The organism is Anaerotignum sp., from assembly GCF_030625865.1.
Classification (GTDB): domain Bacteria; phylum Bacillota; class Clostridia; order Lachnospirales; family Anaerotignaceae; genus Chakrabartyella.
Window position 1 is genome coordinate 1 of the sequence record NZ_DAOUQB010000010.1, and the last position, 57671, is coordinate 57671.

Below are 57671 nucleotides of genomic sequence, written 5' to 3' on the forward strand. Positions count from 1 at the left end.
CCTTTTTTCCTACAAAATCCTTATTTAACAAAACACTACATTGTGTTAAGCTTATTTTTTTGACTGCGTTATATAGTAGATTTTCCTTTTTCCCAGCCCCTTATTTAACATCAACGAATTATGTTTAGTAACACTGACAAACCCTCAAATTATTGTATAAAAAAGAGCATATCTGCATTGATATACTCTTTTTTAGTTGTTCCAAACAAAGTTAAAGGGATTGCTGCCACTGGTTTCCCAGGGCAGCTTCTGGAGGATAAATGAATTTCAAAAAAGAGTATTATTGAAAGCACCCTCTTTTTCATGCTAGCAGAAAAAACGTCCCAAAAAGTCTCAAAAAGTCCCAAAACGTCCCAACTTTTTGTTGCAATAAAAAAAGCAGTGTTTTACGGCTATCAACACCGTTATCACTGCTTTTCCTAAATAAAAATATAGTGCAAAATCTTTTAGATTTTCTCTATCCTCATCATTTCACAAATAATCTCAGGGGTAACCAAACTCACTTGATCTATCAAGTGTAGACGAAAAGTCATAGTTCCACCTCTGGCTGCAGCTGTCTTTTCATAAGCCAATTCCCCACAAACGCCCATAGTTACTGTTGATGCCAATGAAGCTTCAAGTATATCATCTGGATTCCCACCGCAAAACGCTCCCAGCATCGCCGTAGACATGCATCCGGAACCCGTTATCTTGGCCATAATTGGGTGCCCGTTCCGTACCAAATAAGCTATTTCTTTGTTTGCTACAATATCAATCGGACCGGATATTACAATAACGCTTTTCATTTTTATGCTAAGCTGTTTTGCCATAGCTGCAATTTCATATACATTATTTTCTGTAATTTTATCGGCTTCCGTAGCATCAACACCCCTTATATCACTTTTGCCCGTGGCGATGGCTTTGATTTCTGAAATATTACCACGTATCACAGAAAATTGCATACTATCAGCCAACTGGCGAAACGTATCTACACGAAACCTTGAACCCCCAACCCCAACAGGATCGATAATAACGGGATGATTTAACTCGTTGCTTCTTCTGCCCGCAGTAATCATTGCATCATTATCGCTTACCGTTCCCATATTTAGAACCAACGCATTTGTTTTACTTGTAATATCTGCAACCTCACGAAAATCATAAGCCATAGTTGGTGATCCGCCGCAGGCAAGTATTATATTGGCGCAATCATTAACTGTCACAAAATTTGTAATGCAATGAACAATCGGGTTTATACGATTTATGTTTTGAAATACTTTATCTAACATGACTGACTCCTTTCGCTTTCTAACGATTGTTTCATTTTTTGTAAATTTCCTGTCTTCTCCAATGATTTAATAAGTACATAGCCTATGACTGCCCCCATTAGCGAAGATGGAATAAAAAACGGTACATATGTAAACATTGAAGTGGGTGGCAGTCCATAGAAATGAACCATAAACGGATAAGATACAATTGCACTAATAATACCTGTCCCAATTACCTCACCCACAACTGCCATGTACAACTTCTGGGTTTTCTTATAACATAGTCCGGAAAGGTATGCACCAATTACTGCACCAATAACCGCAAGTATGGTATTACCGTTAAGTATCATCCGCAAAGTTCCAATTAATAAAGCGCATACAAAACCAAGGGTTGGGCCAAGGATAACTGCCGCAATCACATTAATCATGTGCTGAAAAGGAGCCATCCTTGGGAAATACACAAAGGTGTTGAGCACGTAGCCTAGTGCCACTAACATTGCAAGGGTTGTTTGTTTTTTTAGGTTTATTTTTTTCATTTTACACTCTCTTTCCTATATGATTTTTTTGATGTATAATAAAAAGGCATAGAAAGGAATACACCCGCGGTGGTGCACCCCTTTTTATGCCTTATCAATTTTAAACATAAAAGTTACGTAATTCATATTTAATTTTTTTTGATTATATAATTGCAATAAAAAAGCCTTATCCTAGGGATAAGACATCAAATACTTGACTGATTACACTCCCTACGACAGTATTAACTGACAGGTTCTAAGGGTCAGGTTTTATCCTTCTCAACTAAAATAGTTCCCCCGGTTATAAATTTGTATTTAATTTTCATTCATTATAACACTTTTGGAAAATTCCGTCAATATATTACTAAATCTATATATACAGTTTGTAGTATCAGATATTCAAATTAGACTGGGTAATGCTTAGTGTTATTATCCTTGCACTTATGGCTGCTTTAATGTATGAAGGCATTGCTTTTTTAGAAAAAAAATGTCTTAAATGGCAACAATAAAAAATCTCCTTTGTTTGTTATGACTTTTTCTCGTCAAACATGCAAAGGAGTTTTATTTTTATCATTATTTGTAATAACATCAAACAAATTCTTCATATATTACACGAATTGCATCTGCCATCTCATCCTCTACAACACCAACCCATGTACTTAGCTCCCCACTTCCTTGGTTAATCATCACGACCCCAATACTTTGTCTTTGCAATACTTGAAAAATACGATTCACTGTTTCACGGTTGTGGACTATTCCATATCCAGCCAACACAATGCCTGCAATTCCGTGCTGTGTCGTAAGAGAATAAGAGATATTCCATTTCTCAATTTCTTCCTTAAACTTGTCTTGTACGCTATCAAATCGTTGGGCGTCCACCATCAAACAAACACAATTGATGCCAGATGGAAGGTATTGAAAAGACAAATCACAATTTTGGGCAGCTTGCAATACCCCTTTTACAAATGTTTTATCACGACTTGCCTGTTCTTTCTCCACAACCAATAGACTAAATCCTTTTTTGCCTGCAATACCAGCAAAAATAGCATAATCTTCACGCTGCACTGCATTGCAGGTAATCATGGTACCTGGGTGTTCAGGCAAATTAGTGTTACGGATATTGGTAGGAATACCTGCACGACTTACAGGAAAAACACTATCCTCATGGAGTACCGTAGCTCCCGCACAGCACAATTCATGCATTTCATGATATGTAATATGCTTGATTGGCTTAGGGTTACAAACGATGCGAGGATCTGCCATCAAGAAACCGGAAACATCTGTCCAATTTTCATATATCTCCGCCTGGGCAGCACGAGCCGCAATGGCACCTGTAACATCACTTCCACCACGGGAAAAAACACAAATATTCCCATCAGGAGTGCTTCCATAAAAACCTGGAACCACAACATTTTTATGGGTTTCCATTTTTTTTTGCAATTCAAAATTTGTTTTCTCAGCATCAAAAGTGCCTTTTTCGTCGAAAAAAATAACTTCTGCAGCATCTAAAAATTCAAATTTTAAATAATTTGCCAGTAATAAACCATTTAAAAATTCTCCGCGACTGGCGCAATAATCTGCCGAAGCACCGAATGCCATTTTTTCATTAATTTCATCCAAGGATGCTTCAATATTTAGGGACAACTTTAGCTCAAATGCAATATCCAAATATCTCTGACGAATTTTGTCAAAGGTGGACTGAAAACATTGTCCACTTATCTGCTCATGATAACAACGATATAAAAGATCTGTTACTTTCTCATCTTCGTCAAAACGTTTGCCCGGTGCACTGGGAACGATGATTGTCCGGCGGTCATCTGCCAGAATAATATCACGTACTTTTTGAAACTGTGCCGCATTTGCCAACGAACTTCCACCAAATTTTGCTACAATCATCTTAATTCCCCCTCACCAAGCCACAGAACGGTTAGATTTCCCTCCCGTCCTTATATATAAAAAGATTTTTTATTACGTAAAGAAGTATGTGATATCAAAACATTATTTTAATACTTCGTTAAAAATTATCACAAAAACTCATAAGAATTTTATGAAAGTCGTTCTTTAAAATCATGATAACCAAAAGTTTTAATGATTTTTATATTCTCATCTTCTTGAAGAAGAGCAATGGAAGGTAGACACATGCCGTTAAAGGTATTATTCTTCACCATAGAATAAATTGCCATATCTTCAAAAATCAACTTGTCACCTACAGAAAGAGGATGGCAGAAAGAATAATCTCCAATTACATCTCCAGCCAGGCAGGTGGCGCCTGTCAAACGGTAGGTATACGGTTTTTCCTTTGGCTCACCACTCTGATAAAGGGGCGGACGATAAGGCATTTCAATGACATCAGGCATATGGCAGGCAGCGGATGCATCCAAAAGGGCAATGTCCATACCGTTATGCACAATATCCAACACCGAAGTTACCAAATAGCCTGCATTGAGTGCCACTGCCTCCCCTGGTTCCAAATAAACTTCCACGTTGTATTTTTCTTTGAACCGTAAAATGCAGTCTACTAAAGCGTCCCTATCGTAGTCGGCACGGGTGATATGATGGCCACCGCCAAAATTCACCCACTTCATCTGTGGCAAAAATTCGCCAAACTTTTCTTCCACGGCAGATAATGTTTCGATGAGGGCATCGCTGTTTTGTTCACATAAAGTATGAAAATGCAATCCCTCAATGCCATCCAACAATTCAGGCTTAAAATTTTCTCTGGTTACTCCTAGACGAGACCCTTCTGCGCAGGGATCATAAATACCATGCTCTTGCGTGGAATGTTGGGGATTGATGCGAATACCACAACTTTTCCCTGTGGCAAGGGCTTTACCCCCATATTTTTCCCACTGTGCAAAGGAATTAAAGGAAATATGATCGCAAATTTTTACAACCTCGTCAAACTCCTTTTCCATATATGCCGCAGAAAAAACATGGTTTTCCTTACCCATTTCCTCAAATCCAAGCTTTGCTTCAAATAAGCCGCTGGCAGTTGTCCCGTCAAGATAACGTCCAATTAAGGGATACACCGTAAACATGGAAAATGCTTTTTGTGCCAGCAAAATTTTACAGCCGGCACGTTCAGCAATATCCCTCAAAATAATGAGATTCTGAATCAAACGTTTTTCATCAACAACATAGCAGGGCGTTTCCACAGAATATAACACCTTATCCATTAGTCTACCAACTCGGGATTAAAATCTTCAACCCAAGGCAATCCCCATTTATTCAATGCCTCCATGAAAGGATCGGGATCAAACTCTTCCATATTCCAAACACCTGGTTGATTCCATTTGCCATTCATCACAAGCATTGCGCCAATCATAGCAGGCACACCAGTAGTATAGGAGATCGCCTGACTACCTACTTCTTTATAGCACTCCTGATGGTCACAAATATTATACAAGTAATAAGTTTTTTCCTTGCCATCCTTTACGCCCTGGAAGATACATCCGATATTTGTCTTCCCTACAGTACGAGGACCAAGGCTTGCAGGATCAGGCAATACAGCTTTCAAAAATTGCAAAGGCACAATCTGCTTACCTTCAAATTCAATAGGTTCAATGGATGTCATACCTACGTTTTCTAAACATTTGAGATGTGTCAAATAGCTCTGTCCAAATGTCATGAAGAAACGAATACGTTTAATTCCCTTTATATTTAAGCCCAAACTTTCCAGCTCTTCATGGTGTAGCAAATACATATCCTTCTTACCAACCTCTGCAAAGTCATACTCACGCTTGATTTCCATGGGTTCCGTTTCTACCCATTCGCCATTTTCCCAATAACTGCCGTTGGCTGTTACTTCTCTGATATTAATTTCTGGGTTAAAGTTGGTTGCAAAAGGATAGCCATGATCACCACCGTTGCAGTCAAGAATATCGATATAATTGATTTCATCAAACTGATGCTTCATGGCATAAGCAGAGAAAACACCTGTAACACCGGGGTCAAAACCACTGCCCAACAATGCACAGATACCCGCTTCCTTGAATTTTTCACGGTATGCCCACTGCCATTTATATTCAAATTTTGCAGTATCCAAGGGTTCATAGTTTGCAGTGTCCACATAATGTGTTTTTGTAGCTAGGCAGGCATCCATAATAGTCAAATCCTGATAAGGTAAAGCAAGGTTCAAAACCACGTCGGGCTGAAATTCATTGATTAATGCAACCAACTCCTCCACATTGTCCGCATCCACCTCGGCTGTTTGAATCTTTGTTTTCGTTGTACCCTCAAGCTTTACTTTCAACGCATCACATTTGGATTTGGTGCGGCTGGCAATCATAATTTCCTCAAAAACCTCACTGTTTTGGCAACATTTGTGGATTGCAACACTGGCAACACCGCCACAACCGATAATCATACATTTTCCCATTTTTCTGTCTCCTTTACTTTGTAATTTGCAATAAGATCTCTCGTGTAATTTTACAAGCAACGGCAGTGGAACTACCGCTTTGATCATAGTGGGGGGAAAGCTCATTAATATCACAGCCCACAATATTTAATTGGTTCAACTGCAAAACGGCTTCCATTAACTCTTTAAAAGGGATCCCTCCTGCTTCGGGTGTACCTGTACCACAAAATATGGAGGGGTCTAAAACATCTAAATCTAGTGTAAAATATACCGGCTTGCCCTTCAGTTTGGCAACGGTTTCAGAAAACCCGGTAAGATCGAATTTGTGCATAAAGGTATGCTTTTTGGCAAAATCAAATTCATATTTTTCCCCACTACGGATACCAAACTGATGGATTCTACCATCACCCACAAGGTTCCATACCTGTTTGATTACCGTAGAATGAGAAAGGGTCTCTCCCAAATAATCTGTACGCAGGTCTGTGTGGGCATCAAAATGGATGATATGCACATCAGGATACCGCTCCACCACGGCACGTACTGCTCCAAGTGTAATGAGATGCTCTCCTCCTAGCATAACAAAGCGTTTGTCATCCCCGAGAATTTGTGCGGCATAGTTTTGGGTCATTTCCAGTACCCTTTCGGTGTTTCCAAAGGGAAGTTCCAAATCCCCTCCGTCAAAAATTTCATAATCCGCAACATCACGATCACAGTAAGGGGAATAGGTTTCAAGCCCAAAGGATTCATTGCGGATAGCCGAAGGGCCAAAACGTGTGCCCGGTCGAAAGGAAGTCGTCCCGTCAAAGGGCACACCAAACAATACAACTTCCGCTTCCTCATACCCAGCGTCACACCCTAAAAAAGTTTGTATGTTTTTATTCATCCTTTAGCATCTCCTTTACATAAGTGGGTAAGCCAAAAGCACCAGCATGCAGTTCAGTATTATAGTACTTGGTTTTGATACCCAAAGCATTCCATTCTTCTGTTTTTAAGTCACTCATTGGATGTAGCGTTTTTGAAGCAAACCCAAACAGCCAGTGCCCCGAAGGGTATGTTGGGATATGAGCCTGATATACATAACCCATAGGAAATACGTGGGATATGCGCTTATGGGCAGATTTCATGGCCTTTGCATCCTCTTCATAAAACGGGCTTTCATGCTGATTGATGAGAATCCCTTGTTCCGTAAGGGCACGACAGCAATTTCCGTAAAACTCTTTGGTAAAAAGCACTTCACCGGGGCCAAACGGATCTGTAGAATCCACTATAATAAGGTCATATGCTTTGTCTGTATGTCGCACAAATTTCAGCCCATCCTGAAAATGCAACTGTACTCTAGCATCCTCAAAGCCACAAGCTGTTTGGGGCAAAAATTCCTTGCAAACCGCTACCACACGTTCATCAATTTCCACAACGTCAATATGCTCTATTTGACTGTACTTTCCAAGCTCTCGCACCACTCCGCCATCTCCTGCGCCAATAACCAAAACATTTTTCATATTCGGATTAATCGCCATGGCAGGATGGGTAATCATTTCGTGATATATAAATTCATCACGCTCCGTGAGCATCATAATCCCATCCAAGGTTAAAAAACGGCCAAATTCAGGAGATTCAAACACCGATATTTTCTGATATTTGCTTTCTTCGTAGTGAATCTGACGAAAAACCTTCACAGAGAACCTCACATTTGGCGTATGATATTCGCTGTACCATAAATCATCCATTTTCTTCTCCTTTCCATACGTTCAGTCGACTGATATCCATGCTTTCCGGCCCCGTAACCACGCATCCTTTTTCCTTTGCATATTGGATGTATTCAATGATTTCCCGGGTAATACGTTCCCCCGGCGCAAGGATGGGAATACCCGGCGGATAGCACATAACAAACTCTGTGCAAACTCTGCCATCACATTTGTCCAAAGGAAGGCTTACTTTATCTGCATAAAACGCTTCCTGCGGTGAAATAACAACGACAGGACTGATGTATTCCGTATCCAACATATCTTTATTGTCTTTTTTATAAATTCGTCTTATTTCTGAGAGGGCACTAATAAGCCGCTCAATATTTTTATTTTTATCCCCTACAGAAATGTAAGCGAGAATGTTTCCTAAATCACCAAACTCAATTTGAATACCATATTCATCACGAAGCAAATCGTAAACCTCAATCCCTGCAAGTCCCAATTTCAAAGTATTCACAGAAAGCTTTGTGGTATCATAGTCAAACACACTATCCCCATTGATCAACTCTTTGGAATAGGCATAATAATCGCCAATGGCATTGATTTCATCCCTAGCATACTGGGCAAAATTCTTTACTTTTTCAAAGGTTTCTTCTCCCCACAGTGCTAAGTTCCTTCTCGATATATCTAAGCTGGAAAGCAAAAGATAGGAACCACTGGTGGTTTGAGTGAGATTAATAATTTTCCTGACGTAGTTGGCATTTGTCTCTTCACCGCAAAGTAATAAAGAACTTTGGGTAAGAGACCCACCGGATTTGTGCATACTTACCGCTGCCATATCCGCTCCCGCCGCCATGGCAGAAATGGGCATATCTTTACCGAAGTAAAAATGGGTGCCATGGGCCTCGTCCACAAGGACATGCAACCCATTTTCATGAGCAATTTGGGTAATTTGCTTTAAATCAGAGCAAATACCGTAGTATGTTGGATTATTTACCAAAATAGCTTTGGCATTAGGATGCTCCAGAATTGTCTGTTTTACATCATCGAGAGACATTCCCAGTGCAATTCCCAGCTTTTTGTTCATTTGAGGATTAATGTAAACAGGAACCGCACCGCAAAGCACCAAAGCATTAATCACACTTTGGTGAACATTTCTGGGTAAAATGATTTCCTCCCCACTTTTTACACTGGCAAGTATCATAGTCTGCACCGCAGAAGTTGTGCCTCCCACCATAAAAAATGCATGAGCTGCACCAAAAGCTTCAGCCGCAAGTTCCTCCGCCTCTTTAATTACGCTAACAGGATGGCAAAGATTATCTAGAGGCTTCATTGAATTTACATCTACAGACAGACATTTCTCGCCCAAAAAATCTGTCAATTGTGGATTTCCTTTCCCGTGCTTATGCCCCGGTACATCAAAGGGTACCAGACGATCATGGCGCATCCTTTCCAGCGCTTCCATAAGTGGCATTTTACTCTGATCCTTCAAAGCTTCACCCCCTGATAAATGTTGGAACCACTAAATATTTCAATCATTTCCTGACGCAATGCGTTTGTAATATCCAAACGGATTTTGGGCGGGATTTCATATACATCCGAATTAAACAAATAATTTTGCAACACCAAATCCTTGATGAGCATTTTCGTGTGAAAAATATTGGATTGATAAATATTTACATCAATGGCATCATACTTTTGGAGAATATCATTGTGAATATAATCCTGAATGGAGGTAATATTGTGGTCTATAAACAGCTTTTGTCCCTCCAAATCACGGGTAAACCCTCGAACACGATAATCCATGGTAATAATGTCAGAATCGAAGCTCCCAATCAGAAAATCCAAAGTGGAAAGGGGTGTAATTTCACCACACGTTGCCACATCAATATCCACACGAAAGGTTGCAATAGAAGTTTCCGGGTGATATTCAGGATAAGTGTGCACGGTAACATGGCTTTTATCCAAATGAGCCACAACGGTTTCGCCGCTGCGGGCTTTTGCCATATTCACCTCCGCAATCAGAAACGTTACACTTGCGCCTTGTGGTTCGTAATCTTGCTTCGAGATATTTAAAACCGTTGCCCCAATCATTTCCGTAAGCTTCGTTAAAATTGCAGTCAACCGCTCCGAATTATACTGCTCATTGATATACTTGATATAATCTTGCTGCTCTCTTGCCGTCTTGGCATAGCAGATATCGTAAATATTAAAACTTAAAGATTTTGTAAGATTATTAAAACCATACAATTTCATTTTATCTACCATTTTGAAATCCCCCAAACAAAAAAGATGCACCACAGTTATACTATGGCACATCTTATAAATCGCTCAATTCAAATGGGTTTCAAGCCAAAAACCTACACCTCTACCATTGCAATAGAGCGCTTTCGCCTGTTACCTAAATATTTTCAGAGTCTATATAGTAAGAACTACTTTTACTACTCTTATTATTGACCGTTTCACAAGTGTGTACCCTAGTACACTTGGTTATGAAGTAACCAACTGGCAATTGAGTTGCCAACTTATAAAAGTTGCGCTCTTAACGCAATCAATAATGTGAAGAAATGCTTCACAATCGGCAGTTGACCCGGCTGTCCGTATGGCCTTAAGCTTCAAAAAGAAACTGGTCAAAAGTGTTCTCGCTATATGCGAACTAAAACAGGGTTATTTTAAAGCATAACAAATGGTTTTGTCAAGTTTTTTTACAAAAAAAAATATTTTTCTACAATGGAAATGATATCCAATCCAACTTCATTAAATTATACTAAGGCACGAACTGCTGCGACCAGGCTCATTTTTTCACTCAAAAATATGATTCCCTTTAAATTTTTAAGTATGTAAGAAATCTCGTCGTTTTGAAATTAAGTTGAACCATGTACTCTGACATGAAATTTTATTCTTTTCAAAAAGTGCAAAGCTCATCAACTAAAATGCAATGACTTTTTATGTATTACAAATTATCTCTCCGCTGGTTTACATCGTTTTTTTGTGCTATAATAAATCATATTAAGCGAATTTATGATGGAATACTTAAAGGGGATTCAATATGCAATTTAAAGCATTGGAATACTTGGAAGCAATCTATAAATATAAAAATTTCACAAAAGCAGCCGAAGCTCTTTTCGTCTCTCAACCTGCTATTTCTGCGGCAATTCGCAAGCTGGAAGCAGAGTTTAATGTAAGGCTTATCATAAGAACCCCGAAAAAAGTTCTATTTACGCCCGAAGGGGAAGCTTTTATTGCCAAAATCAGCCCCATTCTGGAAGAATTGCGCTCCATTGAAGCAGATATGCTGGCAAAGAATCACAGCCAAAAAAGAACCCTTCGTCTGGGACTTTCTCCCACTGCTCCTCCCGATATTGTTCATGGCATATATCAGGATTTTTTGCCATCATTGGCTGAAAACGAAGAAGTCTTTTTTGATGAAGGGGGTGCCTATTACCACCTTGCAAAAATCGCAAGTGGTGAAGTCGACGTTGCAATTAACGTAATTCCCGAGGATATTTCAAAATTCCCCGTTGCATCTATCCCTTTATTCCGACAGGAAATTTGCCTTTTAATACGGGAAGACAGCAAACTGGCTGAATATGACAAAATCCCGATACAGTTGCTAAGCTCCACCCCAATTACCAGCCTGGGCGCCTCATCCTATTTGCCAAAACGATTGGAAATGGAAGCCGCAAAAAGAAATATTCATTTGAAAGTCGCCTCGAAACATCTACATCAGACAAGCTATATCGAAGAGATCCTTTTAGGCGGCAGTTCCGGTATTATTAACGTGGATAGTAACCATATACCTCGCGCCCTATATGCTCATAAAACATTGGTGACTAGACCATTTCAAGACCCGATGTTTCTTGATATTGGCATTTTGTATCAAAAAAAAGGGCATTTGCAACCCTTAACGCAAAGAGTTCTTACTTTTATTCAGGAAACAGCAAAGCTTTCCATACAAGCAGATCATAATGAAGATACCCCTCCGAAATAATTTTTTTCGGAGGTTTTTTGTATTACACAAATTAATAATAAATAAAATTTATGATATAAAAATATTTATGTATTGTACAATTCCACATACACCTTTTAAAATAAAAGAAAAGTGATTTGTTATTTTATCTAATTTTTTTTACAAAGGAGGAAAAATAATGACCCAAATGATGAAATGTGTTATTAAAGAAAAACCTGAAGCTGGCGCATTGGTGCTAACCGAAAGACCAATTCCCTCATATGGTGCGAATGATATCCTTGTAAAGGTGAAAGCCACCGCTGTTTGCGGAACCGATGTGCACATTATGGAATGGAATGAATGGTCTCAAAAACGACTGACTCCCCCTACTATTATTGGACATGAGTTTGCAGGAGAAGTGGTTGCAGTCGGCGACAATGTTTCCACAATTAAAATCGGTGATTTAATTTCAGCTGAAACCCATATCGTTTGCAACTCCTGCGCCCTTTGCCACAATGGATACGAGCATGTTTGCCCAAACACCAAAACAATTGGTGTGGCACGGGATGGCTGCTTCGCTGAATATATTGCAATTCCTGCTGAAAATGCAGTAGTATATAACCCATCTACACCTGTGGAAATCGTGTCTATTATGGAACCCTTCGGCGTAGCCGTTCACGCTGCAATGGAATTCCCCGTTGCCGGTAAAATTGTTATGGTAAATGGATGTGGCCCTATTGGTGTTATGGCAGTCGCTGTTGCAAAAAAATGTGGTGCAGCAAAAGTATTTGCTGTTGAACTCAATAAACAGCGTGCAGAATTGGCATTAAAAATGGGGGCAGATGAAGTTTTAAACCCTATGGAAATAGATGTAGTAAAGGCGATCAAAGAAAAAACACCTTATGGCGTTGATGTTGTAATTGAATTCACAGGAAATATCCGAGCAATCAAAACCGCTATTGAATGTATGGCTCCCGAAGGAAAAATGGCGGCAGCCGGCCTGCCCGATGGTTCTGTTGATTTTAACTTCTCAGAATTTGTTTACAGTGGCAAAGTCATCAAAGGCATTGCCGGAAGATTGATGTATAAAACATGGGAAGACGCCAAAGGCCTTATTGCAGGAGGATTGGATCTCTCCCCTATTATCACACACACACTTCCCTTGGAAGAATTCCAAGAGGGGCTACGCTTGATGAAAAGCGGTGAATGCTGCAAAACGATTTTAATCCCTTAAATTATAAAGTACTTTCCCTTACCGTTCAGATAAAATCTTTAATTTACAAAAGAAAACTTTAATGCAGAAACTAAGAGTGCCGACAAAGTCGACACTCTTAGTTTCTGCATTATTAAATTGAAACCCAAAGGACAAACACTAAAGTTATGGAAACGCCCAATTTGCTACAAAAGGCTTATAACCTCTCCAAATAAAGCACCTTTTCCCTTGGGTTTAAAAAACAATTACAACGTTTCTTCTTCACCCTCATTCACAAACAGTTCCTCATTGTCCTCCCAAAGGGGCATACTAACAATTGCCTTAAACAAATCGCCATCCACCTTAACGCCAAAGGTACCTCCTTGGGCTTCTACCAAGCTTTGGGCAATAGAAAGCCCCAGTCCGGAGCCTTCCGTGGTTCTAGAAGCATCTCCTCGAACAAATCTGTCTGTTAATCTTGTTTCATCAAAATCAATGGGGGCTGCAGAAATATTTTTCATAACCAAAATCCCACGTCCCTCAGCCTGAAATATATCAATATATACCCGGGAATTAGGTAGAGAATATTTCACTGCATTGGAAACCAGATTCTCCAATATCCTCCATAGGTGTCTGCCATCAGCTAAGATATACAAAGGTTCTGGGCAACTTACTTTCATTTCCAACCCTGCTGCCTCTATTTTTTCTTCCAATTCACCGATGGCCTGCAACATGATCTGGCGATAATCCACACGCATTGCTTCAACGGTAATATTTCCGCTGGAAACCTTGCTTGCTTCAATTAAATCTTCAATCAGCTGCTTCAAGCGATAAGATTTTTCATATAATATCTCAACATACGCCGATGCCGATTGATTTTCCAACTTAAGGTTTCGCAGCAAATCAACATAAGAAATAATGGAGGTAAGAGGCGTTTTTAAATCATGAGAAACATTTGTAATTAATTCTGTTTTCATCCTTTCCCCTTTTACAGCATCCTCCACGGAGTTTTTCAAGCCGTCCTGAATGTTTGCTATATCTTTTGCAAAATTGATAAAAGAAGGTGAAATTTCCTCCAAATTTAATTTATATTGCAAATTACCTTTTGAGGTTTCTCTGGCTGAAATCATAATTCTTTTCAAGGAACGCAGTGCCCTTAGAAAGAAAAACATGCAAACACCATTAAACACAAATAAACCGATCATACACAAAAAACAAATAATAAAATATTCCATTTGTGCACTAAAAATAACCATGCCCATAATTGCACAGTTCCCCAGCCCGTAGCAAAGCATAACAAATATCAACCATCCACGGAAGGTTTTCCCTGTAAATAATTCAGATAAACGGCGAATGGTTACAGATATCCATGTATTTCGTAAAAATATTTTCCCTTTCATTTGTCTTGCTACAGACGTAACATAGGAAGTTATTAATGCGATATTGCAAAAATAAATCACACCTAATATCGTGGTAAAGATATACGCCCAAAAAATAGCTGTTTCATTTAGAATGCTTGACAAGAGAGCAAGCCCCAAGAAAAAGGAAATCATCATCAGCCCACATACGAATAAGAAGTGAATTTCATTGTATATTTTATCTACCACCAGATAGGTGATTTTTCCTCCCTTTTCATTTTGTCCCGCAACACGAACCAAATAGACGAAACAAAAAATAAAGAGCAGCGTTGATCCCGTAAACACACCAAACAATATGGGTAATCCCGATTTGGCAAAAACGTATTCCTGCCCCAAATTATAAAACGCATCTCCAACGACAAAAGGATCACGGATTCCTGCATAAATTTTATAATCGCTATCTTCCATAAATGAATTGTTTTGGATATAGGGCGTAACTCCAATGTTGTCACTGCTAAAGCCTGAAGAAAGAACAACAGTACGTTCAATATTACTCATTTCACCTCGGGTAGTATTACCTGATATCACGTTACCTTGACTATCTTCTACATAATATAAAAAATTGACAATACCATTAAAATAACGCACACTTCTCTTATATTCATCCACCTGATTTTGAATATACATTTTTCGATATAAAGGCAACCGACTTTCCACTAGCTCTTTGTACTCATTAAAATTATTTTCCAAAGAACTGGGAATACTGCCATGAATAATTAATCCATCAAAGTTTTCGTTAATAGATGTATTTCCGGTAATAATGCCATCTTTAATACCATAATATCGTTTAAAATCTTGAATTAACTCTTCTTTATCAATCAAGGCACCACTTAAAATGCGGTTCTCATTGCGATAATAAACATCCGCTTTTATAACCTCATCCAATGCCTCTGCAAACTGGCTTTTAAACTCATATGTATCATATATGGATTTTGCCTCAATAATACTTCTATCCCAATGATTGGAAATGTTTGCCGCTACAATACCACAAAAAAAGTTGGCCATAGCACAAATAAATAATAATACAACAATGGCTACCTTACATTTTGTTTGATAACATCTAAATTTTTTCGATTTTGTATCCAATACCCCACACCACCTTTAGATATCTGGGCTCTTTTGGGTTAATTTCAATTTTTTCTCTAATACGGCGGATATGTACCGAAACAGTATTTTCAGGAGCAAAAGAAAGTTCATTCCAAACTTTTTCATAAATTTGATCAATGGAAAAAACCTTGCCTGCATTTTCCATCAACAGCTGAAGAATTCCGTATTCCGTAGCTGTAAGCTTAACCGGTTCACCATGGACACGAACTTCTTTTGCATCCTTATCCAGCTCAAGCTCCCCGATTTTTATCACATTGCTTTTTTCCGCAATACTACCAAGGGCTGTGTAGCGACGCATCTGGCTTTTTACCCGCGCCAAAAGCTCCAGTGGATTAAACGGCTTCGTGATATAATCATCGGCACCAAAATTTAACCCCAAAATTTTATCTGTATCTTCAGATTTTGCTGAAAGAATAATAATAGGTATATTTAACGTTTCCCTTATTTTAACCGTTGTATTTAAGCCATCTAATTTGGGCATCATAATATCCAGTAAAATTAAGTGTATTTCATTTTCCTCCAAAATCTTTAAAGCCTCCAGTCCGTTATAGGCTTTAATCACATGATAACCTTCTTGCTTTAAATAAATTTCAATTGCGTCAACAATTGATTTATCATCATCACAAACCAAAATATTGAATTTTTCCATCAGAAGTACCCCCATTTCCCAAAACTAGTCTATTTTATCATAGCAGGATTCTTTTACAAAATAATACATACTTCCTTAAATAATTCTTAATTTCTTTTCATTCTAGCCTAAACTGACAGGAAAAGAAAGATAAACTTTTTAAAAATAATTATTGACAATTTTTACTTTTTCTTATATACTAAAACACGTTGCGGGTCACTAGCTCAGTTGGTAGAGCACTGGACTTTTAATCCAGGTGTCTCGGGTTCGAGCCCCGAGTGACTCATTTTTTATTGCAGAAAATATTTAAATCACAATTTTACACTTTTTTAAGTATTTTCCTCAGTCTATAGAATTATTCTCAAAAAACTGGTGTTACAAAAATCCCTTTGTAATACCAGTTTTTTTAACATTACAATTCAACAATATCCTTTACAAAATATCTGTTTTCTAAAATATTTTGCCGTAAAATGATTTCTAAAAGCAAAACTGCTACCTCAAAGTTTAATTTTTAAGAAAAACATTGCCGTAAGAAGGCTTGATGGTTATAATATTGGAGAGAATACTATGCTCTTTTCTCAAGGTTTACCTTAATCCACATCTTCTGCAATGCGTTGCAGCTTTCGATTCACTTTACTTCAGGAGGAAAACAAATTGATACGAAAAATACTGGGAGAGTACAAAGAAATCCTTTTGTATTCTCTGATCGCTTTATTGGTAGGCATTATTATTGGCGGAATAGATGCCGTCTTTGGAGAGGTACTAATTAAGATTACAGAAATACGCAGTGAACATGTTATAAAGTTGGTCCCCTTTTTACCCATTGCCGGGGTTCTCATTATACTTATATATGGCTATTTCAGTAAAGAAAGCTTAAAAGGAATGACCCTGATATTTGAAACCGGGCATGGCAATAATGCGCATATTCCAAAAATGCTTGTACCCTTAATTATCGTAACCACTTGGATTACACACCTTTTTGGCGGAAGTGCCGGACGAGAAGGCGTTGCTGTGCAGCTGGGGGCCACCGTAGCCCATACAATTGCAAGAAATCTAAAATTTTTAAACAATTCCCGTGTTCTTTTGGTAATCGGTATGGCTGCCGGTTTTGCCGGTCTGTTTCAGACACCTCTTGCCGCGACATTTTTTGCTTTGGAGGTTCTTGTGTCAGGGGTATTTTTATATGAAGTCTTGTTACCCGCTTTGGTAGCCTCTTTTGCCGCAAGCACCACCTCCCACTTGCTGGGATTGGAAAAGTTCTCAGTGAACATTCAAAATACCATATCCCTTTCCCCTGAAAATTTCCTTAAGCTTATCCTCGTGGGGATTATTTTTGGAATCGTGGGGGGCATCTTTGCTTATTTTTTGAGTTTCAGTAAAAAAAAGCTTGCTTCGTTTATTGTAAGCCCCATCAAGCGCATATTCGTTACAGGCTGTATTCTGACTTTCTTGCTTCTTTTATTACATGCGGGGAGATACTGCGGATTAGGTACAAATCTTATTCACATAAGTTTTACAGATGGGATAATTTTTAATTATGATTGGCTTTTAAAGCTTTTTCTAACCATTTTAACTCTAGCCGCCGGTTTTCAGGGAGGCGAAGTTACCCCCCTGTTTTCTATTGGAGCAAGCCTTGGAATTGTTCTTGGAAGCTTATTGGGTCTACCAACTATGCTCATTGCCGCACTGGGTTATGCCGCTGTTTTCGGAAGTGCAACCAATACATTGTTAGCACCGATTTTGATTGGTGCAGAAGTATTCGGTCCTCAAAACACGATTTATTTTGCAATCGTATGTTCCTTAGCATTTATATTTAATGGTAACAAGACAATTTATACAGCGCAGAAAAGATTCAACTTCTTCTCCCATGAAAATATTCAACTTTAAGTTTTCTCAATACTGTAATTCTCACTTTATTTTTACTTTTGAGAACTGCAATCATTAAACTTGCTGTTCATACTTTGATGTCCTTTTCCTATAAGAAACACATATCTTTTTTCATAAAAAGTATGACTGATCAACTTCTTAGCACTCTATTTAGGGTAAACAATGCTTTGTACTTGAAATAGTTCATATTTTTTGGTATATTGTAACTTAGAATATTTTTGGAGGTGTACCATGGAAAGTCCAGTCTTTTCATTATCAGAGCGAGATAGAGCTATTTTATATTCTCATATAAATATGGCAGATGGTGTAGCGGAATTCTTAGGAGATTTTTGCGAAGTGGTGATACATAATTTGGAAAACATGGATCACTCTGTTATGCACATTGTTAATGGGAATCTCTCAGGCAGACAAATTGGCGCCTCTATTTCAGAAGTAACCCTTTCTTTTTTAAACCGAATGTTGGCAGAGCCAAACCTAAAACATCTTTATTATTTTGCAAAGAACAAACGCGGTGAAACCTTTAAATCCTCGATTACGGCCATTATGGGTGAAAAGGGAAATATTATTGGGCTGTTTTGTATCAATATGTACCTTGCGGCACCCATTTCCTCTTTGGTAAATTTTATGTGTCAGGGGGAAAGTGCAAAGCAAGAAAATATTTCTGAAACATTTGTTGAAAACACAGAGGAGCTTATGCTTCATGCCTTGGAAGAAGCAAAGAAAGCAGTTTACAGTAATCTTGCCATTTCCTCTTCCAATAAAAATAAAGAAATTGTATCTATTCTGTATCAAAAAGGAATCTTTAATCTCAAAGATTCTGTTATTACCATTGCTGAACACTTGGGGATTTCCAAAAACACCGTATATATGCATATTCGAAATATGAACAAGTAAAAATCTTATATAATTAAATCATAGTAAACAGCCACGTGTCAAACGCGTGGTTTTCTTTTCCACAGAAAGGCTACAGTCCGTTTCTAAATTGTGACCTTAATCCATATTTTATGTATTTATAATTTCTACGATATCATTATCTACCCTCTCATTTGAGATATTAAGTTTTTTTAACAGAGCATATACCTTATGCCTAAATTAGCATAAGTCGTTGTTTTGCCAACGCTGCCTTTTTGTTAGCGATAGCTATAATATTTGCATTCAATTTTGTTCCTCCTTTCAATTTAGAGTACAAAAAAGGAGCTAGCTCTATATAAACTAACTCCTCCTTATTCTGTATTTTGTTGTGTTTTAAATATTACTTATTGCCTATTCCAAATTCATTAAGAATTTCTGACATCAGCTTCATTGATTTAGAAAACACTACATTAATTGCGTCCAAATTAGACTTCTTTTTGTAACGTCCGTTAAATGCTTCAAGCAGCAGATACCTTTTTACATTTAATTTTTCAGCCTGACAGTGAAAGTGCTCCCGTTTCCTTTTTCACTTCTAACCGAAATCTGACCTCCTACTAGATCTACAACCCGCTTCACAAGTGAAAGGCCTAATCCATTCCCCTCAACCAAATGCGATGTATCTCCCTGATAAAACCGATCAAATATTCGTTTAAATGTGCTATCATCTATTCCACATCCGGTATCTGCAATTGTAACTACTGCTGTCTCATTATCCTGTTTTAACTGTACCTTAACCCTTCCACCAGGCTCTGTATATTTGATTGCATTCGTTAAAAGATTATTCCACACAATTTCTAAGAGACTATCATCAGAATTAATTACGACTTCATCTATATCTATCTCTAGATCTATGTTTTTTTCTTCAAATTTTTCATCCAGAGAAAGAATACAAAGACGTAGTTGTTCAGCCAAAGAAAAAGATTCAATCTGGATAATTTCCTGATTCTCCAGCTTTGTTAATCGCAGAACATTACTCACAAGGTCTGACAGTTTATTTGTTGCCTCAAGAACGGTTTGTATATAATTTTCTTTATCTTCCTTTGAAATTTCCTCTTTGCGCAGCAACGTAGTATAGCTTTGTATAATTGCCAAAGGAGTCTTTATTTCATGGGATATATTTGCAATAAAATCTCCCTTTAGTGTTTCTATGGTCGCCAATTCCTCTACCATTTTATTAAAGTCATCAATAAGCACCTCAAATTCATCTTTCAGTCCATCCTTCCTTTTGGGACGGATCCGTACCGTAAAATCTCCACCTGCAACTTTTCTTGCAGCTTGTCCAACCTCTGCTAATGGTTTCAAATATCCCGTATTCATAATATAGTGGATAGAAAGACTAATAAGCAGACAAACCAAAAATACATAACTGCTTATATCCATTGCAATAACCCAAGGACTCATTTCTCTGCGTATAAATTCAATGTATAGTAAAATAGTACCGGCACAGCATATTAATACAATACCGAGCACAATAAGATACTCTTTTAAAAACGATTTTTTTACTGTAATTCTAGAATCCTTCGGATCTTTGTATTGTACAATCAAGATTTAATCACCGCCTTGTACCCCAACCCACGCACTGTAACAATTTCCACTTCTTGGCAATCCGAAATTTTATCCCTTAACTTCGTAATGGAGACATCAACTGTCCTTGGATTACTCTCGCTTTCAAAACCCCAGAACTCATCCATTAACTGCATTCTGGTAAATGTTCTTTTGGGATAAGATAAAAGCTTAAATAAAATCTGGAACTCTCTGACTGTGAGTGGAACCTCTTCTCCATGAATGTATGCCGTTGTCTCTAACTCATTTAATAACATAGAACCAGCAGTCAATTTTTTTTCGTTAAAAATATTTGCTCTTCGAAGCAATGCTGATATTCTTAATAACAACTCATCCATCTCGATAGGTTTAACCATATAATCATCAATCCCAATATCATATCCTTTTTGCTTTGCAGGCATGTCATCTCTGGCTGTCATAAACATAATTGGGATCTGCTTGTCCTGCTTTCGGATATTGGCAGCAAATTCAAATCCATCCATTTCCGGCATCATAATATCAGAAATCACCATATGTATGGATTCGTTCATTAATTTTTCAAACGCCTCTGAAGTATTTTTGCAACTAATTGCATAATAACCATTTTCGTTTAAAAATGAACATACAACGTAATTTAATCTTTGATCGTCTTCTACTACTAAAATATTAATCATCCTTCATACCTCCACATACTACTTATTTTATCACATTTGAAAATGAAATAAAATTAGCTTTATATGTTAGTCTCTAATGAAGCTGTTCCGCCTTTTTGCATAAATAATATATCACATCATAATGCCTGTTTATTTCCAGTATGATTCTCTTGTTCATTTTACGAATATATTTATGGAATATGAAGTATACAATACCTAATTCTGTACAGCCAAAAATTAAAAAAACAGCACTAAGGAACAAGAAGTTTAAAAAATAAGTAATCAAAGCACCAGCAAAAAATAGAATAATGATTATACTAGTAATCCAAGCCATTCGTTTTGATTTTAAACTTTGCAATTTGAGCAATCTCTCAAGTTCCATAAGTACATCTTCACATTCACGCTGTAACTTACATAATTCAACTCTATTCTTAATTTTTTTACTTCTTTCCAACCTTAGTTTGACAGAAATAAGACCTGAATTTGTACTTATCGTCTTCCATCCCAACGCATGATAACAATCGTTACACAATTGGACTAGCTTATGATTTACGATCACATCAATATATTCATTTTCAATGGTACTGCAATCTCTGTTCTCTCTCATTTTTTCCCCTCTATTCCCATAAATAGCATGAAACAATCCAATAATATAAAACCTTTCATTCTATATAAACTATTTATTTTTCTTAAGTGGATTAATACCAGATGCCAAAGACCTCCATCACATAAAGTATCTACTCCTGTCAAAAGTGAAATACTTGGACTAGCAAACAAATTATTGTTTCAATTCCTTAACCAATCCAAGTATCCTTTTACTTAAATATTTCTTATATTTTTTCACCTTTAATAATCAGATAAAATGGCGGCATTAAAAACATTGCTAATAAAGTTGAAGTGCAGAGACCACCAATAATAACATATCCCATACCTTGCATCATTGCCATCCCACTGTTACCCGAAATAACCATAGGTAGCATAGAAAGCACTGTAGTTAACGTTGTCATAAGGATAGGACGTAGTCTTGTTAATCCCGCCTGCACCAAAGCATCCTCCAAGGGCATTGTTTCCCTCAATTGATTCGTAGAATCCACCAACAAAATACCATTATTAACAACCATACCTATCAGCATCAAAAATCCCATCATTGCCATCATACTTAAAGGGGAACCGCTTAAAAACATAAGCCCAAAAGAGCCTACCAAACTAAACGGAATACAAAGCATAACCATAACCGAAAGACGTACAGATTCGAATTGAACAGCCATAACAAGAAAAACTAAAAATACAGCTGTCATAATTGCTACGCCCATATTCCCCATTTCTTCCTTGAGGCTTTTGTCTACGGCGCTTTCTGCCTGCCACACTCCGTCAGGAAATTGAATATCTCCAACTGCCTTATTTATTGCCGAAGCAATTTCATATTTCCCCTCGCTTGCAGTTGTAGCAGTAACAGTAGTAGTGAACTTCTTATCCTGCCTATTAATGGTATTTAAAATATTTGTATATTCAACATTCGCAACATCACTCAATGCAATATGGCTTCCGTCCCCCGCTGTAATTGTTTTGTCCATAAGATTTGCTGTATAGTCATATTTCCCTTCAGGATATTTTAATTTAACATCATATTCCTCATCATCCTGTTCAATCGTAGTTGCTGTAACACCATTAAGAATATAATAGATCTGTGAAGCAACCGTTGCAGGTAATAGACCTGCATTCATAGCCTTTTGTTGATCAATCATAATTCTTATATTTGTTTCGTTTTGTGAAAAATCATTTTTTATATTAAGAACACCCGGAATCTGAGTCAGGGTATCTTCTACCATAGAAGCACCTTTTTTTAGTATATCTATATCATCTCCGACCAATGTTATGGACACATTATTACCAGTACTCATTAACGATGCCAAACCCGAAGTCACACCTGTTGGTGTAACAGCAATATCCATATTGGTTATATCTTTGAACAACTCCGTATAGTATTCCACTGCTTCTTCACTATCCCGTTTACATTCATCTGAACTATAGGCAGTGATATTGGCTACATTTCCACTGATTTCCAAGTCAACCGATTCAAAGTTCTCATCTTTTAACAATTCTTGTTCAATAGATTGTATACTTTCATCCATCACTTCAAGCTTAGTACCCGATCGAAAGGTAGCTTCAACTTGAATACTTCCATCAAAATTACTTGGAAACATATCAAAATTAAGCTGTGTAGCAAGCCCCAATGAAAAAACAACCAATAGTACCGCTACCATTACTGTACGCTTTGGTCTGTGAAGCAACTTAGTAATAATTTTCTTATAGCCCTTCCCTAACCTTGCAAGAATACGATTTATGAATAGGTCCTTCTTTTCAACAGGTTTGACAAGTGTAAAAAACAAAGGAACTACCGTAACAGCGCTTAAAAGAGATGCCAGCATTGTAAATATTACCGAAAAACATAATGATTGATTCATCTGTCCAGATAATCCTGATGTTATACTAATCGGCGCATAAACAACGATTGTTGTTATTGTTGAAGCAAGGATAGACAACAGCATAACTCTTACACCCTGTATTGCTGCTGTCTTAAAGTCAGATTCCTTTTCTTTCATTCTAAAACAACTTTCAAGCACTACAATAGAGTTGTCAACAATCATACCGATTGCAATAATCATGCCTGTCCCTGTCATCAAATCAAAAGAAACACCCATAAAACTGAGTAGTGTCATTGCCATCATAATTGATAGCGGCATACTGCTGCCAACAATAAGACTTGCACGTACATCACCAAAAAATAAGAATAAAACAAGCATTGTAAAAAGTACGCCTATCAGTAAGGTTTTAAGCACTTCTATGAGTGTATCCACTATATCATCTGCCGTAGAATGAATTACTTTAAATTCAATGCCGTCAGTTTTTAGCTCTTTCAGAGTCTCCTTAACTTTATTACAAACAGAAACCGTACCGCTAGAGCTTTTCTTTGACACATCTATAAGCATGCTCTCGCTTCCATTAAAACGACTTATACTATCAGCTTCGGTCTCAGATAAATTCATAAAATCGGCAATATCACTTAAATGAATTAATTTTCCTGAACCAGTTTCAATTGCTATTCTCTGCAAATCTGTCTGCCAATCAATGTCGGTATGTGCCGAAACACCTATTTCCTGGCTTCCTATATCCATATTACCTATGGGAAGTTCGAAATCTGCACCTGCTATACAGCTTGCAACACTGGTAATGGATAAATTATACTGCTCCATTTTTTCTTCATTTAATACTATTTTAAGATATTTTTCCTGTGCACCTGAAACATCTACCTGTGCAACGCCGTTTAAGCTTTCAAGCTTAGGTACGATTGTATCATTTACATAATCCTGTATGTCATTTCCGCCTGTAGATTCTGCAGCAATGGATATCGTAGCATCAGAGCTCAAACTAAGCTCCATAATCATAGGTGTATTACAGCTATCAGGCAAATCATCTACAATATTATCCAACGCCTGCTTTAATTCCATATAAGCGTCATCTAAGTCCGTACCATACTCGTATGTAAACTGAATTGTTGCATAATTTTCATAGGAACTAGATGTAATACTATTAATGCCTGTAAGTGTTTCTCCAATATCCTCTATGGGCTCAGTTACCAGTTTTTCTATACTGTCTGCGTCAGCACCGGGATAAGTTACATATACTAATTCCATAGGCATTTCAATATCCGGAAAATACTCCATCTGAATATTGAATAACGAAGAAATACCAAACACAATGATAGCTATAATAATTAAAATTGCAGAAACCGGTCGATTTAATACCGTTTTTAAATACTTCATTTTTATTCACCTTCTTTTTCTAATCAATTATTCTTCGCCTTGTGTAGAATCATTGTCAATATTTTCGTCTATGCCTGCTATTTTAATGACTGCCCCATCCTTTAAACTTGCTGACCAACCTGTAATAATCTCTTGTCCTTCATGCAAACCACTTTCAACCACAATAACATCCTTATCGTAAAGGGAAACTGAAATCTCAGTTTTTACCGCCTTACCATCTTCTGCAACAAAAATATAAGCATCACCATTATCAAAATACACTGCATCACAAGGTACTAAAATTGAATCTTTTGCCGCATAAGAGATTGTTTGCAATTCTACATCAATACCATTTGGCAAGTCCATTGCATTTTCAATTGTTGCTTTGACTTTAAATAACCCTGTTGACACATCCACAGCAATACCAATCTCACTTATTGAACCAATATAATTTTTACTTCCGTTTGTTACTGTAACACTCTGTCCATTCTGTAATACCGGCAAAACTGTATCTGTCACATAAAAAGTAACTGTTTTTGTCTGGGAATTTGAAATAATAAACGCATCATTTCCAGCTGCAAATGAATTGTTGGCTGTTACATTTACTGCTTCCACTGTTCCTGAAATTGGTGATGTAACACTATAAAGGCTAAGTTGATATTCAGCAGAATCAATACTGTTTTTTGCTGCCTGAACGCTAGCTTCGGCTGATTCAATTCCAGCTTCGGCTGATTTTATATTGGCTTGTACCGAAATTAAATTGTTATAAGCGTCATCTACCTCCGATTGTGATGCCGCACCTATGTCAAAGAGAGTTTTCATATCGTTATAATTATCCTCTGCTAAACGCAACTGATCCTCCAAGAGTGTATTTGTTTTCGTCTTGCTTGAATCTGGATTGGCAGTAGTGTTTCCCTCACCTGATTGACTATACTTTGCTGTTGCACTGCTATACCCAGCTAATGCACTGCTATAGCTTGACTGTGCATTTGAGACATTAAACCTGGCACTGGTATCATCAAATTTACAAAGCAGTTCTCCAGAGGTAACCGTATCCCCAACAGAAACATAAACATTTTCTACTTTACCCGATACTTGGGGAACTACTACTACTGTTTCTGCATCTGAAATCGTTCCTACATATGTACCACTTAATTCAAGTGTACCTGTTTCAGCAGCCTGTGTATCTACAGTAACCGTTGTATTCATTGTGGCTGTTGCTTCTTTTGCGCATCCTGTCAGTCCAAGCAACGTTATACAAATGCCTATGCATAAAAAAGTCTTAACTCGTTTATTACTAACAATCATCTTTCCATTATTCATTGAAAACTCCTCCATCTGTTACACTAAAATACTACCTAACTTAAATTTCATTGCATAAATTAATGCTCGGAAGCAATCATTATCCTATTTATCATGTTCATAGCAAAAAATGAGTTTATTCTATATAATACATTCATGGCATTACAATCTTTCCCTATATAAGAGCGAAGTCTATTCTTTTCCATCGCTTTTATCACTAACTTCGCAGCCACAACAGGAGAGAGTAGCATATTAGATTTACTACTATCAGCGGATACATTATGCGATACGCTTGAATTTATTTTAATCCCTGTTTCGATACCGCCTGGAATTACAACTGATACCTTGACATTTGATCCTTTAAGCTCAGAAGACAACCCTTCAGACAAAAGTTTTACTGCGGCCTTTGAAGCTCCATAAACACTTTGTCCTGGTACGGGTAAAAATCCACCCATACTTGAAACATTTACAATATGTGCCTCCGGACGTGTCAGTAATTGCGGTAAAAATGCTTTTATCATATAAAGAGTTCCGTAGAAATTAATATCCATTACTTTGTCAATACGATCCAGCTCTAGTTCATTTATAGGAATAAAGGGCTGAATAATCCCTGCATTATTAATAATCCCATCCACTTTTCCATGTTCTTTAATCACTTTTTTCGCAAATGCAAAAACCTCTTCTCTGTTTGATATATCTACGACATAGGTAAATAATCGTTTACTGCTCCCCGATAATTTCGCAGTTTCATTCAGTGCTTCTTCACTGATATCAACCACAAAAACGGTTGCTCCCTTTTCTAGAAGCTGCAAAGTCAGTTCTCTGCCTACTCCATTCCCTCCACCTGTCACTACAATATGTTTTCCTTGTGCCTTCATAAACTTATCTCCTTACCCATAACAATTTTAATCTGCGTCTGTGTTTGCTAAATCTTATTAAATTTAGAATTTATTTGATATTTAAATATTACTTTGAAAATATTCTAATAAGTTAATGTTTTGTTAATATATTGTTAAACATAAGGCACGAGGGATTTTTTTATTTGAAATATAAGGTCATATTTGAAACATAATTTTCTCCTAACGAACAAAACCCGCTCAAAAGAGCGGGTAATTATAAAATATGGAGTACCTTTCTTTATTTGATGGTGCATGTGCTTCTCATGAAACATTCTAAGTCTACCTAGATAACCGCCATCTTGCTTGCAACAAACAATTCTAATTTTAAGGTTGTTTTTTCAAAATATCTACAAATACTTTCGTAATGCTTGGGTCAAATTGCTTTCCTGAGCACCGCATCAACTCATTTATTACTTCTTCTCTTCTCAACGCTCTTCCATAAGCAGTATCTCTTGTCATCATTTCATAGGCACCTGCAATTAAAATAATTCTTGAAACAAGGGGGATTTCGTGGCCCCTTAAACCTCTGGGATAACCCGATCCGTCCCAATGCTCATGATGCGCCAAAACATATTCCGACAAATTTGAATAAGTGTCAACAGATTTTAGAATATGATACCCTGTTTCTGCATGCCTTTTGATTATTTCGAATTCCGAAAGGGTCAATTTGCCTGGTTTATCAAGTAGCATGACATCAATGGCAATTTTCCCGATATCGTGCCAAGTTCCCGCCATCTCAACCTCTTGGAGAAGTTCCTGATCAAGTTTCAACGCCTCACCTATTGCTTTACTTATTTTTCTTACATTTTCCGAGTGAATCTTTTCTTTTTGGTTGGTTTCGTGTAATTTTTTAATAATCATCTGCATTGTTTTCTTTTTCATATTCTGACTTTCCATAAGCTTTTTGCGATACATATGCTCTTCCGCTTTTGCATAGACCTTCATAATATCTTCTTCAAAAGAAGTCTTTGTCGCCCAACCGATGGAAACTGAAATGATCATATTATTATAAGTTAAATTCGCAATTTCAAGATTAATCCACTCCACAATTCTTTCCGCATCTTTTTTATCGGTTTTCGGTAACAACAATATGAATTCGTCTCCACCGATACGGCACACCAAGTCATTTTTTCTACATGATGTTTTAAGCGTGTTTGCCACAATTTGTAATAACCTATCTCCCATTTGATGTCCAAAGGCATCGTTAGTTAATTTTAATCCATTCACATCAATTAAAGCCAAGGATAAGGGCAGATATCGCTCATTTTCCAAAATTTTTAATTCTCTATCAAAAAAATGTCTGTTTTTCAAACCTGTTAATTGATCATGGAAGCTTAGATAGGATATCTCAGCCTGTTTTTCCCTTTTTACAGTACAATCTCGAAAAATAATAACCACCCCAGTGATATTCCCCGAATCATCCAAAATAGGAGCAGCACAATCTTCAATCAAGATTTTTTCTCCGTTTTTCTTGACTAATATGATATTTTCATCCATTTCTTCTTTGTTGTTATTTTCAAAAACTCTTCTGGATAGGCTCAAAGCATTTTCTTTGTTGTTTTCATCGATGATATGAAATACCAATTCAAAAGGCAATCCATAGGCATCCTGACTCTTCCACCCAGTTAATTTTTCTGCGACATCATTCATTATTTGAATTTTCCCGTTTTGATCTGTAGATATTACGCCGTCACCAAGGGAACGAAGGGTTGTCTCAAATCGCAGTCGTTCTTTATTAATGGTTTCTTTTGCATCATATAACTCGCGATTTTTCTCTTCCAACTTTAAAATATAATTTGAGATTTCATCTATCATATAATAAAAACCCTTTGCTAACGTACCAATTTCATCCTGGCGAACCAAAATTTCTTGTGGCAATTGAATCGACCTATCATTGGTGTAATTTTCCATGTTTTCACAAATCGTAATTAAAGGAGCGGAAAATAATTTTCTCAAAACATATAGGCCGATCATTAATAATGCAATAATCAAAAGCAAAATCAGTAAATTTATCACTAAAAATTCATTAATAGGTGTTAATATATTTGATCTTGAAATTTCATTGTATACAATAATGTTTGTATCCTTCACCGGAAAATATGCAAAATACTTTTCCTGCCCCTCTTTCGTATATTGTATTATTCCTTCTTTTCCCGAAAGTACTTTTTTCGCTAACTCTTCATCGAACACTTGCTGTATGTAGCCATTCCCTATTTCCGTTGAGTCTTTAGAAACTGGGCTATATAGAATAAGACCGGTATCATATAACAAGCCAACATTTGCATCTATTTCAGAATTAAAACGATCCATAATCTTGTTCATATCTTCAATCAAAATATCCAAGCCAAATGCCCCGTAAACCACATTGTGATCCATTAAAGGCGCAGCAATCGTAATTGCTGTTTTATTTGTAATCAAATCCACATAAGGGGCTGTTATGGTTATTTTATTTTGTTTGATGGTATTAACATACCATTCTCTCTTCGTCAAATCATAACTTGGTTCCATATCGAAATCATATAAATTTGTAATTAAATCATCAGCATTTCCCAGTGCGATATATGCTTGTGCAATGTTTTCATCCAAACTTCGTATATTCGCAAGCTGAGCACTGACTTTAACATAAGCAGGATTTTTTCTTTTTAAGTCACGATTATCAATTTCTTTAGCAATATTTATAAACTCCTGATTCTGTTTCGCTTGCTCAACAATAATTGTATATTTTTGCAAAAAGCCTTCAATTTGGGCAGAAAGATTTTCCGATTCACTCCTTAGTTGTTCCTTTCCTTGTTCTTCCAAATAAGTCTTAATTTGAACATTCAGGAAATTATAATAGAGAAGAAAAATAAATAGTACAAATAAAAAAATTGTAAATCCTATTTTTTTTACAACACTATTTTTTAAATGAAACATAGTTTCCCCCTTCCTAAATGCAACATAAAAGCTTTCTAAACAAAAGTTATAGAAAATTTACATTTGCAAAATTCCTTAAATCGTGAAATAGGTTATATTATGATTATATCAAAAATATGTTGAAAAGGAAGAATTTTTAAAAATATAGAATTTTTTTACATTAATATGTCAAGATGTTAACTTTTCTCGCAGACTAACTTAAGAAACTAACTTTCCAACATGATGAAATGAAAATCGAAGCCAAGAAAAATTAAGTTGAATACAAAATTGTATATAAAAAAACATTATTTTGCTATTCCGAATTTTTAAAAAATGTATGAATAAATGGTTACAAATTACCTCTTCCAAAAAATAATTTTTATATACATTTTGGTATTATTGGTTTATAATGATATTTATGGCAAGTTTCTTGCGCATTACCATCATTAAACATTTTTGTTTTAATGATACCAGCAAACAGTTATTTCAAACAATTTAAGCAAGGTAACTGAATAAGCACTTGCAATAACAGGAGGTCGCATTAATGAAAAGCATCAAAAGCAAACTGATTTTTACAATCCTTATTTTAGTGATTTTTTCCTCATCCATTACCGGGTTCATCGGACTATACGAAAGCTTTAAAGACACTGGAAAAATCATGAATACTCTCATTGAAGATAGACTAACAAGTTCTAACAATATGCTTAATACATATCTTGAGGAACAATTTGGCTCCCTCCGATTAAATTCCACAGGAGATTTAATTGATAGCGAAAATCATCTCATTGATGGAAACTTTGCTTATATTGATCAATTTTCAAAAGATATGGGGGTTGTTGCAACTGTATTTGCAAAAAAGGGCAACAGCTTTACAAGAATAATAACCACAATTACAGATGAAACTAACCAGAGAGTAATTGGTACAAACTTAGATGAAAACGGGCAAGCTTATCAAGAACTCTCAAATGGTAATACGTTTACAGGGGAAGCAGATATTCTGGGTGAAAAATATATGACCAATTACTGCCCCATCTATGATGCAAATAATCAAATAATAGGTGCTTACTTTGTTGGCATACCTATTGAGACTGTACATAGCATTCTAAATGATGGCTTACTCTCTACAATCAGAATCGTCGTATTATTAACTGCAATTCTTTTACTGGTTGTAGCTGTAATTACTTATTTTATTAGTGGGGGAATAGCCAAACCAATTAAGAAGGTTACCACCGCTGCGGAGCAAATTGCAGATGGCCATTTTAATGTTGAACTTTCACTGCATTCAAACGATGAAATCGGACACCTGGCAACGGCTTTTCGCCTAACCATTGAACAATTGCAAAATTATCAAGGTTATATTGATGAGACTGCAGAAGCTCTGCGTGAAATTTCTCAAGGAAACTTAAAAGTAGAGCTACATAGAGAATATTCTGGTCAGTTTAAAAAATTAAAAGACACCTTACATATTTTGCTTTCAGATTTGAGCGGAACCTTATCGCAAATCAATCAATCTGCGGAGCAGGTACATTGTGGGGCAGAGCAAGTTGCAAATGGCTCTCAATCCCTTTCACAAGGTGCCACAGAACAGGCCAGCTCCATCGAAGAATTATCTGCGTCCATTGCAGACGTTGCCGAACAAATACAGCAAAATGCAGATCATACAACCACAGCACGTGAAAAAGCCGAATGTGCAGGACAAGAAATGAATATAAGTAATGGAAAAATGGAAGAAATGACAAAAGCCATGGATGAAATTTCTTTGAGATCTTCCGAAATTTCGAAGATTATCAAAATAATTAATGATATTGCATTCCAAACAAATATCCTTGCCTTAAATGCTGCTGTGGAGGCCGCTCGTGCCGGAGAAGCAGGAAAAGGATTTGCTGTCGTTGCAGATGAAGTAAGAAATCTTGCTGGAAAATCGGCAGAAGCAGCAAAAAACACAACGGTTTTAATTGAGCAGACCATCAATGCAGTAAACAATGGCACGCAAATCGCAGAAAAAACTGCAGTTTCTTTGGACGTAAGTGCAACAGCAACAAAAGAAGCTATTTCTTTAATTGAACAAATTGCCCAAGCTTCTCAGGCTCAAGCGACCGCAATTATTCAAATAAACCAGGGCATTGAACAGATCTCATCCGTAATCCAAACAAATGCCGCCACCGCAGAGGAAAGTGCTGCTGCAAGCGAAGAATTATCCGGTCAATCCAATATGCTTAAAGATCTTATTACCAAATTTAATTTATAAAATTTTGACCAAACTGTTAATCTCGAAACAAGTTATGTCGATTAACTTTATTGAAGGCGAAGTTTATCAGAATAAGAAACTATTTGGAATATTATTTTCTTGCAATGTCTTTTCGTAAAACAATTTGAAAAGCTGTAAATACCTATTTGTATTTGCAGCTTTTCATATTCTTGATTAATACGAAGAAAAGATATATAAAGAAATCCTATTTCCGAAGGAGGATTGACTTTATGGTAAATCAAACAAAGAAATTATTCCCCCTGTATTCTCTGCTTTTCTTCTTTGTTTTTTATTTTATCAGTTTTTTATTGCAGAATGACTTATGGGGAAATATCTTTTCTCCTATTGTTGCTTTTCTGTCTTCTATCCTGATCTTTATTTCAATAAAAGATCTAAAAAACTACAAAAGTAATGCAATTCTATTATTTTTAAGTTGCTTAATTTGGGGAACGGCAGATTTATTGTGGTTAATTTTTGATGAATTCTTGTTCATAAATCCTGAAAAAATTCCTTTTATTAATGTCCTCTATGTACTACCAAATATTTTTTTTGCCATACTTTTAACTTTATATATTTATAAGAACCATGAAAATTGGAATACATATCAACTATTTATCGATATTTTCGCTTTCTGCGCCTTAGGCGCTGTTTTGCTTTGGTCTTTTATTTTTTCCGAAACAAATCATACTTTTGTTTTGGATTTCGACTATATTCTTACCATGTTCTATATATTTCTGGACTTCTATGTCATGGTTGAAATTGGTTTAATCTTTTTTTCTAAAAATTTTCACATTGGAAAAAACTTTTTGCTGATATTTTGGGGAATATTTATGTATGCCATAACTGATTTTTACTATGCATATCTAACTCTAAACAATGCTTATAAGGCAAATTCTTTCGTTGACATAATTTATATGCTGTGTAATGTGCTTTTTTCATTGGGTATTCTATATGAAGTTTCTCACCCCTCCGCTTGTACACAAAAACCAGTTGATGAACTCTGTGAGAACTTAAAAAAACCAAAAAAGTTAGTCTTTTTAATTATTATTATCTTTTATCTTTTATTCTATTTTGATGTTTTCGACTTTACCACATTAATAAATGCTATTGTCATTTGCATTTTCTATTGGGTTTTATCCATGAATATCAGAACAAATATGCTTGACCGTCTTATGCTAAAAACAGAAAAAGAGATGAATGAACAACTTGAGAAACTCATTAACGAAAGAACGAAAGAACTAAACCTTGCAAACCAGCATTTAGAAGAAATATCGAATACCGATGCATTAACAGGTTTGTTTAACCGCCGATATTTTATTCAACATCTGGAAACATTGATTCATTCTGATAAAGTGAATACATTTGCACTGCTTTACATAGATACCAATAGATTTAAACCCATTAACGATTCCTACGGACACGAAATCGGTGATAAAGTTCTGCAAGAATTAGGGTTACGCTTTTCGGCATACAATCTTTCCGAATTAACATGTTTTCGTATCGGCGGAGACGAATTTGCGGTTATTATTGAAAATTGCTCCGATGTATCTGAGATAACAAATATCGCCCATAAAATATTTGAAATGCTACAACATTCCATTTCTGTCCCCCCCTATTCTTTTACCTTAACTGCAAGTATTGGTATTGCACGTTACCCCTTGGATGCGGAAGATAAGGATATCTTGATCCGTTATGCAGATATTGCCATGTATGAAGTGAAATCTAAAAGCTACAAAAATAATTACATGTTTTTTGACAAGTTATTTATCGAAAAAATTAACAAAAAATATGAAATAGAAGTGCTCTTGCAAAATGCTGACTATGATAACGAATTTATGTTATATTATCAACCGCAATACAGCACCGATACCCAAGCCCTCATCGGGATGGAGGCATTGATTCGATGGAAACAGCCGCAAAATGGGCTCATTTCTCCTTCTGAATTTATCCCTATTGCAGAAGAAACAGGGTTGATTATTCAAATTGGTGAATGGGTAGTGGAAAAAGCGTTTTCTCAGATTAAAAAATGGAATGAACTGAATTCCATGGATTTAAAAATGAGTATTAACATCTCTCCCATACAAATCAAAAATACTGATTTTGCAAACTGGTTATGGAAAAAAATGCAAAATGAAAAAATTAAGCCAGAATGGATTGATTTGGAAATAACCGAAAGTGTTGCCATGATTTCCACCTCTTCCATTGAAAAAGCTTTTGATTTTTTGAATGAAATTGGCGTAAGTATTTCCATTGATGACTTTGGCACGGGATACTCCTCCCTCAGCTATATCCGAAAGTATAATATTGACCGTCTGAAAATAGCAAAGGAATTAATTGATCATATTGCCTATGATGAAAATGCTTTGCTTATTGTACAAACCATAATCATGATGTCAAGAGGTATGAACCTAAAAACTATTTCCGAAGGTGTAGAGGATATGGAGCAGCTGGAAATTCTTAAAGAACTGGGATGTGATGAAATTCAAGGTTACATTTTTGGGAAACCCATTCCCAGCTTAGAATTTGAAAAACTCCATTTAAATAAAAACTAATCTTTTTAAGCCACAGCACTCTGTGGCTATTTTTTTACTTGCCATAGATTTATTAAAAATACTATTTTTCTATAACACTTTTTTCTGAATAATAGGGCTGAATCATTCACAAAAAGGTAAACGATTCAGCCCTATTATCATGTTGTTACTCCTCTGCCTGTAAAATGAACGGTTTTTACATGAACAGAAGGTGATCACTTTTTAAACATTTCTTATAAAAGCCTTGATATTTAACCTCTTGCCTCGATAACAATATCCGCAGCTTTACGGCAAATAGATGTGATTTCTTCCCATGCTTTGCCGTTAATCAATTTATCCGTTACCATAAAAGATCCTCCAACGGCACAAATGCTCTTAAAAGAGAGATATTCCTTTAAATTATCTAAATTCACACCACCTGTAGGCATAAACTTAAACTGGTGATAAGGGCTTGACAATGCCTTAATGGTAGCCAAACCACCATACTGCTGTGCCGGGAAAAATTTAAATGTAGTTAAACCCAAATCGTGTGCTGCTTCAATTTCTGTGGGTGTCACACATCCGGGGAAAATGGGCACATTCTTTTCAATGCAATAAGCCGCAATTTTAGGATTAAACCCAGGAGATACAATAAACTGTGCCCCTGCCGCTAATGCTCTGTCAACCTGTTCTTTATACAAAACCGTACCCGCGCCAACAATCATATCAGGATAGTTTTCACGCATCAGCTTAATTGCTTTATCTGCCCCTTCTGCACGGAAAGTGATTTCCGCAACGGGCAAACCACCCTCTGAAAGTGCCTTTGCCAGTGGCAATGCATCTTCTTCAGGACGTTCCAATTTAATGACTGGTACTACACCAATTTTAGAAATTTTTTCTGCAATCGTCATTTTTTCTCCTCCTTAACGCTGCACTCTGGCTCCTGCGCCACCCATCAATGCTTCTACTTCCTTACGGCTTGCCATGCTTGTATCTCCAGCCGTTGTCATCGCCAATGCACCATGAGCCGCACCGTAATTTACCGCAACCTCTGGGTCTCCTGACTCCATCAAACCAAAAATCAAACCGGAAGCAAAACTGTCACCGCCGCCAACACGATCCATGATTTCCAAACCATCATATTTCTTAGAGAAATAAATTTCGCCATTTGCCCAGCACATTGCTGCCCAATCGTTTACTGTCGCAGTTTTGACACTTCTTAAAGTAGTCGCCATTACTTTAAAATTAGGGTATGTTTCAGCGGCTTTTGCCATCATTTTTTTGTAGCCGTCTAAATTCAGCGCAACCAAGTTTTCGTCGTTTCCTTCAATTTCAAAACCAAGGCATGCTGTGAAATCTTCTTCGTTTCCAATCATAACATCAATATATTTTGCAATTTCTTTATTTACTTCCTGCGCCTTCTTCTGTCCACCAATAGATTTCCACATAGAAGGACGGTAATTCAAGTCATAGGATACGATGGTTCCGTATTTTTTTGCTGCCTTTACTGCTTCAATGGTTACAGCAGCACTATTTTCGGACAATGCCGCAAAAATACCGCCTGTATGCAGCCAACGCACACCTAATGTTCCAAACAGATAATCAAAATCAAATTCACCAGGCTTAATTTGGGCAATGGCCGTATTGCCTCTATCGGAAACACCTACTGCCCCACGTACACCGTGACCTCTTTCTGTAAAATTCAAGCCATTGCGAACACTTCTGCCAATTCCGTCATAAGGCAGCCACTTAATAAAAGAAGTATCCACGCCACCCTGCAAAATGAAATCCTCAATCAAACGGCCAATTTCGTTGTCGGCAAAAGCCGTTAAAATGGCTGTTTTATATCCAAAGCACCGACGAAGTCCACGGGCAACGTTATATTCGCCGCCCCCTTCCCAAGCACGGAACTGTCTGGCTGTTTTGATTCTTCCCTCACCGGGATCCAATCTTAGCATTACTTCGCCTAAGGAAACCTGATCAAACATACACTCTTCTTTTGGTCTTAACTGAATCATTATAATGTCACCCCATCTTTAAAAATTGCAATTTCTTTGTAATCGTTTTCTTCATTTTTAGCAAGCTTTCCACTAGCTGTATCTTTTAATAAATCCATCAGCTGTTTTGCTGCTTCTTCAAATGTCGTTCCCTCTAATATCATCCCTGCATTAAAATCAATCCAGTTTGCTTTATGCTCCGCCAGGGCAGAATTTGAGGAAATTTTCAGTGTGGGAACAACGGTACCAAAAGGTGTTCCTCTTCCTGTGGTAAAAAGAATGATATGGGCACCGGAAGCCGCAAGGTTCGTACAGGATACCATATCATTACCAGGACCTGTTAATAAGGAAAGTCCCGGCTTTTTAACAGGCTTGGCATACTCTAAAATATCAGTAACCGTAGCCTGACCGCCTTTTTGAATACAGCCAAGGGATTTTTCCTCCAGTGTCGTTATTCCCCCTGCCTTGTTACCGGGAGAAGGATTTTCATATACAACCTGGTTATGGCTTACATAGTAGTTTTTAAACGCATTAATCATAGCTGTTGCTTCGTCAAATACTTCTTTGCTTTCACAACGGGCAAACAAGCTGTCTTCGGCACCAAACATTTCCGGCACCTCCGTCAAAATTGCCCTTCCCCCTGCGGATGTGTGTAAATCCGTTAAGCGCCCGCAAAGGGGATTTGCGGTGATTCCGGAAAATGCATCGGAGCCTCCGCACTTGAAACCGATAATCAGCTCCCTTAAAGGAACTTTTTCTCTTTTGTCTTTTTCTGTAAGCTGGGAAAGGGCTTTTAAAAGGGCTAATCCCTTTTCCATCTCGTCCTCTTCTTCTTGTGTAATCATAAAGCGAATTCTCTCGCTGTCATACTCGCCTAGAAATGGTTGAAACACGTCGAGGTTGTTGTTTTCACAGCCCAAAGACAGAACCAAAACACCGCCGGCGTTGGGGTGTTTTACCAAAGCCGCCAAAGTCTTTTGCGTCATGGTCTGATCCTCACCCATTTGGGAACAGCCGTAGGGATGAGTCACTGCCAGAGCATGAATCCCCATTTTTTCCGCTTCTTTTACCAAGCGCTCCGCCGTTTTATTTACACAACCCACTGTAGGCACAATCCAGATTTCATTTCTTACTCCCACAAGACCGTCTTTTCTACGGTAGCCCATAAAATATTCATCCTGCACATTCCAATCATACCCTTGGGTGCCGGAAAATTTATACTCCCCACTTTCAGCCAGATTAGTTTTCGCATTATGAACATGAACATGTTGTCCTTTTTCAATACTTTTCGTAGCATGTCCAATGGGGCTTCCGTATTTTATAACATTCTCCCCCGCATTAATGGGAAATAGGGCAATCTTATGACCAAAAGGAATATCATCCTTTGCAATAAGCGTAACCTCACCACACTGACAAACCTCATTTTTTTTTATATCGCAAAGAACAACGGCAACGCTGTCCTTTGGATTTACAATAATCATATTATCCTTCATGCTTGAACACTCCTTAAGCCAGAAGGGAAGCCAAAACTTCCTTTATTTCTTTTTCTTCCATCGCATTTAAATAGGAAGTAACTAATGCAGTCAAGCCATCGATGGCATTTAAATCAGTACCATTCCAAAAAGCTGTATTGGATAATACCCCTTGGGCAATGCCCAAAGCGTCCTTTTCTGCCCAAATTTTAGCAAAAAATTCCAATACCTCCATATCATCTTTAATGCTATAAACCGTACCATCAGCGCGGATTCCCGTATAATGCCCGTTATCCATTGTGCCTTTGTAGAAACGAATAAACGCCGCGAAAGAAAACGCCAAAGCCTTGGGTAACTTTCCTGTTTCCTCTACATAGCCAAGTAAACTGGGCATACATCTTGCGCACCATTTAGAGCAAGAATTCAATGAAATATCCAGCAATTTATGCTTAATATAGGGGTTACGGAAACGGTCTTTAACATCGGAAGCAAACTGTTCCAAATCTTCCTTAGGCAAATCCAAAGTAGGAATAATTTCGTCATATAGAAGTTTATCCAAATATTTTTCAAACAAGGGATCATTCATCATTTCCAAAACAATACTATGCCCTGACAGATATGCAGCCAAAACCGTTGCCGTATGCCCACCATTTAAAATTCTAACCTTACGTTTTTTATATGGCGTTGCATCCTCTGTCCAAATCACATTTGCATCTGTTTTATGAATGGGTAAAATATCTGCCCATTCTTTTTTCCCTTCAATGACCCAAAGGTTAAATACTTCACTGGTTACCAAACATTTATCCTCATAACCCATTTCATTATAAAAATAATCAAGTTGATCCCCAGGGTAACCAGTCACAATACGGTCAACCATGGTAGAACAAAAATGATTGCTCTCTTTTACCCAAGTTTTGAAGTTTTCCTCTAAACCCCATTCCTCAGCATACTGTAAAACAATGCGCAATAAATTTACCCCATTGTTATCAATTAATTCCACAGGCAAAAAAAGTAATCCTTTCTCTGTTGCGCCGTGAAACACCTGATATCTTTCATATAAAAATGCACAAACCTTTGCAGGAAAGGACTGCGCCGGTCTATCAGTTAGCTGATCTCCGGCCTTATAAGCAATGCCTGCCTCCGTTGTATTGGAAATAACCACCTTTAAATCCTGGGAACGAGCCATGTTTAACAAAGCCTCATAATCCTCATAAGGATTGATACAACGAGAAACAGATGTATTCGCCTCAATCTTTTCTACGGGCTTGCCATTTTCAATTCCCCGCATAATCAATGTATACATACCATTTTGAGAATTAATTACCTCTCCCATCCCCTTTGCAATGGGCTGACACAAAACAATAGAACCATCAAAACAGCCCTGATTATTTGCCTTGTTAATCATCCAATCAGTAAAGGCACGAAGAAAATTTCCTTCCCCAAATTGCAATACTTTTTCCTTCAAAGCCGGTGCTTGAGGAGCCAACACTTCATTTATCTTTTTCATAAACCTTATACCTCCAAATTTTTGGTTTAAGATATTCACAGGAACAGTATACAACATAATTTAGTCTGTTGTATACAACAAAAGCAAAAATATTGTATTTTTGTTTAATCAGACAATATATCACTTTGATTTTTGTGCATTTTGAAGTAATTATCCTAGGTTTTCCATTTTTATTTTAATGTATACAATCCTTATTTCATTTTTTTGCTTCACAAAAAAAGATGCACCCCCGGTTACAAAGGCACATCATACTTTTATCCTTTATTTTTATTTTATTTTATATTCTGTGCATCAAAAATCATAGTAAAGCATAATTAAAATTACTTTTTTACATTTCTGTAGTTTTATTACTTAACACCAAGTCAAATGTTGCATTTTTTGATGCCAACAGATGGGCTTCCATCTCCTTTGCCGCTAATTCCCAGTTATGTTTTAAACAAGCAGTCACTATTTTTAAGTGCTCCTGATTGGTTCTTTCTAATCGCAAATCAACAAACTGCCCTGTCAAAACTCGAAACCGCAGGTTTTGATTGTGAATCCAATCATAGGTTTTTAACAGATAAGGATTCTGGATCGCTTCAACAATGCTAACATGAAAGGTGTCATCCAATGAATAATATTCTTCCTCGCTAAAAGTATGGGCAGGGGAGGAAAAAGTATCATAATATTTATAAATTACTTCATCCTTAATTTTCGACCCATATTTCAAAAGCGCATAGGGTTCATAAAGGAGGCGAACCTCAAATATTAAATTAATATCATTAATCGACAAACCTGACACCTCGATGCCCTTTTTGGGCAAAATGGAAATCAATCCTTCCTGCTCCAATCGGCTGAGGGCATCACGTATTGGTGTTCTGCTTACATGCAGCTCTTCCCTCAAGGATTCCTCGTTCAACATCGCTCCCGGTGCATATTCACAGCGAATAATTTTCTCTTTTATTGCGTAATACGCTTTTTGCTTTAAGCTTTCCTTTCCAGCCATTCAATGTGCCTCCCCCAAAAAAGTTGGATAAAGTATACTACATAATCTTTCATTTGCAAAGGGAAAAACAAAAATTATTCAAAACTATTCTTACAAAATCCATTTACCTTATGCAAAATTAAGTTGTTTCCCCTTTTTTTCTGTTATAAAAGAACTTGCCCTTAAGCTTTTATAGCCGGTTTTTTAAATAATAAAATCAACAATAAACAACATCATTCCCTTTTTGGATACATCAATAGACAAAATTTTATCTTCCACGTAGACTTTCGAAATTACGCTTATCCTTTATTTTTCATAAATTTACTTATTCTTCAAATTTAAGCGTATTTATTTGTCTATATTGCTTAAAAATACACTATGAAAATTGTTTATACTATTGAAAATTAAGTCTGGTTTCATTTTTAAGTTGACACATGCCAGTGTCTGCAATTATACTCCTCTTATAGAGTGATGTATACATCAAAAGAAGCAGTGGCATATCGCTGTTGAAAAGGAAGGTATTTTATATTATGAAAGCACTTAAAATTAACTCACCGGGAAATGTTTCAATTGCCGAAATTGAAAAACCTATTCCCAAAGAAGGCGAAGCCTTATTAAAACTTCTGTATGGAGGTATATGCGGTAGTGATTTGAGCTCTTACCGTGGAGCAAATGCTTATGTTTCCTACCCTCGTATTCCTGGACACGAGTTTTCAGCAGAAATCGTTGAGGTTGGCGAAAATAAATACGGGTTAAAACCTGGCATGATAGTAACCTGCAATCCATACTTTAACTGCGGTGAATGTTACTCCTGTCAAAAAGGAAGGGTCAATGTATGTCAGGATAATCAGACTATGGGAGTTCAGCGGGAAGGCGCATTTAGTGAATATATCACCATGCCAGTGGAAAGAATCTACGATGGAAAAGGTTTGGATGGAGAAACACTTGCTTTGATCGAACCTTTTTGCATCAGCTACCATGGTGTATCCCGGGCAGAAGTAAAACCCGGCGATAAAGTTCTGATCATGGGTGCCGGCACCATTGGTGTTTTGGCTGCCATTGCGGCAAAAGCAAAAGGTGCAGAAGTAACCATCTGCGATGTGGCAGAAGAAAAATTAAACTATGCTTATGAAACCTTTAAAATTAATCATAAGCTTTTAAACAGCTCTCCCGATGCATTTCAAAAGGGTGTAGCCGAATTAACAAATGAAAATGGCTTTGACGTAGCAATTGAAGCTGTAGGGCTGCCTGCTACGTTCCAAAACTGTATCGATGCTGCCTGTTTTGGCGGTAAGGTCGTTTTGATTGGCGTTTCAAAGAAAAACATTGACGATTTCTTCTTTACAATAATCCAGAAAAAAGAACTAAATATTTATGGTTCCCGTAATGCACTGGAAAAAGATTTTAAAGAATTGATCGACTTGGTATTACATCATGATGTAAAATTAAATAAAGTTATAACAAACCGTTATAACTGGACAGACGGTTCTCAGGCACTTGCAGATTTTTCTGAAAATGCCAATAAAATGTTAAAGGTTGTGCTGGACTTCACCCAATCTTAAGGGTGTGTTCATAAAATTATGCAAAAAACAAGAATTGAAAGGGGAAAAGAAAATGAAATTTAAAAAGTTAGTAGCTTCTATGTGTATTGCAGCAATCTCCGTTGCTTCTCTTGCAGGTTGTTCCAGTAAACCAGCAGAATCCGCTGATCAGCCTGACACAGCTACACCCACAGAAAAAGTACAATTACAGATTGGTTTTGAAAACTCCATGTCTGAACCTATCGGGCAGGCTTTGCAGCACTGGGCAGACTTGGTAGATGAGAAATCCGGCGGCACAATGGAAATCGTTCTTTATCCTGACTCTCAGTTGGGTAACAAGACAGACTTGATCGACTCCATGCTGTTAGGCGAAAATGTTGCAACTTTAGCTGATGGCGCTTTCTATGCTGATTACGGTGTACCCGATTTTGGCATCGTATTCGGACCTTTCTTGTTTGACAATTGGGATCAGTGCTGGACATTGATTGAATCCGATTGGTACAAAGAACAAGAAGCAAAATTGCAGGATAAAGGTTTGAAGCTTCTCGCTTCTAACTGGGCATATGGCGCTCGTCATACCTTGACAGTAAAACCTGTTAATACAGTAGAAGATTTAGCAGGTATGAAGATCCGTGTTCCAAGCAACCAGATTCAGACTTTGGGCTTTAACGCTTTAGGTGCTGCTGCAACTGGCATGAGCCTTGGTGATGTATATCAGGCATTGCAGACAAAGACAATCGACGGTGCTGAAAACCCTCTTGCAACACTGTATGGCCGTAAGTTGCACGAAGTTGCAAAATACTTGATCTTAGATAGTCATGTTTTAAACTTCACAACATGGGTATGCTCTAACGATTGGTTCAACTCTTTAACAGAAGAACAGCAGAACATTCTTTTGGAAACAGGTAAAGAAGCAGGTATTTACAACAACCAGATTCAGCAAGAATCCGAAGCTGATTACTTGCAGAAGATGAAAGACGAAGGTGTAACCGTTGTAGAACCTTCTGAAGAAGTTATGGCTGGCTTCCGTGAAAAAGCACAAGCATTCTACGATCAGGGCGACACATTCGGTTGGTCCGAAGGTCTTTATGACACAGTTCGCGCTGCAATGGGTGCTAAATAAATCACATCCAAAATAATAATACTGACTACTACGGCGGCAGGAGATCCTTCCGCCGTAATTTTCAGAATAGATTCGAGGGAGCGAATATGAAGAAAAATAATAATATATTATCTATACTCGCTAATATTGACGTATTTGTTGCTGGAATAGCACTTGCAATTCTGATTATTCTTACGTTTTTAGGCGTTATTTGGCGTCGTGCCTTTGGTGCACCATTCACTTGGTTAGAAGAGATCCAGCTTGCTTGTATGGTTTGGATTGTTTTCGCATCAGCAGGTGCAGCTTTTCGTTACGGGAATCACGTTGCCATTGAAATGATTGTTGATTTGATGCCCAAAAAAGTTCAAAAAATGTTTACCGTTTTCATTTCAATTGTTGTTGTTGCAGTTATTTTTTACTTATTTATACAAAGTATCGGTTTTATTCAACTCTTTATAAAGAGTGGACGTTCAACGCCTATGTTAGAAATTCCTTATACATTGATTTATGGTATTGCACCTGTATCTTTTATTTTGATGATTCTCAACTACTTCTATGCCCTAGTCAAGGGTGTAAAATCCGAAGCAAAGGAGGCGGTAGAAAGTGAATAGTGTTCTTGCTCTGTCCGCCATCGTGCTACTGGTGCTTTTATTTTTGAAAGTTCCGGTATATTTATCCGTATTAGGTGGTTCCGCAATTTATTTTGCTCTAAATCCGACAATAAACACCATTATGTTCGCCCAAAGAGCGATTACAGGTGTTGAAAGTATATCTTTATTGGCAATTCCCTTTTTCGTTTGTGCCGGTATTTTAATGAACTATACCGGGGTAACAAAACGTATTATGGATTTTTGTTCCGTACTTACCGGGCGTATGTCCGGAGGGTTGGCACAGGTAAACGTATTGCTTTCCACATTAATGGGCGGTTTATCCGGCTCTAACTTAGCAGATGCTGCAATGCAGGCGAAAATGCTGGTTCCTGAAATGGAGGCAAAGGGATTCTCCAAAGAGTTTTCCACAGTCGTTACAGCAACCTCCTCCATGATTACACCTTTGATCCCGCCCGGCATTGCCATGATTTTATACGGTTGTATTGCAAACGTTTCCATCGGTAAACTTTTTATGTCCGGCCTGGGAATTGGAACTTTATTGTGTGCCACAATGATGATTTTGGTACGTTTTATCTCTATAAAGCGCGGCTATCAGCCCCTTTACAAAGAAAAGGCTTCTGCAAAGCAATATATGACTGCTGCAAAACCTGCAATTCTCCCCTTGTGCTTGCCCATCATTATCATCGGTGGTATCCGTTTAGGGGTCTTTACAGCAACAGAAGCAGGCGCCATTGCTATTCTTTACGCTATATTCCTTGGTTTACTCTACAAGGAGCTTAACTTGAAAAACACATTCCAAGGCTTAAAGGAAACGGTATGTACCACTTCATCTATTATGTTAATTGTTGCAGCTGCCAGTGTTTTCTCCTGGATTTTAACAAAGGAACGTATTCCTCAGCAATTGACAGAATGGATTGTGGGTACAATTCATAACAAATACATCTTCTTATTGGTTGTAAATATTTTCTTGTTAATCGTTGGTATGTTTATTGAAGGCAATGCTTCCATGATTATCTTAGTTCCTCTCCTTGCACCTATTGCTGCCAGCTATGGAATTAATGAAATTCAGTTTGCTATGATTTATATCTTCAATAATGCTATCGGTGCTTTATCCCCTCCTATGGGAACACTGATGTTTGTAACGTGTGGGATTACCAAATGTAAAACAGCGGCTTTTATTAAAGAAGCTCTGCCCTTCTATATTCTTTTGGTAATCAACCTGCTTTTGATTACTTATGTTCCTGTGTTTTCAACCTTTTTAGTAAACATATTATATTAATTACGGTTTAAAATTTAAAAGACTATGCGGAAAAAATCCAAAATCAGGATGATTCTGCTAGTCTTTTTATTTTGTCAAATTTTTTAGAATAGCTCTCCTTTTTTATACCCCTCTGATTTCTCAAAACAAGAATAATCCATTACATCTCAGAGAAAAATAACATCTGAGGTGAATACAATGATTAAGCAAAAATCGGGAAATCAAGAGCCTATAAAAAAAGATATATTAAAAAATAAAAATAACGACAAATCCCACAAAGCATTCCATGAAAACGCACATAAACAGGAAAATAATAAACAACATTTGAAACAAAAACAGCTTTACGTAGAATTGACAAAGCATTTATGCGCAGACTTTCAACCATCGACATACTTAAACCAATTGTTGTCTGGGGGAAAGCTTGACGAATATCCCTATACGATGCTAAAAATATTAGAAACAATACCCCAATCTCCTGTCCATCATCCGGAAGGATGTGTTTGGAATCATGTTTGCCTAGTGGTAGATCATGCAGCACGGGTGCGTCAGCAAAGTCGTGATCCCCTTACCTTTATGTGGGCAGCCCTTTTGCACGATATTGGAAAATCAAAAACAACCAGAGAACGTCGTGGAAAAATTACAGCCTATGATCATGACACAGTGGGAATGCATATGGCAGTGGAATTCCTGTCTCAGTTAACGGATGACCAAACCCTCATTAAACACGTTGGGGCCTTAGTTAAATATCATATGCATCCATTATACGTTCTCAAAGGTTTACCTTTTGGAGATATGCAAGGAATGAAAGCAGAAACTGATGTCCGAGAAATTGCATTATTAGGATTTTGCGACCGTATGGGTCGAACAGGAAGTAATGCAGGGGAGGAAAGTAAAAAAATTAAGATGTTTATGGAAAAATGCGGCATAAAAAATTCATCTTTGCATTTATCCTCCCACGGACAAAGATTGCAACACCCATCATTTCTGGGGTAGCCAGCTAAGTTTCTACCAACATCAACTTTCCAAAATCAGAACCTGTTGCTCCTTTTCACATTTTCTCCAAAATTTAAGGCTTTCTATAATTTTCACCATAGAAAGCCTTTTTCGTATTCCCTAATATAATTATTCCAATATAGGGCTTTTTGCAATGGGCTTTTAAACACCCACTATTCGGATTATCCCTTATCAGCACCCGGTTTGTGGCGAGATCCTGATTGTTTTTTCTTGTTTCGCCCTTCTCCGTCCAATGCACTTTCTGCCATAGTAGGCCCGCCATTTGCTTTTGCTTTGCGAACTTCCTTCGGATCAAGCTGACTGTCTTTTGCCATAAATTATCACCTCGAAACCAGTATTTGCAAAACTGATATTTCTATTCATTTTTTCCTAAAAAACACCTTTATTAGGATTGGCACACCCCATAAGTGCAGTCAATTTCTCTTTCTTCTTTGACTTATACTACAGCAACGACTAACCATAATACTCCAAGAAATAAAAGATTAATCGCTGTAAATACACAAAGATACTTGCATGTCTGAGCGCCTCTTGTAGAAGCATACGCCTTATAAGAAATAACGCTAGCCATGGAAGCTATCAATGTCCCCAATCCTCCAAGATTGACCCCCACCAATAGTCCTGAATAATTCGCAGTAAACTTTGATAGGAGCATAGTAGCAGGAACATTACTGATTATCTGGCTAAGCAAAATAGAAACCATTAGCTCTCTTCCCCCTACCAATTCATAGAGTATGTTGCTAACAGCAGGTATATTTCTTATATTCCCGATAAAGATAAACAATAAAATAAAGGTAAGTAGCAATCCATAATCCACCCGAAGGAATATATCTCCCGCAAAAATCAAAACCCCACTCAGAACAAATATAAGTGCAATACCATAAGGAATCATACGTAAAACAGCCAATAAACATATAAAAAATAGCAAACACCACAAAACAGGTTTTTCAACTTCGCTCTTTCCCCCTTGGAAGCCCTCTCCAGACAGTTCTATCGCCTCTGGCTTAACAAAAAAAATAACTGCAAAAAGCAGTAAAAGCGAAATTGCTGACGGCATAGCCATTGTCTTTAAAAACTGCCCCATAGTCATATTCGAAATAGAATACAAATATAAGTTTTGAGGATTCCCAAGAGGTGTAAGCATGCTGCCCAGGTTTGCGGCAATCGTTTGTAAAACAATCACAGGAATCATAAGCTTTCTTTTTTCTGTCTGCGTCAGCATCATAATACTAAGGGGAACAAATGTAATTAAAGCAACGTCATTGGTGATTAACATACTACTAAAAAAACAAATTCCTACCAAAATAAAAACCAACACACGAGTATTATGTACAATCTTTAATAAACGGGTAATAATACACTCAAAGATGCCAGCTTTTTGAAACCCCGCTACTACCATCATCATGGAAAACAGCAGACTTAAGACACGCAAATCTAGATACTCTAAATATTTCTTTGAAGGATGGACAAATAAAGCAGAAATAATCGCAACTACAAAAGCTACAAACAAAACAGGATCACCGTAAATAAATTTTCTTAATTCTTTCATTTTTCTTACTCCCAAATAACATAGCATTGCCATTGTACCGAAAATACTATTTTCTCAAAAAGATTTTAAGCATCGTTTTATTCTGATTTTTTTCTGCATTCAGAACAATAACCAAAAAAAACAAGTTTATGACTTGTAATATTAAATTCCGTTTCCCTTTCAAGGGCTTTTTCATATTCCTGTATCGGGCAGTGATCTAAGGCAATTATTTTTCCGCAGGATATACAAATAATATGGTGCTTATGCCCCATTCCCAACACCTCGTATACCGCTTTGTTATTTGTGATGTTACTCTTTTGCACCAATCCTTTGGAAACAAAGACATCTAAAATTCTATAAATTGTTGAAAGGCTCATGTTTTTCTCTTTTTCCATAAGCTTCACATAGATTTCTTCTGCGGTTAAAGGCACATCCGAATCTGTCAGCAGTTGAAAAACCAGTTCTCTTTGTTTGGTTGCTTTAATATCATTTTTCTTAAATATCTCTTTGCAACTTTTACTTTCCATCTTAATCACACCTTCCACAAAATATTATACTAACAAGACTTAATTCATTTGATTGCGAAATTTAATAGAATAAAAGATATAAACGAACAAATATCCTATAGCAGAGAGAATGACAATGGCAGCACCGGAGGCAACATTAAACACATAGGATATCCATAGCCCCACAAAACAAAATAAAGCACCTATGATTATAGATAATACCATCCGCAATTTCAAGTTTTTAGCCAATAAACCCGCTATGGCCGTGGGTGCCGTAAATAGCGCCAAAATCAGAATAATACCCACAACACGAATTAAAACTACAACAGACATGGCAATTAATACAAAAAGAAGATATTCCATAAATGCAGTCTTTATCCCTATAATGGATGCAAATTCCTCATCAAACATGTAGGCTTTCCAATAATTAAATAATAACGTAATGACAAGCACAACGACGATTGTAAAAACCGCCATAAAAAACAGATCTCCTCTGGTTACCGACAGGATGCTTCCAAACAAATAAGATGATAAATCCGGTGGATACCCGGGCGTCATAGCTATAAATAAAATACCAAGAGCCATTCCCAAAGACCAGAAAAGCCCAATCACTACATCTGAACGAGTGCCTCCCCTTCTTTTGATGTATCCTATGCCCAAAGCCGCAAGTATGGAGATAAAAAGAGCACCGATAATGGGTTCAAACCCAAACAAATACCCAAGGCCTACCCCGCCGTATGAAGTATGAGCGATCCCACCACTCATCATAATCAATTTTTTTTCAACAATAATCACACCGATAATACCACACACAATGCTTGCAAGAATGCTTGCAATTACTGCATTTTGAACAAATTGATATTGGAATAAAGATAGTAGCATATCATTGTTCCTCCTTTGCTCTAGGCTGTGCCCCATGGGCAAAAAGGTCAATTGGGTATCCGTATAAAGCCTTTGCTATTTCTTCATTCAGCTCATTTCCACCATGATAAACTAACCTTCCTTTCATGCAGGCTAAGGTTTTTACCTGAGAAGATACGGCAAGCAAATCGTGAGTAACCATAATAATTGTCATACTCTGATTCAGCTCCTTCAGCAAGGAAAAAATTTGGTCACCGGAGCTTACATCCACGCTTGCCGTCGGCTCATCCAAAATCAAAAGCTTTGGCTCCACCGCCAACGCCCTTGCAATCAGCATCCTTTGGAATTCCCCGCCTGATAGCTGGGAAATCATTCTGTCCTTAAGCTTGTAAATACCAACTTTATTGAGGTACGCATCGGCTTTTTCTTTATCTATTTTTGTATATTTATGAAATGGGGCGAAAGAAGGTTTCAGCATTCCTGTTAAGACCACCTCACGTACTGTGATGGGAAAAGCTTTATCCAACCCTGTAATTTGGGGCACATAGCCAATGAGTTTCCCCGTTTTACCTGGCTTTTTCCCATAAACCGTAATTTCGCCGCACGAAGGAGAAACCAAACCCAAAATTGCTTTGAGCAAAGTAGTTTTGCCCCCGCCGTTTGGGCCGATAATCCCCAAATAATCTCCTTCTTGAACGTCAAGAGAAACACCTGCAATAGCAGGTGTTTCTCTGTATTTAACCGTTAGATTGTGAATGCTGACCGCATTTTTACAATCTTGCATATCACTTACATTTGTTGCATAAATCATTGCATAACCTCCGAAATAAGTTTAGCCATATTCTTGAGATTTTCTATATAATCGGATGCAAGAGGTTCCAGCTGAACTGTTTTACCGCCAATTTCTTCCGCAAAAGATTCCGCCTGTGCACTGGAAATTTCAGCTTGGTAAAAAATGGCCTTAATATTCTCCTTTTTCGCCAAATCTATCATTTCCTGTAGCTTTTGGGGTGTTGCCTCTTTTCCCTCTTCCTCAAGGGCATACATCTCAAGACCATAATCATCAGCTAGATAGCCGAATGCCGGATGGAATACGATTAACTTTCTATTCTCAACGCCCTCCAGAGCCTTTTGAATTTCCTTGTCCAAATCCTCAAGCTGTTTTATATATTCCTGAGCATTCTCATCATATTCATTTTTATTTTCGGGGTCAATTTCACCCATTTCCCGGGCAATGGACTGAACCATTACCATAGCACGTTTCGGTGAAAGCCAAATATGGGGATCCCTCTCTCCCGGAGCCAATTCCAAATCTGGATATAACTTTGATACATCATCCTGAAGGCTAATAATTCTCAAATCGTTCATTTCCCCAGCTTTTGGTAAGATGTTTGCCTCCTCAGTAGGAACTCCCATGGTAAAGTATACTTTCGCATTACTAAATTGCTCCATTTCCTTAGGCGTGGGTTCGTAATTTTCCGGGCTACTTCCCGGCGGAATCAACACAACCACATCTGCCATGTCCCCGCAGACTGCCTTAACAAAGGTTTCTTCCGGAACAATAGAAACAGCAACAATGGGTTTTTCCTCTGTTCCTGTACCAGCATTTGTATCGGCTTGTTTATTGGCACAACCGGCAAACATTAACGTAATCATAATCAATACTAAAATATTAGAAAAACTTATTTTTTTCATACCATATGCTCCTTCCCGTAGGATTGCAATTGTTGCAAACGCAAATTATTCGCATTTGCAACAATGATTATAATAAAACTACGCTATGCTGTCAAGTATTTTACAAGGTAATCCTTCACTTTTTTTGCCCAGCTTTCCACTTTTGTGCTTGTTTCATCCGATTTTTTGCAAAATAACCTAATCCAAAGTTTGTAATATAAAAAAAGCGCCACTATTTGCGCTCTTTTTATCCCCAATTCTTTTGCTCAGCCAGAAATACCCCAAAGTGTCCTCTATATGTACTACTGCTTGCTTTTGATATACTCCATAGCCTCATCCAGAGGAATTGCCTTATTAAAAAGATATCCTTGAAAAAGTTCACATCCTAAATCCCGTAAAAGATCCATCTGCTCTTTTGTTTCAACATACTCAGCCAGAACGGTATAATTTAGTGTCTGTCCAAGGGATATAATGGATGACACAATATTTTGACAATTTTTATTATTCAATATTTCTTTTACAAGAGAACCGTCAAGCTTAACCGTATCAAAATTATATTCTTTTAAATACATCAATGAACTATGTCCCATGCCAAAATCATCCATAGATAGCTTAATGCCAAGGACGTTAAATGCATCAAGTAACCCTTTTATTTTTCTGTTCACCTCCAAAGCAAGTCTTTCCGTAATTTCTATTTCTAGTTCCCCCGGAGCCAGATGATACTGTTTAAGTGCTTTTCTAAGAACATCAACAAACCCCTTGTCCTCCAGCTGAGAGGTGGAAATATTAACACAAACATAAATATTTCGAAAACCCTTTTTCTTTAGTGTATCCAAATCACGGCAAGCCGTATCGATAATCCAATCCCCAAGCTTAGTCATGATAATCGCCTCTTCCGCAAGGGCAATCATCAACGGCGGATAGATAAAACCATAACTGTTGTGTTTCCACCTTAAAAGGGCCTCCATGCAGACCACATTCCCCTGACAGTCAACAATAGGTTGATAATACAGGTTTAATTTGTTATTGCGTAAGTCATCCTCAAGGTCAGCTTCCAACGCTCTGGCAATACTCCCGACATCGTCGTATCTTGACAGAAGAGAGGACATTACACCTCGATCTTCACTTATTTTAAAAGCATCCAAAACTTTTTTTAAATTCCCATCCCTTTGTGACTGATAAGCTTTTTCCCACAGCTTAACAAAAGGAACATAACAAATTGTTCCCACACATAAGTTAAACAGCTGTAACAGGCTTCCTCTAATGGATCCCGTGGAAATATACCCGCTCAAAAAAACAGGTGTTGTCCACTCAACATGATATATTGCTAGGGGTACTAATCCAATTTTTATAATGAAAAGAGAAAATATCATCATAAACAAGGGAACACCCAAAAAAGGAATTACAAAAATCGGGTTAAATACAATAGGAATTCCAAAGACCATTAGTTCATTAATATTGAATAAAACCGGTATAAGGGAAAATTTAGAAAGTTGCTGCTGACTTTTGTTTTTGCCCACCAATAAAATAGCAAGGACAAGGCAAAGCATGGTACCACATCCTCCCATCAAAACAAATGTATCACAGAAGGTTTTCGAAAAAATCTCACTTGGATAAATCCCCAAATTCATAAGTTCCAAATTGTTATCTAACACAGGAACAAAAATCCCCTGTGCTACAGGCTCCAACATATTACTGCCATGTATCCCTAAAAGCCACAAAACATGGGTAAGAAGAATAAACAAAACACCTCTAAAAAAATCAGAATGGATATTCATAAAAAGTATTGATAGCTTTCCAGAAATAAAAATTTGTAAGTCTGTAATATCAAAGAAATAAGAAAAAATTTTATTTGTGCATGCAAAAATTGCGATGGTAATTCCACTCGGTAAAAAAAGTGAGAGCGCTAAGTTAAAGCCCGGATTGGCTCCATCTGTTCCCAGCCTAATTTTGAATCTTTTTACAGAAGAAAACTCTCTAAAAAGGATAGAAGATAAAATCGCTACCATCAGTGCACTAAAAACACCGAAAACACCAAAATTGACAATCAAAAATTCAGGTTTTGTAATGCCGTATAATGCCGTAAATGAAGCCAATGATGTCATTGCTGCAATAATCGGGCTAACATAATCTCTATAATCATTCATTTCCTGTGCATATGAATAACTGATAGAAATAACGGCTATTAATGAAAAAGAATTGTATGTACCGTCACGGATATATTCAAACACATTTTTCCAGTTTGTCCCAAACATATTCAACATAAACTGTTGATAACTCTGTATAGGCAAACTCATAATTACAAGGGCAAATGACCCAAGCAAAACAAATGGCATCATAAAAGTAAACCCGTTTCGCACGGCCCGCAGTAATGGCTTGCTAATGATTTTGTCGTTAAGCCTAGATAAGAATTCAAAAAAACCAGTAAATGATGGCATTTATATCTCACCCCACCTGTTTTTGTGTCACATATTTTATGAGCAACATTTTTTTATTTTTTATCAAGCTAATGAATTAAAAAATTTTTGAAATTTCTAAATTATAATGTTTCATTATATCATTCCAGTAAATTCCAAACAAGATTTTTTTACAAAATAACCCATATTTAAAACAATATTCCTATGAAAGGTTAAAAACTTGTATGCGCATACTTCAAATATAAAAACGGCTTTCATGCTACAATACAACCTCATAAAGAAAAAGGAAAACAAGACACAAATTTTAAAAAAGCCAATTCTATGTTTTTACCTTCTTCCTATACTTCTTATCTCCATAAAAAAAAACTCCCTTCTCTTATTTATTCAAGTAAAAGAAAGAAGTTTTCATTGTCATGCTAGATTTTCAGCCGTATCCACAACTTATCATACTAATCAATGTCATAATTGGTGTTTCATATCAATAAACATAATGCTTACAAAAACTCATCAAACCCTTTTATTATACGTTATCAACTGCATACATATGGGCAATTAAATCAACAACCTTATTGCTATAGCCCCATTCATTGTCATACCAAGCAATTAATTTTACAAAATTATCATCAAGCATAATACCTGCCTTTTCATCGAAAATACAAGTATTTGAATCCCCTAAAAGGTCACAAGAGACAATTTCGTCATTCATATAGCTAACAATACCTTTCATTGTTGTCTCTGAAGCTTCCTTTACTTTTGCACAAAGCTCTTCATATGTAGTAGGTGTTTTCAAGCGAGCCGTCAAGTCCACAACAGAGACATCGTTTGTTGGTACACGAAAAGACATACCTGTCAATTTTCCTTGCAATTCAGGAATTACAAGGCCAACAGCCTTTGCAGCACCTGTTGTAGAAGGGATAATATTACCAAATACAGAGCGTCCTGTTCTCCAATCACGGCCTGCTCTTGCATCAACGGCTTTTTGTTTTGCTGTCGCAGAGTGAATTGTAGACATCAAGCCCTGTTCTATCCCAAAATTGTCATGTACAATTTTTACCAGAGGTGCCAAGCAGTTAGTTGTACAAGAAGCATTTGAAACAATATCATACTCACTTTTATATTCCATATGATTTACGCCCATTACAAATGTTGGCATTACATTGTCTTTGGATGGCGCAGTTAAAATTACCTTCTTTGCCCCACCAATTTTATGCAATCCAGCTTTTAAAACTGTATTGAACGCACCGGTGGATTCAATGATGTATTCAGCTCCACACCCTGCCCAGTCAATTAACCCAGCATCACTTTCACTGAATACGTGTATTTTTTTCCCATTTACAATTAAACAGTTTTCTCCAGTTTCAATTTGTCCATTAAAACGTCCAAAAACACTATCATATTTCAACTGATAAGCCATATAGTCCAATTCAGCATTTCTTAAATTGATCCCACAAAGTTCAAACTCATCCTGTCTGTTCATTAATGCTCTAAATACCACTCGACCAATACGTCCAAAACCATTGATACCAACTTTAATTGCCATAGTGTATCCCCTCTCATCGTTTGAAAAACTATTTTTCAAAGTTTATTTTAGCACAATTAGCAAAAAAAAAAGCTGAAAAACAGCAAAAAAATAATTTTCAGAACTCTAACCAGAATCATTCCCCTTTGCGTTTTTAAGTTTATGAAAACTAGATATGGACGTGGGACACTTTTCGTCCAAATTCCTATTTTTGCATAAAAATGTGGGACATTTTTTGTCCTATATTTCTGGCAGTTTTTTTTAGAAAGTACAAAGATAAATAATTTGCCATAAAAATAATAAAATCTTTGAAAAACGCTGAGAGAAAATAAATCACATTCTGTCCTTAAACAACTCTGCTATCTCATCTAGACTCTTTCAAATTTCATATTTATTTCCTGTAATTATGGGCAAAATAGAAATATTAATCTTTTAATCATAGGAAATATAAAGCAGTATTAATTCGTAGATTTTTGTATAAAAATATGATAAAATAAAAAAATACTTGATTCAAAGGAGGGCAAGATTATGGACTTGTTATATAAGCTTATGACAACAATTACAGAAGCAGCTATTTTACTGTTTGAATTTGTCGGTGTAGCTGTTCTTATTGTGGCAGGTGTGTTTGGTATCTATAGCTATATTCGTCGGGATCCCCATGCGCGCCTTAACCTTGCCAAGGGAATGGCTATGGCTCTTGAATTTAAACTTGGTGGGGAAATTTTACGCACCGTTATTGTACATGACTTTTCTGAACTTTTAGTGGTAGGTGGTACAATCTTGTTGCGTGCGGCTTTGGCCTTCTTGATTTATTGGGGAATTAAAAACGAAGAATCGGTAACTGAGCCAAAAGAAAAAGATTGCCAAGACACGCCCTAGGAATTGCCAAAACTCTTAAAATAGAGTGTTTCAATAAAAATTTTCTAGTAAAACTAACCCCTCATAACTCTATTCCAATATGAAAATTGTTTTCTCTAAAATTAAGGATTCTTTTTGGTTTCCATTCTGATTACAAAATATTCTAGTACTTATATTTCTTCTAATGCTTTTCCTTTTTCTATTTATTTTTCCTTCAATTTCACACTCAATCAGCTGATTTATGTTTTAACTTTTTTCAAAAAAGTACCCTTTCTTCTATCAATTTCAATAAAAGAAAGGGTATCATTTTTGTTATATTTTCAAACACCTATCTGGCTAAAATAACAATAATTGGCATTTAAAACCTTAGTATATTCTAATAATAGAGACTTTTATTAGGCATTATCTACGTTGCACATATGAATAATCAAATCCAATGCTTTATTGCTATAGCCCCATTCATTGTCATACCAGCTAACAAGCTTTACAAAATTATCATTCAGCGCAATACCAGCTTTTGCATCGAAAATAGAAGTATGTGCATCAGATAAAAAGTCAGAGGATACAACATCATCTTCCGTATAATCCATAATACCCTTCAGTTCGTTTTCGCAAGCTTTTTTAATCGCTGTTTTAATTTCTTCATATGTTGCAGGTTTTGCCAAACGGCAAGTTAAATCAACAACAGAAACATCAATTGTGGGAACGCGGAATGCCATACCAGTCAACTTGCCTTCCATTTCAGGAATAACTTTTCCTACAGCCTTGGCTGCACCAGTAGAAGAAGGAATGATGTTGGCAGAAGCTGCACGACCACCTCTCCAGTCTTTTTTAGACGGGCCATCAACGGTTTTTTGTGTTGCAGTCTGGGAATGTACTGTTGTCATTAAGCCTTCCACAATACCAAAATTATCATTAATAACCTTGGTTAAAGGCGCTAAGCAGTTTGTTGTACAAGAAGCATTTGAAACGATCTTCATATCACTTGTATACGTATTATTGTTTACCCCCATTACAAACATAGGCGCATCTGCAGAAGGAGCAGAAATAACAACCTTCTTCGCACCACCATTAAAGTGTGCCGCCGCTTTATCCATTGTTGTAAATAGTCCTGTAGATTCTAAGATATAATCAGCACCGGCTTCCTTCCAGGGAATTTCCTTGGGATCCATGCAGTTATATACAGTAACTTCTTTACCATTTACAACAATCTTCCCATCCTTTGCTTCCATCTTTGCATTGTACCGTCCATGGGCAGTATCATACTTTAACATATAAATCATGTACTCCACATCAACGAAAGGATCATTTATAGCAACAACTTCAGCGTCCCCACGCTCCATTGCCGCTCTAAATACCAATCGACCAATACGGCCAAATCCGTTAATACCTATTTTTACCATATAAAAACCTCCTCATTTTTAATAGATAACTGTAAATTTTCGGCAAAACAATTATCTAAAATCAGTATACCACATTTTTCGTCTTAAAAAAAGAAAAAATGGCAAATCACGGTGGATTTTCTTCAATCGAAAAATTGAAAACCTACTTCCATTCTTCCCAACCAAGCAGAAACCATTCTCCTTAATATTCTTCTGAACAGAGCATATCAATAATTGATAATGTTAATAGAGCAGCAGATACGGCAAGAGAAACTGCACTCACTACCAAACGAGATACTTTCACAAAATTACCTCCTTTCGGAAAAACTTGCAAATTATATGGAAATATTTTATCATGTTACCCATAAGAAGTAAAATAAAATCATTAAATTTTTAAAAGGATGTGCTCTTTTTATGATTTTTATCGGGGGTATTGCCCAAGGCCGGAAGGATTTAGGCTTTTTACAAACTTTAGTTTGTAAAAAATGCGGACGCTACAGCAGTGTTTCCGTTTATATGGTTTACACATATTTTAGCTTTTTCTTTATACCACTATTCAAATGGGGTAAAAAATACTATGCAGTTTCAAACTGCTGTCAAACAACTTTTTCTATTTCTGACGAAATAGGCAAAGCGATTGAACGAGGAGAATCTGTAACTTTACAGGAAGATGATTTAGAAATTATAGGTATGGCACATAATTCTTCCTACTGCCCTGAC

General features: G+C 37.0%; 45 protein-coding genes, 1 tRNA gene and 1 riboswitch (1 of these 47 running past the window's edge). Of the genes, 14 read left to right on the top strand and 32 right to left on the bottom strand.

The annotated features are described in order from the left end of the window. Positions 1–446: 446 nt before the first annotated feature. The 9 genes from thiM to speD form a co-directional block, all read right to left on the bottom strand. The gene (thiM, locus tag P9Q65_RS04315) at positions 447–1265 is read right to left on the bottom strand and encodes a hydroxyethylthiazole kinase (RefSeq protein WP_304508115.1); all 819 of its coding nucleotides are present in this window, start codon (positions 1263–1265) and stop codon (positions 447–449) included. Next, complete coding sequence (gene thiW / locus P9Q65_RS04320; protein WP_304508118.1) at positions 1259–1780, bottom strand: energy coupling factor transporter S component ThiW; 522 nt, start codon at positions 1778–1780, stop codon at positions 1259–1261. The genes thiM and thiW overlap by 7 nt, the downstream gene beginning before the upstream one ends. Before the next feature lie 190 nt (positions 1781–1970). After that, positions 1971–2068, bottom strand: a riboswitch (TPP riboswitch). A gap of 279 nt (positions 2069–2347) precedes the next feature. Next, positions 2348–3655: an aspartate kinase gene (locus tag P9Q65_RS04325; RefSeq protein ID WP_304508120.1), complete on the bottom strand. Its 1308-nt coding sequence runs from the start codon at positions 3653–3655 to the stop codon at positions 2348–2350. Positions 3656–3804: 149 nt separating this feature from the next. Beyond that, the gene (gene nspC / locus P9Q65_RS04330) at positions 3805–4935 is read right to left on the bottom strand and encodes a carboxynorspermidine decarboxylase (protein WP_304508121.1); all 1131 of its coding nucleotides are present in this window, start codon (positions 4933–4935) and stop codon (positions 3805–3807) included. Continuing rightward, positions 4935–6137 carry a saccharopine dehydrogenase family protein gene (locus tag P9Q65_RS04335; RefSeq protein WP_304508123.1) on the bottom strand — a complete coding sequence of 401 codons (1203 nt, stop codon included), beginning with the start codon at positions 6135–6137 and terminating at the stop codon, positions 4935–4937. The genes nspC and P9Q65_RS04335 overlap by 1 nt, the downstream gene beginning before the upstream one ends. A gap of 13 nt (positions 6138–6150) precedes the next feature. Further along, a complete protein-coding gene (gene speB, locus P9Q65_RS04340) occupies positions 6151–6999 on the bottom strand; it encodes an agmatinase (RefSeq protein WP_304508124.1) in 849 nt (282 codons plus the stop codon). Beyond that, positions 6992–7843 carry a polyamine aminopropyltransferase gene (gene speE / locus P9Q65_RS04345; protein ID WP_304508126.1) on the bottom strand — a complete coding sequence of 284 codons (852 nt, stop codon included), beginning with the start codon at positions 7841–7843 and terminating at the stop codon, positions 6992–6994. The genes speB and speE overlap by 8 nt, the downstream gene beginning before the upstream one ends. Further along, a complete protein-coding gene (locus P9Q65_RS04350) occupies positions 7836–9275 on the bottom strand; it encodes an aminotransferase class I/II-fold pyridoxal phosphate-dependent enzyme (RefSeq protein WP_304508200.1) in 1440 nt (479 codons plus the stop codon). The genes speE and P9Q65_RS04350 overlap by 8 nt, the downstream gene beginning before the upstream one ends. 14 nt (positions 9276–9289) lie before the next feature. Continuing rightward, positions 9290–10069 (bottom strand): adenosylmethionine decarboxylase, encoded by a 780-nt coding sequence (gene speD / locus P9Q65_RS04355; RefSeq protein ID WP_304508128.1) that lies wholly within the window; start codon positions 10067–10069, stop codon positions 9290–9292. A gap of 781 nt (positions 10070–10850) precedes the next feature. On the opposite strand from speD, the gene P9Q65_RS04360 reads away from it, so the two are divergent. Both P9Q65_RS04360 and tdh read left to right on the top strand, forming a co-directional pair. Next, positions 10851–11792, top strand: a complete 942-nt coding sequence (locus P9Q65_RS04360; RefSeq protein ID WP_304508130.1) for a LysR family transcriptional regulator — start codon at positions 10851–10853, stop codon at positions 11790–11792. Between the two features lie 157 nt (positions 11793–11949). After that, on the top strand, positions 11950–12984 hold the full coding sequence (gene tdh / locus P9Q65_RS04365; RefSeq protein ID WP_304508131.1) for an L-threonine 3-dehydrogenase: 1035 nt from the start codon (positions 11950–11952) through the stop codon (positions 12982–12984). 224 nt (positions 12985–13208) lie between these two features. On the opposite strand, the gene P9Q65_RS04370 is transcribed toward tdh, so the two are convergent. After that, on the bottom strand, positions 13209–15446 hold the full coding sequence (locus P9Q65_RS04370) for a sensor histidine kinase (protein WP_304508133.1): 2238 nt from the start codon (positions 15444–15446) through the stop codon (positions 13209–13211). Then, positions 15421–16116, bottom strand: a complete 696-nt coding sequence (locus tag P9Q65_RS04375) for a response regulator transcription factor (RefSeq protein ID WP_304508135.1) — start codon at positions 16114–16116, stop codon at positions 15421–15423. The genes P9Q65_RS04370 and P9Q65_RS04375 overlap by 26 nt, the downstream gene beginning before the upstream one ends. A gap of 192 nt (positions 16117–16308) precedes the next feature. Between P9Q65_RS04375 and P9Q65_RS04380 the strand changes: the two genes are divergently transcribed. The 3 genes from P9Q65_RS04380 (at position 16309) to P9Q65_RS04390 (ending at position 18876) form a co-directional block, all read left to right on the top strand. After that, positions 16309–16381 (top strand) — tRNA-Lys (locus P9Q65_RS04380). A gap of 368 nt (positions 16382–16749) precedes the next feature. Further along, positions 16750–17982: a chloride channel protein gene (locus P9Q65_RS04385; protein ID WP_304508137.1), complete on the top strand. Its 1233-nt coding sequence runs from the start codon at positions 16750–16752 to the stop codon at positions 17980–17982. A 231-nt stretch (positions 17983–18213) separates the two neighbouring features. Beyond that, complete coding sequence (locus P9Q65_RS04390; RefSeq protein ID WP_304508138.1) at positions 18214–18876, top strand: helix-turn-helix transcriptional regulator; 663 nt, start codon at positions 18214–18216, stop codon at positions 18874–18876. A gap of 501 nt (positions 18877–19377) precedes the next feature. Here the strand turns inward: P9Q65_RS04390 and P9Q65_RS04395 are convergent. From P9Q65_RS04395 to P9Q65_RS04425, 7 genes are all read right to left on the bottom strand, one after another. Continuing rightward, positions 19378–20439, bottom strand: a complete 1062-nt coding sequence (locus P9Q65_RS04395; protein WP_304508140.1) for a HAMP domain-containing sensor histidine kinase — start codon at positions 20437–20439, stop codon at positions 19378–19380. Next, the gene (locus P9Q65_RS04400; protein ID WP_304508141.1) at positions 20436–21110 is read right to left on the bottom strand and encodes a response regulator transcription factor; all 675 of its coding nucleotides are present in this window, start codon (positions 21108–21110) and stop codon (positions 20436–20438) included. The genes P9Q65_RS04395 and P9Q65_RS04400 overlap by 4 nt, the downstream gene beginning before the upstream one ends. Before the next feature lie 73 nt (positions 21111–21183). Next, the gene (locus P9Q65_RS04405; RefSeq protein WP_304508142.1) at positions 21184–21696 is read right to left on the bottom strand and encodes a hypothetical protein; all 513 of its coding nucleotides are present in this window, start codon (positions 21694–21696) and stop codon (positions 21184–21186) included. A gap of 223 nt (positions 21697–21919) precedes the next feature. Beyond that, positions 21920–24913 (bottom strand): efflux RND transporter permease subunit, encoded by a 2994-nt coding sequence (locus P9Q65_RS04410; RefSeq protein WP_304508144.1) that lies wholly within the window; start codon positions 24911–24913, stop codon positions 21920–21922. 27 nt (positions 24914–24940) lie between these two features. Continuing rightward, positions 24941–26215 carry an efflux RND transporter periplasmic adaptor subunit gene (locus tag P9Q65_RS04415; protein ID WP_304508146.1) on the bottom strand — a complete coding sequence of 425 codons (1275 nt, stop codon included), beginning with the start codon at positions 26213–26215 and terminating at the stop codon, positions 24941–24943. 59 nt (positions 26216–26274) lie between these two features. Continuing rightward, positions 26275–27072: an SDR family NAD(P)-dependent oxidoreductase gene (locus P9Q65_RS04420; protein WP_304508147.1), complete on the bottom strand. Its 798-nt coding sequence runs from the start codon at positions 27070–27072 to the stop codon at positions 26275–26277. A gap of 345 nt (positions 27073–27417) precedes the next feature. Next, positions 27418–30006, bottom strand: coding sequence for a diguanylate cyclase domain-containing protein (locus tag P9Q65_RS04425; protein WP_304508149.1), 2589 nt, complete (start codon positions 30004–30006; stop codon positions 27418–27420). A 523-nt stretch (positions 30007–30529) separates the two neighbouring features. Here P9Q65_RS04425 and P9Q65_RS04430 point away from each other — a divergent pair. After that, complete coding sequence (locus tag P9Q65_RS04430; protein ID WP_304508150.1) at positions 30530–32233, top strand: methyl-accepting chemotaxis protein; 1704 nt, start codon at positions 30530–30532, stop codon at positions 32231–32233. Between the two features lie 1139 nt (positions 32234–33372). Beyond that, positions 33373–34785 (top strand): putative bifunctional diguanylate cyclase/phosphodiesterase, encoded by a 1413-nt coding sequence (locus P9Q65_RS04435; RefSeq protein WP_304508151.1) that lies wholly within the window; start codon positions 33373–33375, stop codon positions 34783–34785. A gap of 230 nt (positions 34786–35015) precedes the next feature. Here the strand turns inward: P9Q65_RS04435 and P9Q65_RS04440 are convergent, their stop codons facing one another. The 5 genes from P9Q65_RS04440 to P9Q65_RS04460 all read right to left on the bottom strand — a co-directional run bounded on the left by P9Q65_RS04440 (position 35016) and on the right by P9Q65_RS04460 (position 40704). After that, on the bottom strand, positions 35016–35654 hold the full coding sequence (locus P9Q65_RS04440) for a bifunctional 4-hydroxy-2-oxoglutarate aldolase/2-dehydro-3-deoxy-phosphogluconate aldolase (RefSeq protein WP_304508152.1): 639 nt from the start codon (positions 35652–35654) through the stop codon (positions 35016–35018). 12 nt (positions 35655–35666) lie between these two features. After that, complete coding sequence (locus P9Q65_RS04445) at positions 35667–36764, bottom strand: sugar kinase (RefSeq protein ID WP_304508201.1); 1098 nt, start codon at positions 36762–36764, stop codon at positions 35667–35669. Continuing rightward, positions 36761–38233 carry a UxaA family hydrolase gene (locus P9Q65_RS04450; protein ID WP_304508153.1) on the bottom strand — a complete coding sequence of 491 codons (1473 nt, stop codon included), beginning with the start codon at positions 38231–38233 and terminating at the stop codon, positions 36761–36763. The genes P9Q65_RS04445 and P9Q65_RS04450 overlap by 4 nt, the downstream gene beginning before the upstream one ends. A gap of 13 nt (positions 38234–38246) precedes the next feature. Continuing rightward, positions 38247–39719: a tagaturonate reductase gene (locus tag P9Q65_RS04455; protein ID WP_304508154.1), complete on the bottom strand. Its 1473-nt coding sequence runs from the start codon at positions 39717–39719 to the stop codon at positions 38247–38249. A 328-nt stretch (positions 39720–40047) separates the two neighbouring features. Further along, a complete protein-coding gene (locus P9Q65_RS04460) occupies positions 40048–40704 on the bottom strand; it encodes a GntR family transcriptional regulator (protein ID WP_304508156.1) in 657 nt (218 codons plus the stop codon). 509 nt (positions 40705–41213) lie between these two features. Here P9Q65_RS04460 and P9Q65_RS04465 point away from each other — a divergent pair. The 5 genes from P9Q65_RS04465 (at position 41214) to P9Q65_RS04485 (ending at position 46188) form a co-directional block, all read left to right on the top strand. Further along, positions 41214–42245 carry a zinc-binding alcohol dehydrogenase family protein gene (locus P9Q65_RS04465; RefSeq protein ID WP_304508157.1) on the top strand — a complete coding sequence of 344 codons (1032 nt, stop codon included), beginning with the start codon at positions 41214–41216 and terminating at the stop codon, positions 42243–42245. 52 nt (positions 42246–42297) lie between these two features. Continuing rightward, on the top strand, positions 42298–43347 hold the full coding sequence (locus P9Q65_RS04470; protein WP_304508159.1) for a C4-dicarboxylate TRAP transporter substrate-binding protein: 1050 nt from the start codon (positions 42298–42300) through the stop codon (positions 43345–43347). Positions 43348–43433: 86 nt separating this feature from the next. Continuing rightward, positions 43434–43937, top strand: a complete 504-nt coding sequence (locus P9Q65_RS04475) for a TRAP transporter small permease (protein ID WP_304508160.1) — start codon at positions 43434–43436, stop codon at positions 43935–43937. Further along, positions 43930–45216: a TRAP transporter large permease gene (locus P9Q65_RS04480; protein WP_304508162.1), complete on the top strand. Its 1287-nt coding sequence runs from the start codon at positions 43930–43932 to the stop codon at positions 45214–45216. The genes P9Q65_RS04475 and P9Q65_RS04480 overlap by 8 nt, the downstream gene beginning before the upstream one ends. Positions 45217–45393: 177 nt before the next feature. Continuing rightward, complete coding sequence (locus tag P9Q65_RS04485; protein ID WP_304508163.1) at positions 45394–46188, top strand: HDIG domain-containing metalloprotein; 795 nt, start codon at positions 45394–45396, stop codon at positions 46186–46188. A 182-nt stretch (positions 46189–46370) separates the two neighbouring features. Here the strand turns inward: P9Q65_RS04485 and P9Q65_RS04490 are convergent, their stop codons facing one another. The 8 genes from P9Q65_RS04490 to gap (P9Q65_RS04525) all read right to left on the bottom strand — a co-directional run bounded on the left by P9Q65_RS04490 (position 46371) and on the right by gap (P9Q65_RS04525) (position 54732). Continuing rightward, on the bottom strand, positions 46371–46523 hold the full coding sequence (locus P9Q65_RS04490; protein WP_304508165.1) for a hypothetical protein: 153 nt from the start codon (positions 46521–46523) through the stop codon (positions 46371–46373). Between the two features lie 122 nt (positions 46524–46645). Next, on the bottom strand, positions 46646–47755 hold the full coding sequence (locus P9Q65_RS04495; RefSeq protein ID WP_304508166.1) for an SLC13 family permease: 1110 nt from the start codon (positions 47753–47755) through the stop codon (positions 46646–46648). 77 nt (positions 47756–47832) lie between these two features. Then, positions 47833–48261: a Fur family transcriptional regulator gene (locus tag P9Q65_RS04500; RefSeq protein WP_304508168.1), complete on the bottom strand. Its 429-nt coding sequence runs from the start codon at positions 48259–48261 to the stop codon at positions 47833–47835. A gap of 39 nt (positions 48262–48300) precedes the next feature. Next, a complete protein-coding gene (locus tag P9Q65_RS04505) occupies positions 48301–49122 on the bottom strand; it encodes a metal ABC transporter permease (protein ID WP_304508169.1) in 822 nt (273 codons plus the stop codon). 1 nt (position 49123) lies between these two features. Next, on the bottom strand, positions 49124–49912 hold the full coding sequence (locus P9Q65_RS04510; RefSeq protein ID WP_304508171.1) for a metal ABC transporter ATP-binding protein: 789 nt from the start codon (positions 49910–49912) through the stop codon (positions 49124–49126). After that, the gene (locus P9Q65_RS04515; RefSeq protein WP_304508172.1) at positions 49909–50796 is read right to left on the bottom strand and encodes a metal ABC transporter solute-binding protein, Zn/Mn family; all 888 of its coding nucleotides are present in this window, start codon (positions 50794–50796) and stop codon (positions 49909–49911) included. Before P9Q65_RS04515 ends, P9Q65_RS04510 begins: the two co-directional genes overlap by 4 nt. 281 nt (positions 50797–51077) lie before the next feature. Next, complete coding sequence (locus P9Q65_RS04520; RefSeq protein WP_304508173.1) at positions 51078–53213, bottom strand: EAL domain-containing protein; 2136 nt, start codon at positions 53211–53213, stop codon at positions 51078–51080. A 499-nt stretch (positions 53214–53712) separates the two neighbouring features. Continuing rightward, on the bottom strand, positions 53713–54732 hold the full coding sequence (gap, locus tag P9Q65_RS04525) for a type I glyceraldehyde-3-phosphate dehydrogenase (protein ID WP_304508175.1): 1020 nt from the start codon (positions 54730–54732) through the stop codon (positions 53713–53715). A gap of 507 nt (positions 54733–55239) precedes the next feature. On the opposite strand from gap (P9Q65_RS04525), the gene P9Q65_RS04530 reads away from it, so the two are divergent. Next, positions 55240–55590: a DUF1622 domain-containing protein gene (locus P9Q65_RS04530; RefSeq protein ID WP_304508176.1), complete on the top strand. Its 351-nt coding sequence runs from the start codon at positions 55240–55242 to the stop codon at positions 55588–55590. 374 nt (positions 55591–55964) lie between these two features. On the opposite strand, the gene gap (P9Q65_RS04535) is transcribed toward P9Q65_RS04530, so the two are convergent. Continuing rightward, the gene (gap, locus tag P9Q65_RS04535) at positions 55965–56972 is read right to left on the bottom strand and encodes a type I glyceraldehyde-3-phosphate dehydrogenase (RefSeq protein WP_304508178.1); all 1008 of its coding nucleotides are present in this window, start codon (positions 56970–56972) and stop codon (positions 55965–55967) included. Between the two features lie 393 nt (positions 56973–57365). Here gap (P9Q65_RS04535) and P9Q65_RS04540 point away from each other — a divergent pair, with 393 nt between their 5' ends. Next, positions 57366–57671: the 5' portion of a zinc ribbon domain-containing protein gene (locus P9Q65_RS04540; protein WP_304508180.1), read on the top strand. Its footprint extends 60 nt past the window's final position; the window shows 306 of its 366 coding nt (coding positions 1–306); the start codon lies at positions 57366–57368; the stop codon falls past the right edge of the window.

Coding starts and splice junctions, on each gene's coding strand:
- P9Q65_RS04520 (WP_304508173.1), bottom strand. CDS start 53,213: ATGCCATCATTTACTGGTTTTTTTGAATTCTTATCTAGGCTTAACGAC.
- P9Q65_RS04460 (WP_304508156.1), bottom strand. CDS start 40,704: ATGGCTGGAAAGGAAAGCTTAAAGCAAAAAGCGTATTACGCAATAAAA.
- nspC (WP_304508121.1), bottom strand. CDS start 4,935: ATGGATAAGGTGTTATATTCTGTGGAAACGCCCTGCTATGTTGTTGAT.
- thiM (WP_304508115.1), bottom strand. CDS start 1,265: ATGTTAGATAAAGTATTTCAAAACATAAATCGTATAAACCCGATTGTT.
- tdh (WP_304508131.1), top strand. CDS start 11,950: ATGACCCAAATGATGAAATGTGTTATTAAAGAAAAACCTGAAGCTGGC.
- P9Q65_RS04410 (WP_304508144.1), bottom strand. CDS start 24,913: ATGAAGTATTTAAAAACGGTATTAAATCGACCGGTTTCTGCAATTTTA.
- P9Q65_RS04435 (WP_304508151.1), top strand. CDS start 33,373: ATGAATATCAGAACAAATATGCTTGACCGTCTTATGCTAAAAACAGAA.
- P9Q65_RS04425 (WP_304508149.1), bottom strand. CDS start 30,006: ATGTTTCATTTAAAAAATAGTGTTGTAAAAAAAATAGGATTTACAATT.
- P9Q65_RS04465 (WP_304508157.1), top strand. CDS start 41,214: ATGAAAGCACTTAAAATTAACTCACCGGGAAATGTTTCAATTGCCGAA.
- P9Q65_RS04485 (WP_304508163.1), top strand. CDS start 45,394: ATGATTAAGCAAAAATCGGGAAATCAAGAGCCTATAAAAAAAGATATA.
- P9Q65_RS04470 (WP_304508159.1), top strand. CDS start 42,298: ATGAAATTTAAAAAGTTAGTAGCTTCTATGTGTATTGCAGCAATCTCC.
- gap (WP_304508178.1), bottom strand. CDS start 56,972: ATGGTAAAAATAGGTATTAACGGATTTGGCCGTATTGGTCGATTGGTA.
- P9Q65_RS04335 (WP_304508123.1), bottom strand. CDS start 6,137: ATGGGAAAATGTATGATTATCGGTTGTGGCGGTGTTGCCAGTGTTGCA.
- P9Q65_RS04510 (WP_304508171.1), bottom strand. CDS start 49,912: ATGATTTATGCAACAAATGTAAGTGATATGCAAGATTGTAAAAATGCG.
- P9Q65_RS04375 (WP_304508135.1), bottom strand. CDS start 16,116: ATGGAAAAATTCAATATTTTGGTTTGTGATGATGATAAATCAATTGTT.
- P9Q65_RS04390 (WP_304508138.1), top strand. CDS start 18,214: ATGGAAAGTCCAGTCTTTTCATTATCAGAGCGAGATAGAGCTATTTTA.
- P9Q65_RS04515 (WP_304508172.1), bottom strand. CDS start 50,796: ATGAAAAAAATAAGTTTTTCTAATATTTTAGTATTGATTATGATTACG.
- P9Q65_RS04490 (WP_304508165.1), bottom strand. CDS start 46,523: ATGGCAAAAGACAGTCAGCTTGATCCGAAGGAAGTTCGCAAAGCAAAA.
- speE (WP_304508126.1), bottom strand. CDS start 7,843: ATGGATGATTTATGGTACAGCGAATATCATACGCCAAATGTGAGGTTC.
- thiW (WP_304508118.1), bottom strand. CDS start 1,780: ATGAAAAAAATAAACCTAAAAAAACAAACAACCCTTGCAATGTTAGTG.
- P9Q65_RS04430 (WP_304508150.1), top strand. CDS start 30,530: ATGAAAAGCATCAAAAGCAAACTGATTTTTACAATCCTTATTTTAGTG.
- P9Q65_RS04350 (WP_304508200.1), bottom strand. CDS start 9,275: ATGCCACTTATGGAAGCGCTGGAAAGGATGCGCCATGATCGTCTGGTA.
- gap (WP_304508175.1), bottom strand. CDS start 54,732: ATGGCAATTAAAGTTGGTATCAATGGTTTTGGACGTATTGGTCGAGTG.
- P9Q65_RS04400 (WP_304508141.1), bottom strand. CDS start 21,110: ATGATTAATATTTTAGTAGTAGAAGACGATCAAAGATTAAATTACGTT.
- P9Q65_RS04495 (WP_304508166.1), bottom strand. CDS start 47,755: ATGAAAGAATTAAGAAAATTTATTTACGGTGATCCTGTTTTGTTTGTA.
- P9Q65_RS04415 (WP_304508146.1), bottom strand. CDS start 26,215: ATGAATAATGGAAAGATGATTGTTAGTAATAAACGAGTTAAGACTTTT.
- P9Q65_RS04505 (WP_304508169.1), bottom strand. CDS start 49,122: ATGCTACTATCTTTATTCCAATATCAATTTGTTCAAAATGCAGTAATT.
- speD (WP_304508128.1), bottom strand. CDS start 10,069: ATGGTAGATAAAATGAAATTGTATGGTTTTAATAATCTTACAAAATCT.
- P9Q65_RS04475 (WP_304508160.1), top strand. CDS start 43,434: ATGAAGAAAAATAATAATATATTATCTATACTCGCTAATATTGACGTA.
- P9Q65_RS04440 (WP_304508152.1), bottom strand. CDS start 35,654: ATGACGATTGCAGAAAAAATTTCTAAAATTGGTGTAGTACCAGTCATT.
- P9Q65_RS04360 (WP_304508130.1), top strand. CDS start 10,851: ATGCAATTTAAAGCATTGGAATACTTGGAAGCAATCTATAAATATAAA.
- P9Q65_RS04450 (WP_304508153.1), bottom strand. CDS start 38,233: ATGAAGGATAATATGATTATTGTAAATCCAAAGGACAGCGTTGCCGTT.
- P9Q65_RS04530 (WP_304508176.1), top strand. CDS start 55,240: ATGGACTTGTTATATAAGCTTATGACAACAATTACAGAAGCAGCTATT.
- P9Q65_RS04420 (WP_304508147.1), bottom strand. CDS start 27,072: ATGAAGGCACAAGGAAAACATATTGTAGTGACAGGTGGAGGGAATGGA.
- P9Q65_RS04325 (WP_304508120.1), bottom strand. CDS start 3,655: ATGATTGTAGCAAAATTTGGTGGAAGTTCGTTGGCAAATGCGGCACAG.
- P9Q65_RS04500 (WP_304508168.1), bottom strand. CDS start 48,261: ATGGAAAGTAAAAGTTGCAAAGAGATATTTAAGAAAAATGATATTAAA.
- P9Q65_RS04405 (WP_304508142.1), bottom strand. CDS start 21,696: ATGAGAGAGAACAGAGATTGCAGTACCATTGAAAATGAATATATTGAT.
- speB (WP_304508124.1), bottom strand. CDS start 6,999: ATGAATAAAAACATACAAACTTTTTTAGGGTGTGACGCTGGGTATGAG.
- P9Q65_RS04455 (WP_304508154.1), bottom strand. CDS start 39,719: ATGAAAAAGATAAATGAAGTGTTGGCTCCTCAAGCACCGGCTTTGAAG.